This is a genomic window from Streptomyces sp. TRM70350 (assembly GCF_019219825.1).
GTDB lineage: Bacteria > Actinomycetota > Actinomycetes > Streptomycetales > Streptomycetaceae > Streptomyces.
Genome location: NZ_JAHUXH010000020.1, coordinates 1 through 54,451 on the forward strand (window position 1 = coordinate 1; position 54,451 = coordinate 54,451).

The 54,451-nt window shown below is 70.4% G+C and carries 59 protein-coding genes, 1 tRNA gene, 4 pseudogenes and 1 riboswitch; of the genes and pseudogenes, 30 read left to right on the forward strand and 34 right to left on the reverse strand.

Features of this window, described 5'->3' with window-relative positions; translation table 11 throughout:
* Positions 1–46: 46 nt before the first annotated feature.
* Entirely contained in the window at positions 47–169 is a 123-nt protein-coding gene (locus KWI83_RS25625) for a hypothetical protein (protein ID WP_256362809.1), read from the forward strand.
* A 197-nt stretch (positions 170–366) separates the two neighbouring features.
* Entirely contained in the window at positions 367–639 is a 273-nt protein-coding gene (locus tag KWI83_RS25630) for a hypothetical protein (RefSeq protein WP_218516744.1), read from the forward strand.
* Positions 640–759: 120 nt separating this feature from the next.
* Here KWI83_RS25630 and KWI83_RS25635 read toward each other — a convergent pair whose 3' ends face one another.
* Positions 760–1,578 carry a hypothetical protein gene (locus KWI83_RS25635; RefSeq protein ID WP_218516745.1) on the reverse strand — a complete coding sequence of 273 codons (819 nt, stop codon included), beginning with the start codon at positions 1,576–1,578 and terminating at the stop codon, positions 760–762.
* A gap of 195 nt (positions 1,579–1,773) precedes the next feature.
* Here KWI83_RS25635 and KWI83_RS25640 point away from each other — a divergent pair, with 195 nt between their 5' ends.
* Together KWI83_RS25640 and KWI83_RS25645 are read left to right on the forward strand one after the other, a co-directional pair.
* Entirely contained in the window at positions 1,774–2,211 is a 438-nt protein-coding gene (locus KWI83_RS25640; RefSeq protein ID WP_218516746.1) for a cytidine deaminase, read from the forward strand.
* Between the two features lie 36 nt (positions 2,212–2,247).
* Positions 2,248–2,496 (forward strand): hypothetical protein, encoded by a 249-nt coding sequence (locus KWI83_RS25645; protein WP_218516747.1) that lies wholly within the window; start codon positions 2,248–2,250, stop codon positions 2,494–2,496.
* A 25-nt stretch (positions 2,497–2,521) separates the two neighbouring features.
* Here KWI83_RS25645 and KWI83_RS25650 read toward each other — a convergent pair whose 3' ends face one another.
* On the reverse strand, positions 2,522–3,274 hold the full coding sequence (locus KWI83_RS25650) for a helix-turn-helix domain-containing protein (protein ID WP_218516748.1): 753 nt from the start codon (positions 3,272–3,274) through the stop codon (positions 2,522–2,524).
* Between the two features lie 222 nt (positions 3,275–3,496).
* Here KWI83_RS25650 and KWI83_RS25655 point away from each other — a divergent pair, with 222 nt between their 5' ends.
* The 5 genes from KWI83_RS25655 (at position 3,497) to KWI83_RS25675 (ending at position 7,580) form a co-directional block, all read left to right on the forward strand.
* A complete protein-coding gene (locus KWI83_RS25655) occupies positions 3,497–4,168 on the forward strand; it encodes a DUF4097 family beta strand repeat-containing protein (protein WP_218516749.1) in 672 nt (223 codons plus the stop codon).
* 28 nt (positions 4,169–4,196) lie between these two features.
* Complete coding sequence (locus KWI83_RS25660; protein ID WP_218516750.1) at positions 4,197–5,237, forward strand: ATP-binding cassette domain-containing protein; 1,041 nt, start codon at positions 4,197–4,199, stop codon at positions 5,235–5,237.
* Positions 5,234–6,025, forward strand: coding sequence for an ABC transporter permease (locus tag KWI83_RS25665; RefSeq protein ID WP_218516751.1), 792 nt, complete (start codon positions 5,234–5,236; stop codon positions 6,023–6,025). The genes KWI83_RS25660 and KWI83_RS25665 overlap by 4 nt, the downstream gene beginning before the upstream one ends.
* Positions 6,026–6,240: 215 nt before the next feature.
* Entirely contained in the window at positions 6,241–6,834 is a 594-nt protein-coding gene (locus KWI83_RS25670; RefSeq protein WP_218516752.1) for an NAD(P)H-dependent oxidoreductase, read from the forward strand.
* A 137-nt stretch (positions 6,835–6,971) separates the two neighbouring features.
* Entirely contained in the window at positions 6,972–7,580 is a 609-nt protein-coding gene (locus KWI83_RS25675) for a GNAT family N-acetyltransferase (protein WP_218516753.1), read from the forward strand.
* A gap of 133 nt (positions 7,581–7,713) precedes the next feature.
* Here the strand turns inward: KWI83_RS25675 and KWI83_RS25680 are convergent, their stop codons facing one another.
* The gene (locus KWI83_RS25680; RefSeq protein ID WP_218516754.1) at positions 7,714–8,196 is read right to left on the reverse strand and encodes a DUF2267 domain-containing protein; all 483 of its coding nucleotides are present in this window, start codon (positions 8,194–8,196) and stop codon (positions 7,714–7,716) included.
* 196 nt (positions 8,197–8,392) lie between these two features.
* On the reverse strand, positions 8,393–8,812 hold the full coding sequence (locus KWI83_RS25685) for an Hsp20/alpha crystallin family protein (protein ID WP_218516755.1): 420 nt from the start codon (positions 8,810–8,812) through the stop codon (positions 8,393–8,395).
* A gap of 112 nt (positions 8,813–8,924) precedes the next feature.
* Between KWI83_RS25685 and KWI83_RS25690 the strand changes: the two are divergent.
* Positions 8,925–9,129, forward strand: a pseudogene (locus KWI83_RS25690) (hypothetical protein).
* 15 nt (positions 9,130–9,144) lie between these two features.
* Here the strand turns inward: KWI83_RS25690 and KWI83_RS25695 are convergent.
* Positions 9,145–10,092: a GlxA family transcriptional regulator gene (locus KWI83_RS25695; protein WP_218516756.1), complete on the reverse strand. Its 948-nt coding sequence runs from the start codon at positions 10,090–10,092 to the stop codon at positions 9,145–9,147.
* Positions 10,093–10,432: 340 nt separating this feature from the next.
* Between KWI83_RS25695 and KWI83_RS25700 the strand changes: the two genes are divergently transcribed.
* Complete coding sequence (locus KWI83_RS25700; protein WP_218516757.1) at positions 10,433–10,882, forward strand: hypothetical protein; 450 nt, start codon at positions 10,433–10,435, stop codon at positions 10,880–10,882.
* 21 nt (positions 10,883–10,903) lie between these two features.
* Here the strand turns inward: KWI83_RS25700 and KWI83_RS25705 are convergent.
* Positions 10,904–11,042 (reverse strand): annotated as a pseudogene (locus KWI83_RS25705) (glyoxalase); the annotation flags it as partial.
* A gap of 109 nt (positions 11,043–11,151) precedes the next feature.
* On the opposite strand from KWI83_RS25705, the gene KWI83_RS25710 reads away from it, so the two are divergent.
* Positions 11,152–12,582, forward strand: a complete 1,431-nt coding sequence (locus tag KWI83_RS25710) for an alginate lyase family protein (protein WP_218516854.1) — start codon at positions 11,152–11,154, stop codon at positions 12,580–12,582.
* Positions 12,583–12,742: 160 nt separating this feature from the next.
* Here the strand turns inward: KWI83_RS25710 and KWI83_RS25715 are convergent, their stop codons facing one another.
* Positions 12,743–14,086, reverse strand: coding sequence for a DUF445 domain-containing protein (locus KWI83_RS25715; RefSeq protein ID WP_374106378.1), 1,344 nt, complete (start codon positions 14,084–14,086; stop codon positions 12,743–12,745).
* 304 nt (positions 14,087–14,390) lie between these two features.
* Between KWI83_RS25715 and KWI83_RS25720 the strand changes: the two genes are divergently transcribed.
* A complete protein-coding gene (locus tag KWI83_RS25720) occupies positions 14,391–15,725 on the forward strand; it encodes an SGNH/GDSL hydrolase family protein (protein ID WP_218516759.1) in 1,335 nt (444 codons plus the stop codon).
* 4 nt (positions 15,726–15,729) lie between these two features.
* Here the strand turns inward: KWI83_RS25720 and KWI83_RS25725 are convergent, their stop codons facing one another.
* From KWI83_RS25725 to KWI83_RS25740, 4 genes are all read right to left on the reverse strand, one after another.
* On the reverse strand, positions 15,730–16,458 hold the full coding sequence (locus tag KWI83_RS25725) for a DUF1707 domain-containing protein (protein ID WP_218516760.1): 729 nt from the start codon (positions 16,456–16,458) through the stop codon (positions 15,730–15,732).
* 62 nt (positions 16,459–16,520) lie between these two features.
* Positions 16,521–17,498: an ATP-binding cassette domain-containing protein gene (locus KWI83_RS25730; RefSeq protein WP_218516855.1), complete on the reverse strand. Its 978-nt coding sequence runs from the start codon at positions 17,496–17,498 to the stop codon at positions 16,521–16,523.
* 10 nt (positions 17,499–17,508) lie between these two features.
* Positions 17,509–18,348: an ABC transporter permease gene (locus KWI83_RS25735; protein ID WP_308122181.1), complete on the reverse strand. Its 840-nt coding sequence runs from the start codon at positions 18,346–18,348 to the stop codon at positions 17,509–17,511.
* Positions 18,341–19,141: an ABC-2 family transporter protein gene (locus KWI83_RS25740; RefSeq protein WP_218516761.1), complete on the reverse strand. Its 801-nt coding sequence runs from the start codon at positions 19,139–19,141 to the stop codon at positions 18,341–18,343. Before KWI83_RS25740 ends, KWI83_RS25735 begins: the two co-directional genes overlap by 8 nt.
* Before the next feature lie 186 nt (positions 19,142–19,327).
* Here KWI83_RS25740 and KWI83_RS25745 point away from each other — a divergent pair, with 186 nt between their 5' ends.
* Positions 19,328–21,703 (forward strand): transglycosylase domain-containing protein, encoded by a 2,376-nt coding sequence (locus KWI83_RS25745; RefSeq protein ID WP_218516762.1) that lies wholly within the window; start codon positions 19,328–19,330, stop codon positions 21,701–21,703.
* 7 nt (positions 21,704–21,710) lie between these two features.
* Here KWI83_RS25745 and KWI83_RS25750 read toward each other — a convergent pair whose 3' ends face one another.
* From KWI83_RS25750 to KWI83_RS25760, 3 genes are all read right to left on the reverse strand, one after another.
* Positions 21,711–22,031, reverse strand: coding sequence for a multidrug efflux SMR transporter (locus KWI83_RS25750; protein ID WP_218516763.1), 321 nt, complete (start codon positions 22,029–22,031; stop codon positions 21,711–21,713).
* A gap of 35 nt (positions 22,032–22,066) precedes the next feature.
* A riboswitch (guanidine-III (ykkC-III) riboswitch) is annotated at positions 22,067–22,140 on the reverse strand.
* Positions 22,141–22,209: 69 nt separating this feature from the next.
* Positions 22,210–22,566, reverse strand: coding sequence for a co-chaperone GroES (locus KWI83_RS25755; RefSeq protein ID WP_141314982.1), 357 nt, complete (start codon positions 22,564–22,566; stop codon positions 22,210–22,212).
* 44 nt (positions 22,567–22,610) lie between these two features.
* Complete coding sequence (locus KWI83_RS25760) at positions 22,611–22,940, reverse strand: DUF3618 domain-containing protein (protein WP_218516764.1); 330 nt, start codon at positions 22,938–22,940, stop codon at positions 22,611–22,613.
* Positions 22,941–23,033: 93 nt separating this feature from the next.
* On the opposite strand from KWI83_RS25760, the gene bcp reads away from it, so the two are divergent.
* The 4 genes and pseudogenes from bcp to KWI83_RS25780 all read left to right on the forward strand — a co-directional run bounded on the left by bcp (position 23,034) and on the right by KWI83_RS25780 (position 25,043).
* Positions 23,034–23,501, forward strand: coding sequence for a thioredoxin-dependent thiol peroxidase (bcp, locus tag KWI83_RS25765; protein ID WP_218516765.1), 468 nt, complete (start codon positions 23,034–23,036; stop codon positions 23,499–23,501).
* A gap of 113 nt (positions 23,502–23,614) precedes the next feature.
* On the forward strand, positions 23,615–24,280 hold the full coding sequence (locus KWI83_RS25770) for an HNH endonuclease signature motif containing protein (protein WP_218516766.1): 666 nt from the start codon (positions 23,615–23,617) through the stop codon (positions 24,278–24,280).
* Positions 24,277–24,940 (forward strand): annotated as a pseudogene (locus KWI83_RS25775) (HNH endonuclease signature motif containing protein). The gene KWI83_RS25770 and the pseudogene KWI83_RS25775 overlap by 4 nt, the downstream one beginning before the upstream one ends.
* Before the next feature lie 20 nt (positions 24,941–24,960).
* Positions 24,961–25,043 (forward strand) — tRNA-Leu (locus KWI83_RS25780).
* Between the two features lie 43 nt (positions 25,044–25,086).
* Here the strand turns inward: KWI83_RS25780 and rdgB are convergent.
* The 4 genes and pseudogenes from rdgB to KWI83_RS25800 all read right to left on the reverse strand — a co-directional run.
* Positions 25,087–25,689: an RdgB/HAM1 family non-canonical purine NTP pyrophosphatase gene (gene rdgB, locus KWI83_RS25785; protein WP_218516767.1), complete on the reverse strand. Its 603-nt coding sequence runs from the start codon at positions 25,687–25,689 to the stop codon at positions 25,087–25,089.
* A 34-nt stretch (positions 25,690–25,723) separates the two neighbouring features.
* Complete coding sequence (locus KWI83_RS25790; RefSeq protein ID WP_218516768.1) at positions 25,724–26,125, reverse strand: hypothetical protein; 402 nt, start codon at positions 26,123–26,125, stop codon at positions 25,724–25,726.
* Positions 26,126–26,281: 156 nt separating this feature from the next.
* A complete protein-coding gene (gene rph, locus KWI83_RS25795; protein WP_218516769.1) occupies positions 26,282–27,019 on the reverse strand; it encodes a ribonuclease PH in 738 nt (245 codons plus the stop codon).
* 131 nt (positions 27,020–27,150) lie between these two features.
* Positions 27,151–27,390: pseudogene (locus KWI83_RS25800) on the reverse strand (glucose PTS transporter subunit EIIB); the annotation flags it as partial.
* 284 nt (positions 27,391–27,674) lie between these two features.
* On the opposite strand from KWI83_RS25800, the gene KWI83_RS25805 reads away from it, so the two are divergent.
* Positions 27,675–28,940: a PTS transporter subunit EIIC gene (locus KWI83_RS25805; protein ID WP_218516770.1), complete on the forward strand. Its 1,266-nt coding sequence runs from the start codon at positions 27,675–27,677 to the stop codon at positions 28,938–28,940.
* Between the two features lie 65 nt (positions 28,941–29,005).
* On the opposite strand, the gene KWI83_RS25810 is transcribed toward KWI83_RS25805, so the two are convergent.
* On the reverse strand, positions 29,006–29,758 hold the full coding sequence (locus KWI83_RS25810; RefSeq protein WP_218516771.1) for an MBL fold metallo-hydrolase: 753 nt from the start codon (positions 29,756–29,758) through the stop codon (positions 29,006–29,008).
* A gap of 204 nt (positions 29,759–29,962) precedes the next feature.
* On the opposite strand from KWI83_RS25810, the gene KWI83_RS25815 reads away from it, so the two are divergent.
* On the forward strand, positions 29,963–30,409 hold the full coding sequence (locus tag KWI83_RS25815) for a type II toxin-antitoxin system PemK/MazF family toxin (RefSeq protein WP_218516772.1): 447 nt from the start codon (positions 29,963–29,965) through the stop codon (positions 30,407–30,409).
* Between the two features lie 170 nt (positions 30,410–30,579).
* Here KWI83_RS25815 and KWI83_RS25820 read toward each other — a convergent pair whose 3' ends face one another.
* The 7 genes from KWI83_RS25820 to clpS form a co-directional block, all read right to left on the reverse strand.
* Positions 30,580–31,530 carry a PLP-dependent cysteine synthase family protein gene (locus KWI83_RS25820; protein ID WP_218516773.1) on the reverse strand — a complete coding sequence of 317 codons (951 nt, stop codon included), beginning with the start codon at positions 31,528–31,530 and terminating at the stop codon, positions 30,580–30,582.
* A gap of 15 nt (positions 31,531–31,545) precedes the next feature.
* Positions 31,546–31,833 carry a MoaD/ThiS family protein gene (locus tag KWI83_RS25825; RefSeq protein ID WP_218516774.1) on the reverse strand — a complete coding sequence of 96 codons (288 nt, stop codon included), beginning with the start codon at positions 31,831–31,833 and terminating at the stop codon, positions 31,546–31,548.
* A 115-nt stretch (positions 31,834–31,948) separates the two neighbouring features.
* A complete protein-coding gene (locus KWI83_RS40405; RefSeq protein WP_322734600.1) occupies positions 31,949–32,044 on the reverse strand; it encodes a putative leader peptide in 96 nt (31 codons plus the stop codon).
* Between the two features lie 91 nt (positions 32,045–32,135).
* Positions 32,136–32,558 (reverse strand): Mov34/MPN/PAD-1 family protein, encoded by a 423-nt coding sequence (locus KWI83_RS25830; protein ID WP_171114113.1) that lies wholly within the window; start codon positions 32,556–32,558, stop codon positions 32,136–32,138.
* Between the two features lie 132 nt (positions 32,559–32,690).
* A complete protein-coding gene (locus KWI83_RS25835; RefSeq protein WP_218516775.1) occupies positions 32,691–34,130 on the reverse strand; it encodes an amino acid permease in 1,440 nt (479 codons plus the stop codon).
* A gap of 343 nt (positions 34,131–34,473) precedes the next feature.
* Positions 34,474–35,067, reverse strand: a complete 594-nt coding sequence (locus KWI83_RS25840) for a DUF2017 domain-containing protein (RefSeq protein WP_218516776.1) — start codon at positions 35,065–35,067, stop codon at positions 34,474–34,476.
* A 9-nt stretch (positions 35,068–35,076) separates the two neighbouring features.
* On the reverse strand, positions 35,077–35,394 hold the full coding sequence (clpS, locus tag KWI83_RS25845) for an ATP-dependent Clp protease adapter ClpS (protein WP_141314019.1): 318 nt from the start codon (positions 35,392–35,394) through the stop codon (positions 35,077–35,079).
* A gap of 59 nt (positions 35,395–35,453) precedes the next feature.
* On the opposite strand from clpS, the gene KWI83_RS25850 reads away from it, so the two are divergent.
* Together KWI83_RS25850 and KWI83_RS25855 are read left to right on the forward strand one after the other, a co-directional pair.
* Complete coding sequence (locus KWI83_RS25850; protein WP_218516777.1) at positions 35,454–36,800, forward strand: nicotinate phosphoribosyltransferase; 1,347 nt, start codon at positions 35,454–35,456, stop codon at positions 36,798–36,800.
* Positions 36,801–36,978: 178 nt separating this feature from the next.
* Positions 36,979–37,563, forward strand: coding sequence for a nicotinamidase (locus KWI83_RS25855; protein WP_218516778.1), 585 nt, complete (start codon positions 36,979–36,981; stop codon positions 37,561–37,563).
* Positions 37,564–37,586: 23 nt separating this feature from the next.
* Here the strand turns inward: KWI83_RS25855 and KWI83_RS25860 are convergent, their stop codons facing one another.
* On the reverse strand, positions 37,587–37,928 hold the full coding sequence (locus KWI83_RS25860; RefSeq protein WP_218516779.1) for a hypothetical protein: 342 nt from the start codon (positions 37,926–37,928) through the stop codon (positions 37,587–37,589).
* Positions 37,929–38,049: 121 nt separating this feature from the next.
* The gene (locus KWI83_RS25865) at positions 38,050–40,407 is read right to left on the reverse strand and encodes an immune inhibitor A domain-containing protein (protein WP_218516780.1); all 2,358 of its coding nucleotides are present in this window, start codon (positions 40,405–40,407) and stop codon (positions 38,050–38,052) included.
* Positions 40,408–40,797: 390 nt separating this feature from the next.
* Between KWI83_RS25865 and KWI83_RS25870 the strand changes: the two genes are divergently transcribed.
* On the forward strand, positions 40,798–41,067 hold the full coding sequence (locus KWI83_RS25870) for a hypothetical protein (RefSeq protein WP_218516781.1): 270 nt from the start codon (positions 40,798–40,800) through the stop codon (positions 41,065–41,067).
* Positions 41,068–41,140: 73 nt separating this feature from the next.
* Here the strand turns inward: KWI83_RS25870 and KWI83_RS25875 are convergent, their stop codons facing one another.
* The gene (locus tag KWI83_RS25875) at positions 41,141–41,863 is read right to left on the reverse strand and encodes an RDD family protein (protein ID WP_218516782.1); all 723 of its coding nucleotides are present in this window, start codon (positions 41,861–41,863) and stop codon (positions 41,141–41,143) included.
* Between the two features lie 81 nt (positions 41,864–41,944).
* On the reverse strand, positions 41,945–43,513 hold the full coding sequence (locus KWI83_RS25880; RefSeq protein WP_218516783.1) for an RDD family protein: 1,569 nt from the start codon (positions 43,511–43,513) through the stop codon (positions 41,945–41,947).
* A 221-nt stretch (positions 43,514–43,734) separates the two neighbouring features.
* On the opposite strand from KWI83_RS25880, the gene KWI83_RS25885 reads away from it, so the two are divergent.
* On the forward strand, positions 43,735–44,145 hold the full coding sequence (locus KWI83_RS25885; protein ID WP_218516784.1) for an SsgA family sporulation/cell division regulator: 411 nt from the start codon (positions 43,735–43,737) through the stop codon (positions 44,143–44,145).
* 22 nt (positions 44,146–44,167) lie between these two features.
* Here KWI83_RS25885 and KWI83_RS25890 read toward each other — a convergent pair whose 3' ends face one another.
* A complete protein-coding gene (locus tag KWI83_RS25890; RefSeq protein ID WP_218516785.1) occupies positions 44,168–45,574 on the reverse strand; it encodes an FAD-binding oxidoreductase in 1,407 nt (468 codons plus the stop codon).
* A gap of 92 nt (positions 45,575–45,666) precedes the next feature.
* Here KWI83_RS25890 and KWI83_RS25895 point away from each other — a divergent pair, with 92 nt between their 5' ends.
* The gene (locus tag KWI83_RS25895; protein WP_374106379.1) at positions 45,667–47,133 is read left to right on the forward strand and encodes a tetratricopeptide repeat protein; all 1,467 of its coding nucleotides are present in this window, start codon (positions 45,667–45,669) and stop codon (positions 47,131–47,133) included.
* 28 nt (positions 47,134–47,161) lie between these two features.
* On the opposite strand, the gene hppD is transcribed toward KWI83_RS25895, so the two are convergent.
* Entirely contained in the window at positions 47,162–48,307 is a 1,146-nt protein-coding gene (gene hppD, locus KWI83_RS25900; protein ID WP_218516786.1) for a 4-hydroxyphenylpyruvate dioxygenase, read from the reverse strand.
* A 125-nt stretch (positions 48,308–48,432) separates the two neighbouring features.
* On the opposite strand from hppD, the gene KWI83_RS25905 reads away from it, so the two are divergent.
* From KWI83_RS25905 to KWI83_RS25925, 5 genes are all read left to right on the forward strand, one after another.
* Positions 48,433–48,903: an Lrp/AsnC family transcriptional regulator gene (locus KWI83_RS25905; RefSeq protein WP_218516787.1), complete on the forward strand. Its 471-nt coding sequence runs from the start codon at positions 48,433–48,435 to the stop codon at positions 48,901–48,903.
* 59 nt (positions 48,904–48,962) lie between these two features.
* The gene (locus KWI83_RS25910; protein WP_218516788.1) at positions 48,963–49,610 is read left to right on the forward strand and encodes an ABC transporter permease; all 648 of its coding nucleotides are present in this window, start codon (positions 48,963–48,965) and stop codon (positions 49,608–49,610) included.
* Positions 49,603–50,835: an ABC transporter ATP-binding protein gene (locus KWI83_RS25915; RefSeq protein WP_218516789.1), complete on the forward strand. Its 1,233-nt coding sequence runs from the start codon at positions 49,603–49,605 to the stop codon at positions 50,833–50,835. The genes KWI83_RS25910 and KWI83_RS25915 overlap by 8 nt, the downstream gene beginning before the upstream one ends.
* A 74-nt stretch (positions 50,836–50,909) precedes the next feature.
* On the forward strand, positions 50,910–51,692 hold the full coding sequence (locus KWI83_RS25920; RefSeq protein ID WP_308122187.1) for an ABC transporter permease: 783 nt from the start codon (positions 50,910–50,912) through the stop codon (positions 51,690–51,692).
* Positions 51,689–52,642 (forward strand): glycine betaine ABC transporter substrate-binding protein, encoded by a 954-nt coding sequence (locus KWI83_RS25925; protein ID WP_218516791.1) that lies wholly within the window; start codon positions 51,689–51,691, stop codon positions 52,640–52,642. The genes KWI83_RS25920 and KWI83_RS25925 overlap by 4 nt, the downstream gene beginning before the upstream one ends.
* Before the next feature lie 18 nt (positions 52,643–52,660).
* Here KWI83_RS25925 and KWI83_RS25930 read toward each other — a convergent pair whose 3' ends face one another.
* Positions 52,661–53,452 carry a S16 family serine protease gene (locus tag KWI83_RS25930; protein WP_218516792.1) on the reverse strand — a complete coding sequence of 264 codons (792 nt, stop codon included), beginning with the start codon at positions 53,450–53,452 and terminating at the stop codon, positions 52,661–52,663.
* A gap of 59 nt (positions 53,453–53,511) precedes the next feature.
* Positions 53,512–54,153 (reverse strand): IclR family transcriptional regulator, encoded by a 642-nt coding sequence (locus tag KWI83_RS25935; protein ID WP_218516793.1) that lies wholly within the window; start codon positions 54,151–54,153, stop codon positions 53,512–53,514.
* Between the last annotated feature and the right edge of the window lie 298 nt (positions 54,154–54,451).

The window sequence follows — 54,451 nt, forward strand, 5'->3', positions numbered from 1 at the left end:
ATCTGCGGCTGGAGTACTAGGGCATTCGAAAGCCGCCCTAGCGGAAATGCTGCGAACGCTCCGCAAGCGAGCCGGGCTGTCCCGAGTCCGGCTCGCTGGGCGTTGCAATGTGTCTCCAACGTCGGAGGGCGCCGGGGCGGCGGCGCTGCTGCTCTGGAGCGGCGACTGAGAGTTCCGTCGCTGTTGTCCAGAAGCGGGGCGTTCGACTGCTCGTCGGCTTCTCAGCCGAGGTGGCCGGTCTGCACGAGATCCCCCACGGCTCCTGGGGATCGGCGATGACGGGCACGGTGACCGGACCGTCGTTGGCGGCTACGTTGGTGGAGTGGCAACCAAGTTGGACGGCACAGCGGGCGTGAGGGGCGAGGGATGAAACGGCTGTGGGGGCTCGGCGTGGCGGTGGCCGCCGGGGCGGCGGCGCTGCTGCTCGCGGGATGCAGCACCGCTCCGACGGATTACAGCGAGGTCGTCACGTTCACCGACGGGCACGGCCGCGTCTGCACCGCTGCGGTGGTCGTCGACCAGGAGCAGAACCAGGGCCGGGACTACGAGATCTCCAGCCTCGACTGCGACTACCCCCCGGAGGGCCGAACGCCGGGGCCCACCGGCTACTCACCCCTGCCGGAGCGGGATGCGGAGTGAGCCCAGCGCTACCGTCATGGCTGACCGAACCACTGCGGGACCACTTCGCGGCCCTGCTGCCCGAGCGAGCGGAGTACCAGCTTCGACCTCGCCGAGGCGATCACCTGTGCGGCCTCTAGGTCAAGCGATGTCCTCCGGGACTTCGATCCGCTCCCTGAACTCGCCCCTGTTCGTCTCCTTCACCTCCTGTGTGTATGTGATGTGGTCGCTCGGCAGGCGGACGGTGAAGCGGAACCAGTGCGTCAGGATGCGGTGCGTCGCGGAGTCCAGGACCAGTTCCTCCTCCAGGCTGACAAGCGTGAGTTGGTCCTCGTTCACCCGGACACCCGCCTCGCGCAGTCGGTCCAGGGCCGGTTGCACTTCCCGCCGGGCCTTCGCCGCCCAGGGACGGTCCGGTGCGTCGGCGAGTTTCCTCGACGCGACGTCGGCCCTGAGGCTGACCTGTTGGCCGTACGCGAGCTTCGTCAGCGTGACGTCAACGCCGTCCGTCTTCTTCATGTAGCCCCTGAAATCGGCGAGGGCGGCCACCGGGTCCTCGACTTTGTTCGCTATCGCCGGGTCGGTCGCGGACGCCTGCTTCCACTCTGGCGAGCCCTCCTTACGGAGGTAGGCCGTGTTGTCGAACACGAACAGCTCTTCACCGCGCGTGTCCTTGCCGGTGCTCACATTCCCCAGTACATGCAGCGCCAGGGGGTCCTGGGTGCGCTCCATCATGGCCGAGTAGATGGCCTCGCTCTGCTGCTCGGCTTGCGTCAACTTCTCCTCCCCCCGCACTTGGAACGTCCACCCTGGGCGGGCGGCCATCGCGTCTTCCGCCAGGTCGAGGTGGTCCTCCGGAGTCTGCGACGCCGTCGGGCCCGGCTCCTCGGTGGTGCAGGCGGCCAGGGGGAGGGAGAGCAGCAGGCCCAGGAGGGCGGCCAGTCCGGAACGCGTCTTCATGTGCTCTGCTCCTCCGGGGGCTTCTCAGGCTACTGCCGGAGACTAGGACGCACGGCGGCGCGATTGGTTGTACGGCCACCGCTGTATGAGGTCTCTTGCTGGGGCCCTCGTCTCCCTCAGGTGGGGGCGGCGTTCGCATGCTCGACGGCTTCAAGTGGCCCATGGCCGCCTGGTTTTTGTGAGAGGGAAGAGCAGATGACCACGCAGACCGACCGTGTCGACCATGAACTTGTCCGGGCAGCTGCGCACGTTGCGGCCACGTACTGCCGGGGCGACAACCACACCATGGCGGCTGCGGCCCGCGCCCGAGACGGCCGGATCGTCACCGCGGTGAACGCCTATCACTTCACCGGAGGTCCCTGCGCCGAGCTGGTCCTGATCGGCACCGCTGCCGCCCAGGGGGCCTACGACCTGGACACCATCGTCGCCGTGGGTGACCGCGACCGAGGCGTCGTGCCCCCATGTGGCCGCTGCCGCCAGGTCCTTCTTGACTACTTCCCGGCCCTCAAGGTCATCGTCGGGACAAACGACAGCCTCCGGATGGTGCCCGTCGCCGACCTGCTTCCCGAAAGCTACATTTGGGCCGACCACCAGCTCGGCGCTGAGGAGAGCGCACCACTCGGCACGAGCTGACGTCCCGGGCGGTTACGGCAGCTGGCCGTTCCTCCGATGTCCCGCCCGGCCTCCGCGGGCACACCGGATACGGGCTCGGGGCTGTACTACCACCCGTTGCCGTGCGGCGGCGGCTCGTGGACCCACGGTGGCCACGGGCTCGGTTACCACGTCGAGGTGACAGCCACCCATGACGGCGCCAGGCGGCTGACCGTCGCCGAGTTCAGCCGCTCGTTCGACCCCGCCGCGGAGGACGCGCGGGCTGCCGCACGGCGGACGCTGATCGAGCGCGCCATGTGCGACTGACCTCGTCTCCGCGGACCGCTGTCCATCAGCGATCCGAACGTGGCTCGGCAGTGCCGCCCGCGGTGGTCTCGGGCTTCGTGTGGAGGATCTCGCGGGCCTGCTCCGCGGCGCGGACGGTGTTCTCGGCGACGAAGTCCATGAAGCGGGCGGTGTTCTCGAAGCGGACGCCGGCCGGGGTGTGGGGGCCGAGGACGCCGACGCCCTGCCGTGCGACCTCGACGATCTGGGCGATGGCCCGGGCGCTGGCCATCATCGACTGGTACATGATGTCGTCGTCCACGACATAGCGCTCGCGACGGCGTTCGTCGCGCTCCCGGCGGACCATGCCCTGACTCTCGAGGAACGCGATCGCCTTGGAGACGGACGCCGGGCTGACATCGAGGCGCTGGACGAGTTCGGACGCGGTGAGACTGCCCGAGTCGGTCATGCTGAGGGCGGCCATGACCCGGGCCATCATCTTGGGCATGCCCGACTGCATCATGACGGTGGTGTACGTCTCCTCGTACGCGCGGACCGCCTCGGCGTCGCGCCCGTAGGCCTGCGCGGGCGCCTCCGTGCCCCGGGGCGCGGCCTGCCTGCGGCGGTGGGCGCGGCGTTCGGTGGCGCGGTGGGCGAGGTCGGCGCGGTAGGCGGTGGGGCCGCCGTTGCGCATCACCTCACGCGTGATCGTCGAGGTGGGGCGGTCGAGGCGTCGGGCGATCTCCGCGTAGGCGAGGCCGTCGGCCAGTCCCAGCGCGATCTGCTGGCGTTCCTGCTGGGTGAGTCTGCCTCCCGGCATCGCGGTCTCCTTCGTGGTCCGTGGCACCTTCAGCATAGCGTTCACCTTCGGTTCATTGCAACGAACAGAGTGGTGACTGTTGCATTAGATTCAGAACCATTGCAACGATTTCCGGGATCTGACCTGCAGCAATGACAGTCATGCGCAACGCGCTTGTTGTCGGGTTATTAAACGCAACGTAGCGTTTCCCATGCCGGAAACGACGACCCGATGGAGCGCACGATGCAGAAGTTCGACACCCCCGCCCCGATCGTCACCGTCCTGGACATCCCCGCGGGACGCATTCAGTTCATCGCCGCCGACCGGGCCGACACCACGGTCGAGGTCCTGCCCGCGGACCCCTCGAAGAGCCGCGACGTGAAGGCGGCGGAGCAGATCGAGGTCGGCTACGGCGACGGCGTCCTGCGGATCGAGGCTCCGGCGGCGAAGAGCCGGATCCTCGGACACTCCGGATCCGTCGAGGTGGCGGTCCAGCTGCCCGCCGGCTCCCGTGTGGAGGGGAAGGCGGCCGCCGGCGAGTTCCGCGGCGTCGGGCGGCTGGGCGACGTCGCCTTCGAGGGCGCGCAGGGCTCGGTCAAGCTCGACGAGGCGTCAAGCGCCCGCCTCACCGTCCTCGACGGCGATGTGTCGGTCGGCCGCCTGGGCGGCCCGGCGGAGATCAGCACCCTAAAGGGCGCCATCCAGATCAGCGAGGCCGTGCGCGGCACGGTCACCCTGCGCACCGAGCATGGCGACATCTCGGTCGGCGCCGCCCGCGGAGTCTCCGCCTCCCTGGACGCCGGCACCTCCTACGGCCGGATCCACAACGCGCTCATGAACACCGACGGCGCCGCCGCCGGCCTGACCATCCAGGCGACCACCGCCTACGGCGACATCACCGCCCGCAGCCTCTGAACCGCAGCCTGCAAAAGGAGCGTCCCTCATGACCAACTGGGCCATCGCGGCGTACGGGCTGCGCAAGTCCTACGGCGACAAGACCGTCCTCGACGGCGTCGACCTGGCCGTCCCGGAAGGAACGATCTTCTCCCTGCTCGGTCCGAACGGCGCCGGTAAGACCACCGCCGTCAAGATCCTCTCCAGCCTCGTCTCCCCCGACCCCGCCAGTGGCCAGATCCGTGTCGGCGGCCACGACCTCGCCACCGACCCGCAGGCGGTGCGCGCGGCGATCGGTGTCACCGGGCAGTTCTCCGCCGTCGACGGGCTGATCACGGGCGAGGAGAACATGCTGCTGATGGCCGACCTGCACCACCTGTCCAAGCGCGAGGGGCGACGGGTCACGGCCGAGCTGCTGGAGCGGTTCGACCTCGTCGATGCCGCGAAGAAGCCCGCGTCCACCTACTCCGGCGGTATGAAGCGCCGCCTCGACATCGCCATGACCCTGGTCGGCAGCCCGCGGGTCATCTTCCTGGACGAGCCGACCACCGGCCTCGACCCGCGCTCCCGGCACAACATGTGGCAGATCATCCGTGAGCTCGTCTCCGACGGCGTCACCGTCTTCCTCACCACCCAGTACCTGGAGGAGGCCGACGAACTCGCCGACCGCATCGCGGTACTCAACGACGGCAGGATCGCCGCCGAGGGCACCGCCGAGGAGCTGAAGCGGCTCATCCCCGGCGGACACGTGCGGCTCCGCTTCACCGACCCGGCCGCGTACATGAACGCCGCCGTCGCGCTGCGCGAGGTCACGCGCGACGACGAGGCGCTGGCGTTGCAGATCCCCAGCGGCGGCAGCCAGCGCGAGCTTCGTTCCCTCCTCGACTGGCTGGAGGCGGCCGACATCGAGGCCGACGAACTGTCCGTGCACACGCCCGACCTCGACGACGTGTTCTTCGCCCTGACCGGCCCCACCGTGCCCAACCGGCCCAACCAGCCCGGCCAGCCCAATCAGCCCGGCCAGCCCAACCAGGCCAAGCCGCCCAACCAGCCCGGCCAGCCCGGCCAGCCCAAGGAGACTGCCCGATGAGCCCCCTCTCCCTCGCCGTACGCGACTCCTCCACGATGCTGCGACGCAACCTGCTGCACGCGCGGCGCTACCCGTCCCTGACGCTGAATCTGCTGCTCACGCCGATCATGCTGTTGCTGCTCTTCGTCTACATCTTCGGCGACACCATGAGCGCGGGCATCGGCGGCGGCGGTGCGGACCGCTCCGTGTACATCGCCTATATCGTCCCGGGCCTCCTGCTGATGACCATCGGCAGCACCACGATCGGCACCGCGGTCTCCGTCTCCAACGACATGACCGAGGGCATCATGGCCCGCTTCCGCACGATGGCGATCCACCGCGGGTCGGTGCTCGTCGGGCACGTCGTCGGCAGCGTGCTGCAGTCGATCATCAGTGTCGTCCTCGTCGGCGCCGTCGCCGTGGCCATCGGCTTCCGCTCCACCGATGCCACCGTTCTGGAGTGGCTCGCGGCGTTCGGACTCCTTGTGCTCTTCGCCACGGCGCTCACCTGGATCGCGGTCGGCATGGGCCTGGTCAGCCCGAACGCCGAGGCCGCCAGCAACAACGCGATGCCCCTGATCCTGCTGCCGCTCCTCTCCAGCGCCTTCGTCCCCCTCGACGCGATGCCGGGCTGGTTCCAGCCGATCGGCGAGTACCAGCCGTTCACGCCCGCCATCGAGACCCTGCGCGGCCTGCTGCTCGGCACCGAGATCGGCGACAACGGGTGGCTGGCCGTCGGCTGGTGCCTGGGCCTCGCGGTGCTCGGCTACTTCTGGTCGACCTCGAAGTTCAACCACGACCCGAAATAGCCGCCATGAAAACGCGGGCCACCTCCCGCAACCCGTCCCACCCGAGGGCGGCGTACACCGACATCCGGTCGGCGTACGCCGCCCTTGGCTTCGAGTGGCCCATGGCCGCCCGGCTTTGTCGAGGGTGGCGGGGCGGCCGGTGGTGGGTGGCTGTGGTCGTGTCGGTGGCCTGTCATGATCTTCGGACGGGTCGGGGCCATGGGAGGAGAGGCGTTATGCGTGTGGGGGTTTATCTCGCGCATCCGCGCGCCGGGAGTTTCAATCACGCTCTCTTCGAGGCCGTGGTGGACGAGTTGCGCGGGCGCGGGTGCGAGGTGCTCGCGCATGACCTTTGTGCTGAAGGGTTTCCGCCGGTGCTCCGTGCTGATGAGACGGGGACCGTTCAGGCGGCGCCTGGCGCGCAGGACTCTCAGGTCGCCTTGCATCGGAGCGAGGTCGCCATGCTGGATGCCATGGTGTTCGTACACCCCAACTGGTGGGGGATGCCACCCGCTGTGCTGGCCGGGTGGGTGCAGCGGGTGTTCGTGCCTGGCGTGGCCTACAAGTTGGGGTCGGCGCAGGGGGAACCTGCGGGGCTGCTGCGGGCCGGGCGGGCGCTTGTGCTGAACACGTCCGACACTCCTGCCGAGCGGGAGGCCGACGAGTTCGGAGATCCGTTGGAACGGATCTGGGCGGCGTGTGTGCTGCCGTATGTGGGCGTTGTCGATGTGCGCCGGGTGGTGTTCCGTACCGTCAGTGACTCAGGTGATGACGTCCGCGCCGACTGGCTCGCGCGGGCGCGGCGGGAAGCCGCTGCGCTGCTGGGATGACCGGGTGGGCGTCGCCGCCGCTGCCCCGGCCGTGCCGGTCTGCACGAGCATGAGGGCGGGACGGGCGGCTCTGTTGGCCCGCGAGCGGGCCGGGCCCCACCCGTCGTCCAAGATCACCGGGGTGCAGAATGACCCGTATGTCGATAACGAACTCCCCGAAGACGGCCACGATCGACGACGCTCCGCTGATCAGTCGCATTCTGACCCGTGCCTTCGACGACGACCCCATGATGCGCTGGTTCTTCCCCGACGACGCCTCGCGCGAGGCGGGGCTGAGCCGCTACTTCAGCACCATCTTCGCTCGGCAGTACGTCCACCACGGAGTGTGCGAGCGTACCGAGGCGGGGGCCGCCTTCTGGGTACCGCCGGAGGCGCAGGCCAAGGCCGTTCCCGACGCGGAGACCATCCAGGTGCTCCAGAACATCCTGGGCGACCGGGCTCCACTGTTCAGGGACGCTGTCGAGACGGCCGCCCAGCACACCCCCCAGGAACCGCACTGGTATCTGGCGGTGATCGGCGCCGACCCGGCCGCCCAGGGCCGGGGACACGGGGCCGCTCTGCTGCGCTCGGGGCTGGCCAAGGCCGACGCGGCGGGTCTGCCCGCCTATCTGGAGTCCTCCAAGCCGTCCAACCTGCCCTTCTACGAGCACTTCGGCTTCACCGTGCGGGAGGAGCTGCGGCTACCGGAGAACGGGCCGGTGCTGTGGGCCATGTGGCGCGCGCCGCGCCGCCCGGCCGGTGCCTAGAAGGCGCTGGTCGCAGCCACGCCACAGGCTTGGGTGACCTGCGGGGAGGTGGTGGGCTGACGGCCACCGCCAGCCCGGGGAGGGCGGCGGCGGCCGTCATGTGGGCGTCATCGCGTTCTGTGTGTCCTGTGCGTTACGGCGTCGGGTTCAGGTCCGCTCGGCCGAACAGCAGGGCGTAGCCCGAGGGGAGTTGGGCGATGATCCGGGCAACCAGGTCGTCACCCACCAGCTGCGGCAGGGCGCTGAGGACCGAGCTGACGTCCCAGCGGGCCGTTGCCGGGGTGGCGCCCTCTATGCGGGTGGCCACCGAGTCGACGAATTCCGGGGCCGTCAGGGGGCGGGTGGCGGGGATCTGGGAGGCGATGACCCGGGCCGCTTCCTCGGGGAGGGCTTGGGCCAGTGCCACTCGTTCGTCGCCCGTGACGTGGCCGCCGAGGGCGGAGAGGACGATGCGGGTGACGCGTTCGGCTTCCGCTCTCGTCGGGTACTGGCCCGCTTCCTGTACGGCCGTGATCAGTTCCGCCCAGGTCGGCTTACGGGGATGGTCCGGTGCGGGTGTCGTCGTCAGAGGGGACGTGGTCGGCGTGGGCATCGTCGGCATCGTCGGCGCGGTCATCGTGCGGCTCCTCCTCCGGGTCGTAGGGCAAGGGGGCGCGTCCCGCAGGCGGCGGACTGTGCCTGCGGGACGCTTCTCGTCGGCTGCTGAGCTCGGCTGCCGAATTCGGCTGCCCCATTCGGCCCCGACGCTCAGCTACGGCGCTCAGCTACGGCGCTCACCTGGGGCGATCAGCTACTGCGCTCAGCCACGTCGCTCAGCTGCTGAGCTGCTTGCGGCTGTCGCCGCCGGTGATCTGGATGCGGCGCGGCTTGGCCGCCTCCGCCACGGGGATGCGCAGGGTGAGGACGCCGGCGTCGTACGAGGCGTCGACGCGGTCCGCGTCGAGGGTGTCGCCGAGGAAGAGCTGGCGGGTGAAGCTGCCCGTCGGGCGTTCGGCGACGATCAGCTCCGCGCCCTCGGGGGCGGGGCCGCGGCGCTCGGCGCGGACGTTCAGGACGTTGCGTTCGACGTCCAGCTCGATCGTCTCGGGGTCGATGCCGGGGAGGTCGAAGTGGACGACGAACTCGTCCCCGGAGCGGTAGGCGTCCATCGGCATCGCGGCCGGGCGGGTGGGGCCGAAGACCTGCTGCGCGAGTCGGTCGAATTCGCGGAACGGGTCGGTGCGCATGAGCATCACGGGTCACTCCTTTCGTGGAGGGGATGGGGTGCGATGCCCTACGGCTTCTTATATAACGCCCGGGAGGAAACTTGACAAGGGGCGACTCAGGTTCGGGGGTGAGGCCCACGTGAGCGGGCTCGTCGGTGGGTACGGCGTCGCCCGCTGGACCAAGCAGCGGCAGCTCGGCGGGGCGGGCGCTGACCGCCGCGTACGTCGCCGCCTTCGCCGGGTCCCATCCGCTGGCCGAGAAGGTGGGCGCCTGGCCCGCCGTGTTCGGGGTGGCGGGGGCCGTCGCCCTCGCGTCATGGGCGGTCGCCGACCGGCAGGCGTGAGCCCCGAAGCACTTGTCACGACGCCGACCTGAACGCCCTCCGGTACCCCTGCGGGCTCGTCCCCACCACCCGCCGGAAGCGTTCCCTGAACGCCGTGGGCGAGCCGAACCCGGCCTGGGTCGCGATGCGTTCGACGGGGTACGACGTCGTCTCCAGCAGGTACTGCGCCCGCCGCACCCGCGCCCGGTGCAGCCACTGCAACGGCGTCGTCCCCGTCTGCTCCCGGAAGCGCCGGTTGAGCGTACGGGTGCTCATGCCCGCCTCCCCCGCGATGTCGTCCAGCGTCAGATCTTGGTCGCAGTTGTCCTCCAGCCACGCCAGCAGGGGCTCCAGCGTCGCGCCCGCCGGGGCCGGGGGCTGGTCGTGGACGATGAACTGGGCCTGCCCGCCCTCCCGTTCCAGCGGCATGACCGACATGCGGGCGGCGTGCGCGGCGACCGCCGAGCCGTGGTCCATGCGGATCATGTGCAGGCACATGTCCATCGCCGCGGCGGCGCCCGCGGAGGTCAGGAACTGGCCGTTGTCGACGTAGAGGACGTTCGGGTCGACCGTCACCTTCGGGTACCGCCGGGCCAGGTCCGGCGCCGCGAACCAGTGCGTCGTGGCGCGCAGCCCGTCCAGCAGGCCCGTCGCCGCGAAGAGGAACGCGCCGACGCACACCGACGCGATCCGCGTGCCGTTCGCCGCCGCCGCGCACAGGGCCTCGGCGACGCCGGGCGGCAGCGTCTGCGGCGGGTCCTGGACGCCGGGCAGGATGATCGTGTCGGCCTCCGCCAGCGCCTCGATCCCGTACGGCGCCCGCACGGTGAACGCCCCCGCGCTCACCTCCTCCCGCACCGAGCAGACCCGCACCCGGTAGGCCTCACGGCCGTCCGGCAGCCGGGCCCAGCCGAAGGCGTCGATCGGGGCGGAGAGGTCGAACGGGATGACGCCGTCCAGCGCCAGTACGGCCACGGTGTGCATGGCGGGATCGTAGACACCCGCCAGACTTCCGCCAAGCCCGCCGCCCGGCCGACGGTGCCTCGGCCCCGTACCGCGGCACGGCATCCAGCACCGCATAAGACCAACGGCAGCTCGCACGCCCGGCACCGAGAACCGCCAACGGGCCCTTCACACCCCGCCCCCCAAACCGCCAAGGAGCCGCCCCTCACACCCCGCCCCGCAACACGGCCGAGGCGCCTCGCACACCGCTACCGCTACCTCCACCGCTCGCATGCCGCACCGCACCCCTGGCGAGATTCCGTTGAAGCATGGCACTACCGCCACTTCTCCAAGATCCGGGCCGCCCATAACGTCGACGCCCGTGACCAAGTTCCTCCTCGCCGTCCACGTCCTCGCCGCGATCGTCGCCATCGGCCCCGTCACCGTCGCCGCGAGCATGTTCCCGCCCGCCGCGCGCCGGGTGCTGGCCGCGCCCGGCGACCCGAAGGCCGTCGAGACCGTTCAGCTGCTGCACCGTATCTGCCGGGTGTACGCCACTGTCGGCGTCGTCGTGCCCGTGTTCGGGTTCGCCACGGCGAGCGCCATGGGGGTGCTCGGCGATGCCTGGCTGATCGTGTCCATCGTGCTGACCGCCCTCGCCGCAGTCGTCCTGGTCGCCCTGGTGCTGCCCCGGCAGGGCGCGCTCGTGGAGGGCGGCGGGACGCGGGAGGCGACCGTGCGACTCGCCATGTTCACCGGCGTGTTCAACCTGCTGTGGGCGGTGGTGACGGTGCTGATGATCGTCCGGCCGGGGTCGACGACCGGCGCCTGAGCATGATCGCCTGTGCTGTCGCCGGTGCGTGAGCACGTTCACCACGCGCCCGTTCGAATCCCTACGAAGGTACGAAGAAGCGCCGTACGCCCCACTCCTCGCCCGCCGTCACCACCCGCGCGTACACCGCGTCGACGTCCTCGACCTCCACGCTCAGGTTTTTGTTATCGCCCCGCCTTCCGCACGTCTCCTCACCGTCCCCTCCCCAGGCACGCGACCGACGACGTTGAGGTACGAGGCACGTGACACGACACATCAGCCGCCGCGGCATGCTGAAGGCCACGGGCGTGGCAGCCGGAGTCATCGGTATGGGTACGGCCCTGCAGGGGCCCACCGCGACCGCCGCGACCGCCGCCGACGGGGCCTTCGCCCACCCCGGCCTGCTGCACACCCGCGCCGATCTGGACCGTATGGCCGCGAAGGTGAAGGCGGGCGCCGAGCCCTACACCGCCGGGTACGCCAAGCTGACCGCCAACCGGCATGCGCAGAGCGGCTGGAAGGCCAATCCGCAGGCGATCGTCTACCGCGGGTCGGGCAGCCCGCAGAACTACTCGATCCTCTACAACGACATCCACGCCGCCTACCAGAACGCCCTGCGCGCACACGTCTCCGGGGACAGCGCGCACGCCGACACGGCGGTGGCGATCCTCAACGCCTGGTCGGCCGAGCTGACCAGCGTGCAGGGTTCCGCCGACCGGTTTCTCGCCGCGGGCCTGTACGGCTACCAGTTCGCCAACGCGGCCGAACTCGTGCGCGACCACCCGGGCTTCGAACTGGCGCGCTTCCAGAAGATGCTGCGGGAGGTCTTCCTGCCACTCGGCGACGACTTCCTCAAGAACCACAACAACGCCGTCGTCACCAACTACTGGACCAACTGGGACCTGACCGCGATGGCCTGCGTCCTGGCCGTCGGCATCTTCTGCGACGACCGGGCCGCCGTCGAGCGGGCCGTCGCGTACTTCAAGCACGGCGAGGGGCTCGGGTCCGTCAAGAACGCCATCCCCGTCGTGCGCGAGGACGGGCTGGCCGAGTGGCTGGAGGCCGGGCGGGACCAGGGGCACGCGCTGCTCGGGGTCGGGCTGATGGGCACGTTCTGCGAGATGGCCTGGAACCAGGGCATCGATCTGTACGGCCACGACGACAATCGGTTCCTCAAGGGCGCGCAGTACGTCGCCAAGTGGTGCCTCGGGGAGGAGGTGCCGTACACCGCGAACACCCGGAAGAAGGGTGCGATCGGGGGCTGGTCCGGGACCGAGACCGCGACCGAGGCCGCGGCGGTCGATCCGGCGATGACCCGGCCGATCTGGGCGATGATCGCCAACCACTACACCAAGCGGCGGGGGCTCGACGCCTCGTACGTCACCCGGATCGCCGCGAAGTCCGCGCCGGAGGGCGGGGGCGGGGACTACGGGCCGAACAGTGGCGGCTACGACCAACTGGGCTACGGCACGCTGACGTTCACCCGGGACCGGGCCTCCAGGGGTACGTCGTCGCCGCCGACACCGACCGCGTCGGCCTCCGGCGCACAGCCCACGCGGCCCGGGCCCCCGAGCCCCACCCCCACCCCCACCCCGGACGGCGGCCTCGCCGCCACCGGCACCGGCGACACCGCGGGCTGGATCGCCGCGACCGGCATCACCGCCCTGGCAGGCGGACTACTCCTCCTGCGGCGCCGAGGACGCACCGGCGGCGGCGCCTGACACTCGCGCTGATCCCCGTGCCCGGACAGCACCCAGGCCCGTCCGACACGGGGATCAGCCCCTGCCCCGGCGCCGGAGGGCAACCCGGTCCGGCCCGGAGACCAGCCCCGATGCCACGCGGAGCCCAACCCCCGCTCCAGCGCGGGCACGCCCCGTCCGGCTACGCCCCCAGCATGCGGGTGATCGTGTAGATCAGCAGCCCGGCCAGGGAGCCCACGACCGTGCCGTTGATCCGGATGAACTGCAGGTCACGGCCGATGTGTGCCTCGATCTTCTTCGTGGTGTGCTCGGCGTCCCAGCTCGCCACGGTGTCGGTGATCAGGGAGGTGATCTCGCCGCGGTACGTCGTCACGACGTGCACCGCCGCGCCCTCGACCCAGCTGTCCACCTTGCTCTGGATCTTGGGTTCGGTGGCCATCCGGGCGCCCAGCGACAGCAGCGAGGCCCGCACGCGCAGCCGCAGCTCGCTGCGCTCGTCCTCGGCCGCGGAGACGATCATGGATCGTACGGCCGTCCAGGCGGAGGCGATCAGGTCCTGCACCTCGCCGCGGCCCAGCACCTCGCCCTTGAGCCGCTCCACCTTCGCGCGCGTCTCGGTGTCGGACTGCAGATCGGAGGCGAAGTCGGTGAGGAAGCGGTCGAGGGCGCCGCGCGCCGGGTGGGACGGCATGTCCCGCATCTCCGCGCAGAAGCGCAGCAGCTCCTTGTAGACCCGCTCGCCGACCTTGCGGTCGACGAACCGCGGGGTCCAGCCGGGCGCGCCGCCCTGCACGGCGTCCATCACGGAGTCGCCGTGCAGCACCAGCCAGTCGTGCGCGCGGGAGACGATCAGGTCGACGACCCGCTTGTGGCCGCCGTCGGCGACGACCTTCTCCAGCATCTTGCCGATGCCGGGGGCGATCTCCTGCACGTTCGCCCGCCGGGTGATCGCCTCGCCGACCACCGCCTGGACGTCGGAGTCGCGCAGCACGGTCAGCGCGCCTCTCAGGGCGGTCGCCAGCTCGGCGGTCACCCGGTCGGCGTTCTGCGGGTCGGCGAGCCAGGCGCCGAGGCGACTGCCGATGCCGACGGCGCGCAGCCGCTGCCGTACGACGTCCTCGGAGAGGAAGTTCTCGCCGACGAACTCGCCCAGCGAGACACCCAGCTGGTCCTTCTTGGTCGGGATGATCGCGGTGTGCGGGATGGGAATGCCGAGCGGGTGGCGGAACAGGGCGGTGACGGCGAACCAGTCGGCCAGCGCGCCGACCATGCCGGCCTCGGCGGCCGCGGCGACATAGCCCGCCCAGGGGCCGGCGCCCGCGTTCGACGCCCACTTGGCCAGGACGTACACCAGGGCCACGAACAGCAGCAGCCCGGTCGCGGTGAGCTTCATACGGCGCACCCCGCGCTGCTTCTCCACGTCGGCGGGGCTGAACGTCGTCATCGCGCGCACGGCGGACGCGGGCACGCCACGCGTGCCGACGGTTCGGTTACCGGCGGTGTCCGGCCGGGCACGCTGCTCCATGGCGACTGCTCTGGTTTCGCCTGTCTGATCCGGTTTCGTATGATCCATCCGCTCCACCCGTTCCCGAGCCCCCACTCCACATTGTCCCTTCCTGACCGACTCCTGGAACGGGACAGGAGTTCCCCGCGTCCGTCGGGCAGGGCGGCGCGAAGGCGAACCGGTAAGTGAACCGGTAAGTGAACTCTCGCGGCCGAACGGGTCTCTTCCCCGGGGGCCCGGTCAACTTCCCCCAGCCCCATGGCGCATCATGGGGTGATCACATCGGAGCCCCGGGCTCCACTTCCGCCCGAGGAGAACGCACCGCATGACCAGGCGTCACCACGGTTATGCCTTGCTCGCCGCGATCGTCTCGCTGATCGTGGCCATGTCGGTCGCCATATACGTCTCAGCCGCCTCCGACGACGGCACGGCACAGCGCACGGTCCCGGGTCCCCGCCCCCCGCACAACTCCGCCGCCCCCGTCTCCACCGGCACCTGGGTCGGATCCTGGGGGACATCCCCGGCCGCCGCCGAGCCCGGCACCGAGACGGCGGGCCTGCACGACCGCTCCGTGCGCAACGTCATCCACACCAGCGTCGGGGGCACGGCCGCCCGGATCACGCTGTCCAACCTCTACGGCCGGCTGCCGCTGACCATCACACACGCCACCATCGCCCTCGCCGCCGCCGACGACAGCGCGGCCGCGGCGCCGGGGACGATGCGGCGGCTGACGTTCGACGGCACCACCACGGTCGTGATCCCGCCGGGGCAGCAGGTGATGAGCGACGCCGTGCGGGTCATCGTCCCGCACGACAGCGACGTCCTGGTCACCACGTACGCCCCGGCCGAGCCCGGCCCGGTCACCGTGCACGCGCACGTACGGCAGATCTCGTACGCCGCGCAGGGCGACCACGCCGACGACGTGACCGGCACGCCGTACACCGAGCAGGTCGAGTCCTGGCGCTATCTGACCGCCCTCGACGTGCTCAGCAAGGAGTCCCACGGCACCCTCGTCGCCTTCGGCGACTCCCTCACCGAGGGCCACTCCTCCACCGTGGGCGCCAACCGGCGCTGGACCGACGTCCTCGCGAAGCGGCTGCGCGAGGCGTCCTTCGCGGGGCGGGACGTGCCCCGGTACGGCGTCGTCAACCAGGGCATCGGCGGCAACCGTATCCTGACCGGCGGCAACGGCCGCCCCGCCGACAACCCCAGCGGCCTCACCCGCTTCTCGCGTGACGTGCTCGGCCGGACGAACGTCAAGGTCGTCGTCATCGACCTCGGCGTCAACGACATCCTGCGCAGCCCCTCCGTCACCGACCCCGAGCAGATCCTCGACGGTCTGCGCACCCTGGTCGACCAGGCCCACGCCCACGGCATCAGGGTCATCGGCGCGACGTTGATGCCCTTCGGCGGCCACCGCGGGTACAGCGCCGACCGCGAGGCGGTACGGCAGGCGGTCAACGCCGAGATCCGGTCCGGGCGGGTGTTCGACGCGGTGGTCGACTTCGACAGGGCGCTGCGGGATCCGTACGACCCGCGCAGGCTCCGCCCGGTCCACGACTCGGGGGACCATCTGCATCCCAACGACAGGGGATACGAACGGATGGCACAGGAGTTCGGCCTGGAGTCCCTGAAGGGCGCGGCTCCGGCTCGGCTGTAACCGGCTACTCGGCGTCCCTGCGCCGCTGGGCGTGCCACCAGCCGTGCGTCAGGTCCCCATGCCCCAGCATCCGCCGGTCCGGCCCGTCGACCTCCCGCTCCTCGCGGCGCCGCCGGGCGCGCGTCGGCTTGCGCTCCACGCCCACCCCACCCCAGAAGGCGAACCCCGAGACGATCACCCGCGGGGCGCCCGGCTCGCCCGGCACGCCGTCCTCCCGGTGGTCGAAGCCGCCCATGATGCCGATGCCGCGGACGACGACCTCGACGCCGGGCGGCACGACGATGTTCACGCCGCCCATGATCGCCACGCAGTTGATCTCGACCTCGCGGTCGGCGAAGTACGCCTCGCGCAGATCGATCTCCCCGCCGCCCCAGAACGTGAAGCACGTGAACCGCTTCGGCACGGTCCACCGCCCCTTGCGCTGAAACCCGGACATCACGGCGACGCCCCACGTCGAGGACCCCTCGCCCCGGGTGATCCGCTCGGCCCAACTCCCCCGCTCGGCGGGCTCCTTGACCATGGAGACCGACGGCGCCGACGCCCCGCTCCCGACCGGCAGGTCCCGCGTGATCGGCGCCAGCTCCCCGTACGTCCGTGCCTGGTACGTCGCGTCCAGCCGCTCCTCGAACTCCGCCATGTCCAGCCGCCCCTCCGCGAGGGCGTCCCGCAGGACCTCGGCGACTCGTTCACGATCGGCGTCGGAGGCACGCAGCTCCGGGGCATCGTCGGTCATGGACAGCAGCCTACGTTTTCCCCGCCCCCCGCACTATGCGCTTGCGCTCTCCCGGCACAGCACTACGCGCTCGCCCTCTCCTCGTACATCCGGGCGATCACGGCCTCGATGTCCGGCTCCCGCACCGACAGGTCCACCAGCGGGTACTCCGCCGCGATCCGCGCCACCAGCGGCGCCGCCGACTGCGCCGCCGGGAAGGCCAGCCACTGCCGGGGCCCCTCCACCCGGACCACGCGCGCGGGCGCCGGCGCCTCGATCGGCGGCAGCTCCCGCTCCAGGTCGACGACGAGGGTCCGCTCGCTCTCCCCCGCCTCGTGCAGCCCGGCGAGCGGGCCGTCGTACATCAGGCGCCCGTGGTCGATGACCATCACCCGGGAGCAGAGCTGCTCGATGTCCTGGAGGTCGTGCGTGGTGAGCAGCACCGTCGTGCCCCGCTCGGCGTTGAGGTCGCGCAGGAACTCCCGCACCCTGGCCTTGGAGATGACGTCCAGGCCGATGGTGGGCTCGTCGAGGTACAGCACCTCGGGGTCGTGCAGCAGCGCCGCCGCGATGTCCCCGCGCATCCGCTGGCCGAGCGAGAGCTGCCGTACCGGCACGTCCAACAGGTCGGCGAGCTCCAGCAGTTCGACGCACCGGTCGAGGTTGGCGCGGTAACGGGCGTCGGGGATCCGGTACATGCGGTGCATCAGCCGGTAGGAGTCGATCAGCGGCAGGTCCCACCACAGTGTCGTACGCTGCCCGAACACCACCCCGATGCGGTGCGCCAGCCGCGTCCGCTCCCGGGACGGGTCGATGCCCGCGACCCGCAGCCGCCCGCCGCTCGGGGTGAGGATGCCGGTCAGCATCTTGATCGTGGTCGACTTCCCGGCGCCGTTCGGCCCGATGTAGCCGACCATCTCGCCGCGCGCCACCCGGAACGAGATCGAGTCGACGGCCCGCACCTGCCGCCGCTCCCGCCTCAGAAAGCCGGTCTTCCTGGTTACGTCGAAGACCTTCTCGACCCGGTCGAGTTCGATGAAGCCATCCGCACCCTCGGTCACCGTCACCGGCCTAACTCCCTGTACTTCGATACGACTTGAGTCCGGCCCGCCAGGCCAGCCCCGCGAGCGCACAGCACGCCACCGCCACCAGCGGCGGCGCGAACGCCAGCCACTGAGGCAGGTCCAGTGGATACGGCCGCTCCAGGACGTAACTCGCGGGCAGCCAGTTGACGAAGGCCAGCGGCAGGACGAAGGTCACCCCGCGCACCAGTTCCCTGCCGAACACGGTCGGCGGGTACTGCAGCAGCGTCGTACCGCCGTAGGTGAACGCGTTCTGCACCTCGGAGGCGTCCTGCGCCACGAACTGGAAGGCGGCACCCCCGATGAACACGGCGCAGAAGATCGCCGCCCCGCTGAGCAGCATCACCGGCATCAGCAGCACCTTCAGCGGCGTCCAGTCGATGTCCAGCGCCGCCAGCGCGTAGCCGAGGACCAGCGCCCCCTGGATCACCCGGCCCAGGCGGCGCAGCCCGAACCGGTCGGCGGCGACCTGCGCGAGCACCGGCGCCGGACGCACCAGCATCGTGTCCAGCGTGCCGTCCCGCACCCGGCGCCCCAGCCGGTCCATCGAGCCGATCGCCAGGTCGGCCAGCCCGAAGGCGACGCCGCTCAGGCCGTACAGGAAGGCGATCTCGGGCAGCGTGTAGCCGCCGAGCGCGTCCACGCGGGAGAACATCAGCAGGATCGCGACGAAGTCCAGCGCGGTGGCCGCGAAGTTGCCGACGGTGGTCATGACGAAGGAGGCCCGGTAGGCCATCGTGGACTTGATCCACATGGCGACGACCAGCCCGTACGCCCGCAGCCCGTCCGCGACCCGGCCGACCTGCCTGACGTGACCGATGTCACCCACCCTGGACCACCACCCGCCGAGTCGCCGCCGACTGCACCAGCCGCCCCGCCGCCAGCAGCGCCACCGCCCACGCGCCCTGGAAGAGGAACGTGCCCACCGGATCGGCGTGCCCCAGCAGCACGTCCGCCGGCGCCTGGAGCAGCGACGACCACGGCAGGGCCCGTACGACCTCGCCGAGCAGGCCGGGGAAGACGTTCAGCGGCAGCAGCATGCCCGAGCAGAAGATCCCGGTGATCATCAGCATCTGCGTCACCCCGGTCCCGTCGAGCAGCCAGAACGCGCTCAGCGCCACCAGGTACCGGATCCCGAAGCTGACCACCATCCCGAGCAGCACCGCGACCAGACAGGCACCCCACGTGGCCGGATCCGACGGCAGCGCGACGTCGAAGAACAGCGCCCCGAACCCGAAGGGCACCACCCCGCGCCCCAGCAGCTGGAACAAGGCCCGGCCCACGTCGCCCGCCAGCCACCAGAGTTGGAGGTCGGCCGGGCGGTACAGGTCGATCGCCACATCGCCCGTACGGATGCGCTCCATCAACTCGGTCTCGAAACCGCCGCCCCCGATCGCGAGCGTCGACAGCAGCGCCTGCCCGAGCCACACATAGGTGACGGCCTGCGCCTGGTCGTACCCGCCGAGCTGCGGTCTCTCGTCCCACAGAGCGAGGTAGGTGTACACGAGGATCAGCCCGAAGACGGTGTTGGTGAACACCCCGGCGGCCGTGGCCGCCCGATAGGTCGCGTACCGTCGGAAACTCCCCACCGCGACGGCCGCGTACAACCGTCCCGTGCCCACACTGAACCACCGTCCCCGACCAGCCCGACACCGAAGCGCAGGAGCCTAGTACGCGGCCGATCCGGCCTGCCAGGCATTTTCCGGGCGGACACGTGCCGGGATCCGGGAACGGAACGCGGGGTGCGAGAGTCTTCAGATGGGGGCGCAGATGACATACGAGGGACGACACAGGAGTCCGTGCACGACATGAGCGACGAGCCGCAGCCGCAGCAGCCGAACCAGGGCGGGCCCGGGGAGGGGGAACCCGGACGGCCCAGGCGCACCGGCTGGCGCCGGATCATTCCGACCTGGCGCGTGGTGCTGGGCACCTTCGTCATTGGCGTCCTGCTGCTGATCGGCCTGTTCTTCCTGGGCTACTCGATCGTCAAGATCCCGCCCGCGAACGCCCTGGCGACCAAGCAGAGCAACGTCTACCTGTACGCCGACGGCTCCCAGCTCGCCCGGGACGGCGAGGTCAACCGGGAGAACGTCACCCTCGCCCAGATCTCCAAGGACGCGCAGCACGCCGTACTGGCCGCCGAGGACCGCGACTTCTACACCGAGTCCGCGATCGACCCCAAGGCGATGGTCCGCGCCGCCTGGAACACGGCCACCGGCAAGGGCAAGCAGTCGGGCTCCACGATCACCCAGCAGTACGTCAAGAACTACTACCTGGCCCAGGAACAGACGGTCACCCGGAAGGTCAAGGAGTTCTTCATCGCGATCAAGCTCGATCAGGAGAAGAGCAAGAACGACATCCTGGAGGGCTACCTCAACACCAGCTACTTCGGCCGCAACGCCTACGGCATCCAGGCCGCCGCCCAGGCCTACTACGGCATGGACGCCACCGAGCTGGACGCGGCCCGCGGCGCCTACCTCGCCGCGCTGCTGAACGCGCCCAGTGAGTACGACGTCGTCGCCCACCCGGAGAACAAGCCCGCCGCGCAGGCCCGCTGGAACTACGTCCTGGACGGCATGGTCAAGGAGGGCTGGCTGACGCGGTCCGAGCGGGCGGGCCTGAAGTTCCCGATGCCGAAGGAGGGCACCGTCTCGACCGGTATGTCCGGGCAGCGCGGCTACATCGTCGAGGCGGTCAAGCAGTACCTGACCGAGCACGAGATCATCGACGCGAACGCGCTGGAGGCCGGCGGCTACCGCATCACCACCACCCTGCAGAAGCCCAAGCAGGACGCCTTCGTCGAGGCCGTGAACGACCAGCTGATGTCCAAGCTGGACAAGAAGAGCCGCAAGGTCGACACCTATGTCCGCGCGGGCGGCGCCTCCGTCGACCCCAGGACCGGCGAGGTCGTCGCGATGTACGGCGGCATCGACTACGTCAAGCAGTACACCAACGGCGCCACCCGCCGGGACTTCCAGGTCGGCTCCACCTTCAAGCCGTTCGTGTTCACCTCGGCCGTCGAGAACGACGCCACCACCCAGGACGGCAGGCCGATCACCCCGAACACGTACTACGACGGCACCAGTTCCCGCCCGGTCCAGGGCTGGAGCGGCTCCTACGCGCCGGAGAACGAGGACCACGTCGACTACGGCGACATCACCGTCCGCGAGGCCACCGACAAGTCCGTGAACTCGGTGTACGCGCAGATGGCCGTCGACGTCGGCCCCGCCAAGGTCGTCCGGACCGCCGTCGACCTGGGCCTTCCCTCCAGCACTCCGGCGCTCGGCCCGTACCCGTCCGTGGCGCTCGGCGTGGCGACCGCGAGCGTCCTCGACATGGCCGAGGCCTACGCCACCCTCGCCAACCACGGCGAGCACGGCACGTACACCCTCGTCAAGAAGATCACCAAGGACGGGAGCGAGGACGTCCGGCTGCCCGAGCGGAAGACCACCCAGGCCGTCAGCCGCGAGGCCGCCGACACCACGACGTCGATCCTGCGCAGCGTCGTGGAGAACGGCACCGCCACCGAAGCGCTGGCCGCCGGCCGTCCGGCGGCGGGCAAGACCGGCACGGCCGAGGAGGACCAGGCGGCCTGGTTCGCGGGCTACACCCCCGACCTGGCCACCGTGGTCGCCGTGATGGGCCAGGACCCGGTCACGGCCGACCACAAGTCGCTGTACGGCGCGATGGGCCTGGACCGCGTCAACGGCGGCGGGCCGCCCGCCAGGATCTGGGCCCAGTTCACCAAGGACGCCCTCGAAGGCACCCCGGTCACCGACTTCGACCTGCGGCTCCAGGAGGGCGCCGACGCGGTCCACACGCCCACGGCCCCGCCCGCCGACGACCAGGAGACGGACGCCCCGTCCGGTGACGGCACGCCCAGCGCCGACGGCACCCGGACCCCGGGCGAGGCGCAGGGCGGCACGGCCGACGGAGGCACGACCGGCGACGGCGGTACGCCGACCGGGGGCACGCCCACGGACGGCGGGAACACCGGCGGGACGCCCACGGACGGGGGCACGACCTCCGACGGCGGGACGACCACGGACGGCGGAACCACCACCGGCGGGGACACGACGACCGGCGGCGGTACGACCACCGGCGGCACCCAGGGAGGCACCACCGGCGGCGGCACGTCCACGGGCACGACGACCGGCGGCACGCCGGGCGTCCTGCGCGAGTGACCCAGGATCAGTGACCGGAGGTCGCCTTCAGGCCCACGACGGCGACCAGCAGCAGGCAGACGAAGAAGATCCGGGCGGCGGTGGCCGGCTCACCCAGCACCACCATGCCGAGCACCGCCGACCCGGCCGCCCCGATCCCGACCCACACGCCGTAGGCGGTACCGATGGGCAGGGACTTCGCGGCGTACGCGAGCAGCAGCATGCTGGCGACGATGCCGGCGCCGGTGAACAGGCTGGGGACGAGCCGGGTGAAACCGTCGGTGTACTTCATCCCGACCGACCAGCCGACCTCCAGCACACCGGCGATGATCAGCAGAACCCAGGCCATGAGAGGCACCTCCGAGAGACGGGCGGACTGACGGGGATGCGTCGTCTTTGCCTTCAACCCGGTACGGCGCGTCTCGTCGGGTGCCTCTCCACGGTAGCAAGGGGCAGACCAAAGGGCTGGTGAGGTGCGTCACCAGCCCTTTCGTACCCGCTTGACCTACAGGTGACCCACAGGTGACCTACAGATACAGCCCCGTGGAGTCCTCGGACCCCTCGAACCGGTCCGCGGCCACCGCGTGCAGGTCGCGCTCGCGCATCAGGACGTACGCGACACCGCGCACCTCCACCTCCGCGCGGTCCTCCGGGTCGTACAGGACCCGGTCGCCCGGCTCCACGGTCCGTACGTTCTGCCCCACCGCGACGACCTCCGCCCACGCCAGCCGACGGCCCACGGCCGCCGTGGCGGGGATCAGGATGCCGCCGCCGGAACGCCGCTCGCCCTCGCTGGTGTCCTGCCGCACGAGCACACGGTCGTGCAGCATCCGGATCGGGAGCTTGTCGGGATGGGTGCTGTGGTCGTTTCTGTTACCGCTCACGCCCTTGAACCTACCTGCATTCGAGGAATCCGTACGCCGGTGGGTCAGCGCTTGCGGCGCCGGGGGCCGAGAACGAGCAGGCCGACGACACCGACGGCGACGAGTGCGGCGGGCAGCACGCGCGCCATCCGGAGCGAGCCGTTCTCGTCGACGAACTGCGCCTTGACGTCGCTCACCGCCCGGTTGACCTGAACGTAGGCCCGCCCGAGGGAGTGATCGACATTCGCCACGACCTTGGCCTTGGCATCCCCCACGATCGTCTTCGGGTGCACCCGCACCCCGATCTCGTCGAGCGTCTCGGCCAGCGCTTCGCGGCGGCGCCTGATGTCCGCCTCGATCTGCGCCGGGGTTCTGGTGTCCGACGTGTCCGCCACCGTACGGCCTCCGAAGTCTTCTGATGCTGTTCCGAACAGTCTGTCAGTTCTCTGGGCGACCGCGTTGTCAGGACCCCCGGTTACGCTGGATCGATGAGCGAACGACTCCAGCCCGGGGACGTGGCCCCCGCCTTCACCCTGCCCGACGCCGACGGCAACGAGGTGTCCCTCTCGGACCACAAGGGCCGCAAGGTCATCGTCTACTTCTACCCCGCGGCGCTGACGCCCGGCTGCACCAAGCAGGCCTGCGACTTCACCGACAACCTCGACCTGCTGGCCGGCGCGGGCTACGACGTGATCGGCATCTCACCGGACAAGCCCGAGAAGCTGTCGAAGTTCCGCGACAAGGAGTCCCTGAAGGTCACCCTGCTCGCCGACCCCGACAAGCAGGTGCTGGAGTCGTACGGCGCCTTCGGCGAGAAGAAGCTCTACGGCAAGACGGTCGTCGGCGTCATCCGCTCCACGGTGATCGTCGACGAGGAGGGCAAGGTCGAACGCGCCCTCTACAACGTCAAGGCAACCGGCCACGTGGCCAAGATCATCAAGGATCTGGGGATCTGAGAGCACGACGAGTGCGCTGAGCGGCTCGTACCGGGGTGGCCCGGTACGAGCCGCTTTGCATTTCGAGCGTGACCGTCCGATAAGCGGTTCGTTGCTTCACACGGGCTGCGAACGTGTGGCCGGGGACGGAAGGGCTCGATGGGGCCAGTGCGTACACCAAGGAGCGGCTGGAGGAGGCGGCTCGGGGGGCACGGACGTTGTCGGAGGCGTGCGCGAGGTTGGGGGTGGATCCGGGGAGTTCTACGCGGCGATACATCTTCGAGCGGACGAAGAAGCTCGAGGTGGATGTCTCGCACTTCGAGCGGGAGGGGATCAAGTGGACGAGGGAGATCCTCGAGGCGGCGGTCTCGGCGTCGACGAACATGTCCGAGGTCTTGCGGCACCTCGGGCTTGAGGTCGTGGGAGGACATCACACTCACATCAGCCGCAAGATCAAGGCATACGCCATCGACACCTCACACTTCCAGGTGCCAAACCAGCGTGGCGATGCCCGACGCCACCGGGCATCGGCGGGCTTGCTCGTCAAGCGGTCGGCCCCTCAGGCTCGGCGCGTCCAGAGCAGCCGCCTCAAGCGGGCAATACTGGAGTGCGGGGTGGATGATCGTTGCGCCCTATGCGGAATCGAGCCGGTTTGGCTAGGGGAACCGCTGCCGCTCGAGGTCGACCACATCGACGGCGACTGGCGCAACAACCGGATCGAGAACCTGCGTCTGCTGTGCCCCAACTGCCACTCCACGACGGACAGTTACCGGGGCCGCGGCAAAAGCAGGGCTTCATGAGCAGCGGTGCGCGGTACACCCGGGAACGGCTGACCGAAGCCGCCGCACGGTGTTCCGACATCGACGAGGTCATCGCCTTCTTCGGCACCCGCCCATACAGCTACCTCCGTCGATACCTCATGAGGCGATTCGCTCACTTCAGTATCGACGTCTCTCATTTCCGCCCATGGGGCAGGCAGGCGCGGCCCACGTCCGACGAGTTGCGACTGGCGGTCGCCGAGTCAACCTCCATTGCCGGGGTACTGCGCCGCCTGGGCCGCGCAGACAACGGTGCGCAACGAGCGAACGTACGCAAGTGGATCGCGGGCGAGCAGCTGACGACTGCGCACTTCCTCGGGCAGGCACATCAGCGCGGGAAGCCGGGCACGAACGCCAAACGACCTGAGGACTTGCTGGTGCGGCACAGCGGCGAGCATCGGATCGCAACCAAGCGCTTGCGTCGCGCACTCCGGGAATTCGGCGTACCTGAGCAGTGCGCCAGATGCGGGCTCGGTCGTGAGTGGCACGGAAGGCCCCATGACATTGGAGGTCGACCACATCAACGGGGACTGGAGAGACAACCGGCGCGACAACCTGCGGTTGCCGTGTCCCAACTGTCACGCGGTCACCACCACCTGGTGCCGAGGCGGTCGACGTTCCCGCAAGGTCAGCGCAGGCTGACCGGTACCATGGCCGGACATGCGGTCGTGATGGAACGGCAGACATGCGGCGCTTAGAACGCCGTGGGCGAAAGCCCGTGTGGGTTCGAATCCCACCGGCCGCACACGCAGAGGGGCCGCCCAGCCGGGCAGCCCCTCTCCTGTTGCTCAGCCCAACAACTCCCGCACCACCGGCACCAGCGCCCGGAACGCCTTCCCCCGGTGGCTGATGGCGTTCTTCTCGTCCGGGCTCATCTCCGCGCACGTTCGCGTCTCGCCGTCGGGCTGGAGGATCGGGTCGTAGCCGAAGCCGTGGGTGCCCGCCGGCTTGTGGCGCAGTACGCCCCTCAGTTTGCCCTCGGCCACCCGCTCCGTGCCGTCGGGCAGGGCCAGCGCCGCCGCGCAGGCGAAGTGGGCGCCGCGGTGTTCCTCGGGGATGTCCGACAGCTGGGCCAGCAGGAGTTCGAGGTTGGCGCGGTCGTCGCCGTGCCTGCCGGCCCAGCGGGCCGAGAAGATGCCCGGCGCGCCGCCGAGGACGTCGACGCACAGCCCGGAGTCGTCGGCGACCGCGGGCAGGCCGGTGGCCTTGGCCAGGGCGTGGGCCTTGAGCAGGGCGTTCTCGGCGAAGGTGACGCCGGTCTCCCGGACGTCGGGGACGTCCGGGTAGGCGTCCGCGCCGACGAGGTCGTGGCGCAGACCTGCGTCGGCGAGGATCGCCTTCAGCTCGGCGATCTTTCCGTGGTTGCGGGTGGCGAGGATCAAGCGGGTCATGCCCTCAGTATCCAGTGCCCGGCCGAGGGTTCCCTTACGGCGTGCAGACCTTGGTCAGTTCGCCGGCCGCGTCCGTGACCGGGCTGATGTCGGGGGTCTCGTCGCCGTTCTGCACCCCCGTACGGACGTTGTCGACGGCCTTCTGGAGGTCGTCCACCGCCTTGTTGACGTCGGCGTTGTCGGTCTTGTCGCCGATCTCGCCGAGGTTCCGCTCGATGGAGTCGAGGGATTCCTGGAGCTGGGTCGGGTCGTTCGTGGCGGTCTCGACGGCCTGCTGGAGGTCCGTGACGCTGTCGGCGATGGCGTCGGCGGTCTGGACGCAGTCGAGTGCCTTGTTCACGGCGTCGCAGCCGGTGGTGAGTCCGGCGGTCAGCGCGACTGCCGCCAGGGTGGCGGCGACGGCTGCGGTACGGCGTCGGCGGCGGCTCGCGGCCATGGAACGGTCCCTCCCTCGGGGTCGGGCCCGGCGGGCCCGGTTGCTGGCCGGACGCACAGGATGAGCCGTGCGCCCGTATCTCATGAGACGCGGCGACGGCCGGTACGGTTGCCCGCACCGACCACCACTTTTGGTACGCCCTTTACCTTCGGCGCGCTACTTTCCGCCGGTCGCGGCGAGCGCCGTGCGCTGCAGCTCGGCGAGTTCCGTGCAGCCGGCCACCGCCAGGTCCAGCAGCGCGTTGAGCTCCTCGCGCGCGAAGGGCTCGGCCTCCGCGGTGCCCTGGACCTCGACGAACCGTCCGTCGCCGGTGCAGACGACGTTCATGTCGGTCTCGGCGCGCACGTCCTCCTCGTAACAGAGGTCGAGCAGCGGAACTCCGCCGACGATGCCGACGGACACCGCGCTGACCGTGCCGGTGAGGGGCTGGCGGGAGGGCCGGATCAGCTTCTTGGCCTGGGCCCAGGAGACGGCGTCGGCCAGGGCGACGTACGCGCCGGTGATGGCGGCGGTGCGGGTGCCGCCGTCGGCCTGGAGGACGTCGCAGTCCAGGACGATGGTGTTCTCGCCGAGCGCCTTGTAGTCGATGACCGCGCGCAGGGAGCGGCCGATGAGGCGGGAGATCTCGTGCGTACGGCCGCCGATCTTGCCCTTGACCGACTCGCGGTCGCCCCGGGTGTTGGTGGAGCGGGGCAGCATGGCGTACTCCGCGGTGACCCAGCCCTCGCCGCTGCCCTTGCGCCAGCGCGGGACGCCCTCAGTGACGGAGGCGGTGCAGAAGACCTTCGTGTCGCCGAAGGAGACGAGGACGGAGCCCTCGGCGTGCTTGCTCCAGCCGCGTTCGATGGTGATCGTGCGGAGCTGTTCGGGAGTGCGGCCGTCGATTCGAGACATGGGTCGAGCCTAGCCCCCGTCGTTCCGGGTCGGTCCCCCTGTGCGGCCCCCGTACGGAAGGGGCCCCTCCCCGTGTGGGTGCCGACCAACAGCATCCCGTGTGGAAGGGCCCCTCGCCGGAGAGCCCGAGCTCACATCATGTCCTCGATGTCCGCCGCGATCGGGTCGGCGTCGGTGCCGATGACGACCTGGATGGCGCTGCCCATCTTCACGACGCCGTGGGCGCCGGCGCCCTTGAGGGCGGCGTCGTCGACCAGCGAGGGGTCGGACACCTCGACCCGCAGCCGTGTGATGCAGCCCTCGACCTCTTCGATGTTGTCGATGCCGCCGAGCCCGGCAACGATCTTCTCAGCCTTGCTGGCCATGTCTTTCTCCCTGGTCCGACCTGATCCGACCTGATCCGACCACTTCGCGAGCGGTCATGGTGTACGTACCGAATAATGACGTCACGACAGCGGAACCTTCCGCCGACTGGTCTACACCACCTGGCGAACGGTCGCCAAACCCGGTCCTCCGGAGGGGCGGAGGCGAGGGTTCCTTGTGCGCCCTTCGTCGTGCTACAACAGGTCTACACCACTAGGTGGTGTAGACCACCGGACGCCGCCGTCTCCCCTTCCTTTGTCCAAGGGCGGCGCCATGCCCACTGGAGGAAGTTGTGTCCACGGCCAGCGCCGCTCCCGCGGCCGCGAAGAACAAGGGCTCCGGCGTGATGGCTGTCCTGCAGCGTATCGGCCGGAGCCTGATGCTGCCGGTGGCCGTGCTGCCCGCCGCCGCCCTGCTGGTGCGCCTCGGCAACGAGGACATGCTCGGACGCCCCGAGTTCCCGGCCTTCCTGACGAAGATCGCCGGCTTCATGGCCGCCGGTGGCAACGCGATCCTCGACAACATGGCGCTGCTGTTCGCGGTGGGCATCGCGATCGGCTTCGCGAAGAAGTCGGACGGCTCCACCGCGCTCGCCGCCGTCACCGGCTACCTGGTCTTCCAGAAGGTGCTCGCCACCTTCACCGACCCGAACCAGCCCAAGGTGCCCACGGCCGTCGACGGCAAGGTCGTCATGGTGGAGAAGGCGGTCAACGCCGGCGTCCTCGGCGGTGTCGTCATGGGCATCGTCGTCGCGCTGCTCTACCAGCGCTTCCACCGCACCAAGCTGCCCGACTGGGCGGGCTTCTTCGGCGGCCGCCGCCTGGTGCCGATCCTCTCCGCCTTCGCGGGCCTCGCGATCGGCATCGTCTTCGGCTACATCTGGCCGGTCCTCGGCGCGGGCCTGCACAACTTCGGTGAGTGGCTGGTCGGCTCCGGCGCGGTCGGCGCGGGCATCTTCGGTGTCGCCAACCGCGCCCTGATCCCGGTCGGCATGCACCACCTGCTCAACTCCTTCCCGTGGCTCCAGGCCGGCGAGTACGAGGGCAAGCACGGCGACATCGCCCGCTTCCTGGCCGGTGACCCGACCGCGGGCCAGTTCATGACCGGCTTCTTCCCGATCATGATGTTCGCGCTCCCGGCGGCCTGCCTGGCGATCGTGCACTGCGCCCGCCCCGAGCGCCGCAAGGTCGTCGGCGGCATGATGTTCTCCCTCGCGCTCACCTCGTTCGTCACGGGTGTCACCGAGCCGATCGAGTTCACGTTCATGTTCATCGCGCCGGTGCTCTACGCCATCCACGCCCTCCTCACCGGTGTCTCGATGGCGCTGACCTGGGCGCTGGGCATGAAGGACGGCTTCGGCTTCTCGGCCGGCGCGATCGACTTCGTCCTCAACCTGGGCATCGCGACCAATCCGTGGGGCCTGGCCTTGGTCGGCCTCTGCTTCGCGGCGGTCTACTACGTGGTCTTCCGCTTCGCGATCACCAAGTTCAACCTCCCCACGCCGGGCCGCGAGTCCGACGAGGAGCTGGCGGAGCTGCAGAAGGCCGAGGCGAAGTAGGCCCGGCCGACCCCGAACACCCGAAGGCCCCCGGCGTTCCGGGGGCCTTCGTCATGCTGTGGAGGTCAGATCTCGTACGACTTCCTGGGCACCGCCAGTTCCACCGGACCGCCGTACACCGCGCGGGCGTCGGCGAGGTTGACCTGCGGGTCGGTCCACGGGGGGATGTGCGTGAGGAGCAGTCGGCGGGCGCCCGCCCGGGCGGCCGTCTCGCCCGCCTCGCGGCCGTTGAGGTGCAGGTCGGGGATGCTCTCCTTGCCGTGCGTGAAAGCGGCCTCGCACAGGAAGAGGTCGGCGTCCCGGGCGAGTTCGTCCAGGGCCGGGGTGACCCCGGTGTCGCCGGAGTACGTCAGGGTCCGTCCGGCGTGCTCGATGCGGATGCCGTACGCCTCCACGGGGTGGGCCACCCGTTCGGTGTGCACCGTGAAGGGGCCGATGTCGAACGTGGACGGCTTGACGGTGTGGAAGTCGAAGACCTCGCTCATCGAGGAGGCCGAAGGGGTGTCGGCGTACGCGGTGGTCAGCCGGTGTTCGGTGCCCTCGGGGCCGTAGACCGGCAGGGGGGCGCAACGACCGCCGTCGTGCCGGTAGTAGCGCGCCACGAAGTAGGCGCACATGTCGATGCAGTGGTCGGCGTGCAGATGGCTGAGGAAGATCGCGTCGAGGTCGTAGAGACCGCAGTGGCGCTGCAGCTCGCCCAGGGCGCCATTGCCCATGTCGAGGAGCAGCCGGAAGCCGTCGGCCTCGACGAGGTAGCTCGAACAGGCCGATTCCGCGGACGGGAACGACCCCGAGCAGCCGACGACGGTGAGCTTCATGAAGCAGAAACCTCCGCGGGCGGGTGTGGAGAAACGGGGGTCGTGCGGTCCGTCGAGCGTAAGGCGCAAAACGTCCGGTCGCTCCTCCGCCAGGGGCCGTTGTGGGGGAACTCACCTGTGCTGTCACCGGTTCGGCTGGACGCGGGGCGCACGCGGCGCGGCGGAGGGCGCGCGTGCGGGTGCGTACGCCGGTAACGTCATCGTATGGACACGTCCTGGTGGTTGGCACTCGCAGCGGTGGTGCTGCTCGCGCTGGTCGCCGCGCTCGTGGACGGCTGGGGGCGGCGACGGCCCGCGGGTCGCCGGACGCGGCCGCCGGGTCGCGCGGAGGGACCGGCCGCCCGGCCGCGGGCGGCGGAGATCTGGTGGGCCAACGTGCCCTACGAGGACGGGCCCGGCGCCAAGGACCGGCCGTGCCTGGTGCTGGCGGTGCACGGGCGGCGGGCGACGGTCGCGAAGATCACCAGCAAGTACCACGACGAGCGGGCCGGGGTGATCCCGCTGCCGCCGGGTTCGGTCGGGGACACCCAGGGCCGGGCGAGCTTCCTTCAGACGGACGAGCTGCGCGAGGTCGCCGTGTGGGACTTCCGGCGGCGGGTGGGGGTGGTGGACCCGGTCCTGTGGGACCAGGTCCGTCACCTGGCGACTTAGGGGTCCTTGCACTATGAGCGTCCGATCAGGTCGCGTGGTCTGGTGCCGTGCATCGCAAGGCGCCGGAGCGCCCTGGTAGCGGAGCTACCTGGGCGTTTCGGCAACGCGGCGAGGGGCGGTGCCAGACCACGCGACCCGGGCGGGCATAGCGCAAGGACCCCTTAGGGGCCTTACGCCCAGAGCTGGCCCTGCAGCCGCTCGATGGCCTCTTCGGTGGTGGCGGCCGTGTAGACGCCGGTCGAGAGGTACTTCCAGCCGCCGTCGGCCACGATGAACACGATGTCCGCGCTCTCGCCGGCCTTCAGCGCCTTCTTGCCGACGCCGATCGCCGCGTGCAGCGCGGCACCGGTGGAGACGCCCGCGAAGATGCCCTCCTGCTGGAGGAGTTCACGGGTGCGGGTGACCGCGTCGGCGGAGCCGACCGAGAAGCGGGTGGTCAGCACGGTGGCGTCGTACAGCTCGGGTACGAAGCCCTCGTCGAGGTTGCGCAGGCCGTACACCAGGTCGTCGTACCGCGGCTCGGCGGCGACGATCTTCACGTCCGGCTTGTGCTCGCGCAGGAAGCGGCCGACGCCCATCAGGGTGCCCGTGGTGCCGAGGCCCGCGACGAAGTGGGTGATGGAGGGGAGGTCGGCGAGGATCTCGGGGCCGGTGGTGGCGTAGTGGGCGCCCGCGTTGTCCGGGTTGCCGTACTGGTAGAGCATCACCCAGTCGGGGTGCTCGGCGGCGAGTTCCTTGGCGACGCGTACGGCGGTGTTGGAGCCGCCCGCCGCCGGGGAGGAGATGATCTCCGCCCCCCACATGCCGAGCAGGTCGCGGCGTTCCTGGGAGGTGTTCTCGGGCATCACGCACACCATCCGGTAGCCCTTGAGCTTGGCCGCCATGGCGAGGGAGATGCCGGTGTTGCCGGAGGTCGGTTCGAGGATGGTGCAGCCCGGGGTCAGGCGCCCGTCCTTCTCGGCCTGCTCGATCATGTGCAGGGCGGGGCGGTCCTTGACCGAGCCGGTCGGGTTGCGGTCCTCCAGCTTGGCCCAGATCCGGACGTCGGCGGACGGCGACAGCCGCGGCAGGCGCACCAACGGGGTGTTGCCCACCGCGGCCAGCGGGGAGTCGTAGCGCATCGGGGCTCAGAGCCTTCAGGCCATGCCGCCGGCCACGGCCGGCAGGATCGTGACGTTGTCGCCGTCGGTCAGCTTGGTGTTGATGCCGTCGAGGAAGCGGACGTCCTCGTCGTTCAGGTAGACGTTGACGAAGCGGCGCAGCTGGTCACCGGCCTCTTTGTCGACGATGCGGGCCTGGATGCCCGCGTGCCGGGTGTCGAGGTCGGCGAACAGCTCGGCGAGGGTCTCCCCGGTGCCTTCGACGGCCTTCTGACCGTCGGTGTACTGGCGGAGGATGGTGGGGATGCGGACCTCGATGGCCATGGCTCAGGGCTCCTGTCGGGGGAAGTCAGGTCGAAAAGACGCGCGGCAGCGCAGATACGGCAGGTCGTGCGTAGGGGCGCCGCGGCTCATGGCCGTACGGCGGCAGGGGTCGGCGTCAACAGATGGCGCTGGCGAGCCTGCACAGGTCGACGTGCAGCCGCGCCACGAGCAGCGTGCCCGGCGTCTTGTCGCTCACGTCGAGGAAAACCATGGGTTCATCGTATCGATTCCCGGTCCGGGTCCTGGAATGTGATCTCGGATAGTGGATGAATTCTGACCGAATCCCGGGATCAGGCCGGGGATCAGTAGGCCTCCACGACCTTGACCTCCTCCTCCGTCACCTCGCCGTCGACGATCCGGAAGGAACGGAACTGGAAGTCGCCGAGCCCGTCGGTGTCCGCGGTGGAGACGAGGACGTAGTGCGCGCCGGGCTCGTTGGCGTAGGAGATGTCGGTGCGCGAGGGGTAGGCCTCGGTCGCCGTGTGCGAGTGGTAGATGATCACCGGCTCCTCGTCACGGTCGTCCATCTCGCGGTAGAGCTTGAGCAGATCGCCCGAGTCGAACTCGTAGAACGTGGGCGAGCGGGCGGCGTTCAGCATCGGGACGAAGCGCTCGGGGCGGCCCTCGCCCACGGGGCCCGCGACCACGCCGCACGCCTCGTCGGGGTGGTCCTCGCGCGCGTGGGCGACGATCTGGTCGTAGAGGGCCTGGGTGATGGTCAGCATGACTGTCAGGATAAGCAGAAGGGCCATCCCGTACCGAGGGGTGGTACGGGACGGCCCACATGCCGGACGTCCTGAGCGGCGGCGGCAGGGGGTGCCACGAGTACTCCCTGCCGCTGGACGTCCGCGCGTTGGTCAGCCGACCTTCTCGAACTCCGCCGTGCGGCGCTCGGTGACCTGCGGGTCGCGGGTCTTGAGGACCGCCCAGCCGACGGCCAGGGCGGCCGACCAGCCGGCCATCACGTACAGGCTGATCCGGGCGTCCGTGTCGATCGCGATGAGGACGGTGACGAAGAGCAGGAACGCGATGGCGATGTACGAGCAGACCGAGCCGCCGGGCGCCGGGAAGGAGGAGGCGGGCAGGCGCCCGGCCTCGACCGCGCGGCGGTACAGGACGTGGCTGATCAGGATCATCAGCCAGGTCCAGATGCCGGCACCGGTGGCGACGGAGGTGACGTAGCCGAAGGCCTTCTCCGGGACGATGTAGTTCAGAACCACGCCGATGCCCATGAAGAGGACCGAGACGAAGATGCCGAGGGCCGGGGTCTTGGTGGCCGACAGCCGCGTGAAGACCTTGGGGGCCTCCCCGCTCTCGGCGAGGTTGCGCAGCATGCGGCCCGTGGAGTACATGCCGGAGTTGCAGGAGGACAGGGCCGCGGTCAGCACGACGAAGTTGACGATGGCCGCGCCCGCCGGGATGCCGATCACCGCGAACGCCTTCACGAACGGGCTGGCGCCCCCGGCGAACTCGGTCCACTTGACCACGCACAGGATGACGGTGAGGGCACCGACGTAGAACAGCGCGATACGCCAGGGCAGGGTGTTGATCGCCTTGGGGAGGGTCTTCTCCGGGTTCTCGGACTCGCCGGCCGTGACGCCGACCAGCTCGACGGCGAGGTAGGCGAACATGACGCCCTGCAGGGTCATCAGGGACGAGCCGATGCCCTTGGGGAAGAAGCCGTCGAAGGCCCAGAGGTTGGAGACCGCGGCGGTGTCACCGGCGGCGCTGAAGCCGAAGGTGAGCACGCCCAGGCCGATGACGATCATGCCGATGATGGCGGTGACCTTGACCATCGAGAACCAGAACTCGATCTCGCCGAACAGCTTCACCGAGATCAGGTTGGCCGCGAAGAGGACGACCAGGAAGACCAGTGCCGTCACCCACTGCGGGATGGACGGGAACCAGTAGTTGACGTAGATCGCGGCGGCCGTCAGCTCGGCCATGCCGGTGACGACCCACATCAGCCAGTACGTCCAGCCGGTGAAGTAGCCGAAGAACGGGCCGAGGAACTCCCGGGAGTACTCCGCGAAGGAGCCCGAGACCGGGCGGTAGAGCAGGAGTTCACCGAGGGCCCGCATGATGAAGAAGATGATCACACCGGCGAGGGCGTACATCAGGATGAGGCTGGGGCCCGCCTTGGCGATGTTCGCCCCGGCACCCAGGAAGAGGCCGACGCCGATGGCGCCGCCGATCGCGATCATCTGGACCTGACGGCTGCCGAGCCCTCGCTCGTACCCCTCTTCGGGAGCGTCGGTGACCTTCTCAGAGGCCATGTGTAGTGCGCCTTTCTCCATGCCGACCCGGGCCTCGCGTCGGCCTCGGATCGGGTTTCGATCCCCCCGGATTGATGGAGCTGAGCGGCCTTCCCAAGGCCCCTCGTGCCTGGCCGGCGGTCACCGGCTCGGTGGCGCACCCGGCGCGACATAAGGGTGGTGTTCGCCGGGCGGTCGTGAAGATCTATCACGGCCGCAACACTGATCACCTGTACGGCGTGTGACACCCAGCACGGGAAGAAGCGGACAGACAGTCACGCAGCGGGCCATAAGCGGCCACAACGGTGACAGGATCGTTATCCGGATTTGAGCGTCCGCTGAGCGAACACACCGCCTCCACCCTCACGGAACAAGGGTGGAGAAATCACGGCATAAGAGTGGAGACCAACGTCTCCTGCAGCCCACCCAGCCAGAGGTACGCCATCACCATCGGCTTGCGCGGGTCCTCGTCCGGCAGCCGGTAGAGCAGGTCGGTGTCGTCCTCGTCGACGATCTCCAGCCGGGAGCCGATCGCCAGGCGCAGGTCGTTGAGGGCGCCGAGCCACTGCTGGGACTGCTCCGGCGTCAGCTGCAGCACCGCCCCACCGTCCCCGGCGGAGGCCAGCTCGTCCAGGGAGCGGATCACCGCGAGGGCGTTCTCGCGCTTGCCGGCCCGCAGGTCGTTCTCGGTGTAGCGGCGGAACTCGGCGGAGTACGCCTTCTGCTCCTCGCCCTGCACCGGCCGCTCGGGGTCGCTGTAGGCGTCCGGGAACAGGCGCCGCAGCACCGGGTCGGAGGGCGGTTCGCTGGGGCCCTCGGCGAACAGCTCGGCGAGCGGGTCGGCGGGGGCTTCCTCGCCGGGGCCGGGGCCGATGAGTTCCAGGAGCTGGACGGCCAGCGACCGGATGATGGAGATCTCGACGTCGTCGAGGGCGACGGCCGCGCCGCCGCCGGGGAGCGGTTCGAAGGTTCCTGGCAAGGCGATTCGCTACTTCCGGTCCTGCTGGAGGGTGGCCCACAGACCGTAGCCGTGCATGGCCTGCACGTCGCGTTCCATCTCCTCGCGGCTCCCGCTGGAGACGACCGCCCGGCCCTTGTGGTGGACGTCGAGCATGAGCTTGGTGGCCTTGTCCTTGGAGTAGCCGAAGTACGACTGGAAGACGTACGTCACATAGCTCATCAGGTTGACCGGGTCGTTGTGGACGATCGTGACCCACGGGACGTCCGGCTCGGGTACGGCAGAGACCTCCTCCGCCGACTCGGTGCGTTCGATCTCGATGGGAGCGGCTGACGTCACAACTCCCATGCTGCCATGGGCTCCACAAATCGTCACACTGACGAAATGGGGGTGTACCCTTTGTTGCCATGAACACAGCGGACCTTGGGCTGCCGGTGGACGTCCCCTCGACCGCCCTCTTCACGGACCAGTACGAGCTGACGATGCTGCAGGCCGCCCTGAAGGCCGGCACCGCCGAGCGGCGCAGTGTCTTCGAGGTCTTCACCCGGCGGCTGCCGGACGGGCGGCGGTACGGCGTGGTGGCCGGGACCGGCCGGGTCCTGGACGCCGTCGAGAACTTCCGCTTCGACACGGGCGTCCTGCGCTTCCTGCGTGAGCGCGGCATCGTCGGCGAGGAGACCCTCGACTGGCTCGCCCACTACCGCTTCTCCGGCGACATCTGGGGCTACCCCGAGGGCGAGGTGTACTTCCCGGGCTCGCCGATCATGCGGGTCGAGGGCAGCTTCGCCGAGTGCGTGCTGCTGGAGACCGTGATCCTGTCCATCCTCAACCACGACTCCGCGATCGCCGCGGCCGCCTCCCGGATGTCCTCGGCCGCCGGGGACCGCCCGCTGATCGAGATGGGCGCCCGCCGCACCCACGAACTCGCCGCGGTCGCCGCCGCCCGGGCCGCGTACGTCGGCGGCTTCACCTCCACGTCCGACCTGGCCGCCGGCTTCCGCTACGGGATCCCCACGGTCGGCACGAGCGCCCACGCCTTCACCCTGCTCCACGACCGGGAGCGCGACGCCTTCCAGGCGCAGGTCAACACCATGGGCCGGGGCACGACCCTGCTGGTGGACACGTACGACGTCACGGAGGCCGTCCGTACGGCGGTGGAGGTGGCCGGACCGGAGCTCGGCGCGGTGCGCATCGACTCCGGCGACCTGCTGCTGGTGGCGCACCGGGTGCGCCAGCAGCTGGACGAGCTGGGCGCCACGAACACGAAGATCATCGTGACCTCGGACCTCGACGAGTACGCCATCGCCTCGCTGGCGGCGGCGCCCGTGGACGCCTACGGCGTCGGCACCCGGCTGGTCACCGGCTCCGGGCACCCGACCTGCTCCATGGTCTACAAGCTGGTCGCCCGCGCCGACTCCGGCGACCCGAAGGCGCCGCTGGTGCCGGTGGCGAAGAAGTCGACCGGCGGCAAGCTCTCCATCGGCGGCCGCAAGTGGGCCGCACGGCGGCTGGACGAGCAGGGCGTCGCGGAGGCGGAGGTGGTCGGCACCGGGCCCGTCCCGGCCGAGCTGGTCGACCGGCAGCTGCTGGTGGAGCTGGTCAAGGGCGGCGAGGTGGTCGCCCGCGAGCCGCTCGACGTCCCCCGCGAACGGCACATCGCCGCCCTCGCCAACCTGCCGCTGTCCGCTACACAGCTCTCGCGCGGGGAACCCGTCATCCCGACGGAGTACACCACCGGGGGCACGGGCACCTAGCGCGAGCCGAGGGGGCGCCCGTCGTGCGCCCCGCGGTGCCCCCTCCCCTTGGGGCCCCGAAGTCTCTAGGCTCGGAAGTTCAGGTTCACGCACCGGCCCGGGCCCGCGCCCCCTCAGCACCAGGCTCCGCACCGACCCGTACCGAACCGCCGAGACCCATAGCCGAAGGACACCGACCATGCGCCGCGCCTTGATCGTCGTAGACGTGCAGAACGATTTCTGCGAGGGGGGCAGCCTCCCGGTGGCCGGGGGTGCCGATGTGGCCGCCGCGATCACCGAGCTGATCGGGCAGGCCCCCGCGGGGTACCGCCATGTGGTGGCGACCCGCGACCACCACATCGCGCCCGGGGGCCACTTCGCGGACAACCCCGACTTCGTGCACTCCTGGCCCGCGCACTGCGTCGCGGGCACCGAGGGGGTCGGCTTCCACCCGAACTTCGCCCCGGCCGTCGCCTCCGGCTCGATCGACGCGGTCTTCGACAAGGGCGCGTACGCGGCGGCGTACAGCGGTTTCGAGGGGGTCGACGAGAACGGGGTCCCGCTGGCCGACTGGCTGCGGGAGCGGCAGATCGACGAGGTGGACGTGGTCGGCATCGCGACCGACCACTGCGTACGGGCGACCGCCCTGGACGCCGTCCGCGAGGGCTTCCGCACCCATGTCCTGCTGGACCTCACGGCCGGTGTCGCCGAGGAGACCACGCAGCGGGCACTGGAGGAGCTGCGGGAGGCGGGCGTGGAGCTGTCCGGGAAGCCCGTCGTCTGAGCCCGCCCCGGGCGAGCCCGGCCTCACATCTGGGGGGTCGGGCGGCGCAGCAGCGCGCGGATCGGGCGCCACAGCTCCTGGACGAGTTCCGGGCTGCCGATCGCCGTGTCCGGGGCCGTGCGCCATATCAGGCCGTCCGGGTGGTGCAGGACCGCGGTGATCTCGTCCGGGGTCGGTGGGGCGGCGTTGCCCCGCAGGTAGACCGCCCGCAGCCCCAGATTGCGCAGCCTGGTCAGGGCGCGCGCCCGGTTCTGGGCGTGGACGAGCACGCGCACCCCGGCGGGCCCGTCGGCGGCGGGGCTGGGCAGGTTCAGTGCCACCACCACCGTGCCGTTCGGTAGCTTGCAGAAGCCTCCTGCGGCCATGCGGTCATACCCCCGTGTCAGTCGGTGTCAATAAGAGAACCACAGGACGCACCTAAACACGATCGGCGGCAACCCGCCAAGGGGTTGCCGCCGATTCGCTTCTGACCTGCGGAAATGCCGACTACTTCACCGCGGGTCCGACCTCGACCTCGATCGTCGAGCCGTTCCGGGCCTCCTTGACGATCTTGATCTTGGTGTTGGTGTCAGTGATCTTGACGCCGCTGGTCGGGTTCGCCGGGTCGTAGTAGGTGCTGATGTGGTCGTTGAAGACCGGCACCCCTCGCGACGACCGGATCTTCGTTGCGACACCGTCCTTGTGCAGCGTGATGCCGTCCGTGCGGTACCGGCTGAACGGCGCGTCGTAGGACTGGATCCGGTTGCGCATCAGCGTGCCGTCGGACCACTTCAAGGCCGTCGGGTGGGAGTCGACGGGCAGGAGCAGACCGACGCCCGGGTGCTGGGAGGTGTTGTTGTCGGCCTGGGAGGTGTCCCACTTCCAGATCAGCAGGCCGTTCTGGTACGGGAAGTGCTCGACCCAGGACGGACGGGTGTTCATGAAGCCGAAGTTGTACGGGCCGACCCTGAGCGTCTTGTCGTACGACACGTACTGGCGGTTCTCCGCGATGTAGTACTGCGCGTACTCCTTGGTGAACGACGCGCCGATCCGGGAGAAACCGGTGGCCGTCCAGGCGGCGTCCGCGCTTTCGGCGTTGTCGGAGAAGACGGGGGCGCCGTCCGCCGTCACCGTGATCGCGTCGGCCGTGAAGCCCTTCTGGGCCACGCCGCCGTCGGTCTGGTAGCGGAAGCGGAGGTCGATCTTCCGGCCGGCGTAGGCGTCGAGCGAGTACGCGAGCTTCCGGTAGCCGTCGAGCGTGCCGTGCAGGGCGGGCTTGTCGCTGCCGTCACGCGGGATCGGCCGGCCGTCCACCGTGCCGTCGATGGCGGTCCAGTTGGCGCCGCCGTCGGTCGAGACCTCGGTGTAGAGGTAGTCGTAGTCGGCCTCGATGTCGTACCAGCCGTCGAGGGTCAGCTCGGCGGACGACGTGCCGGTGAGGTCGACCGAACGCGTCAGCGTGTTCTTGAGGTTGTCACCGCTGCCGCTCCACCACTGGGTCTTGCCCTCGGCGGGCGCGATGATCTCGGTGGTGACGGCCTTCTTCGGGAGCTGGACGACCAGCGCCTGCTTGTGCTTGGTGTTGTACTCGGCAACGCCCAGCTTGTGCCAGGAGTTGACGCCCGCCTTGGCGGTGTCGTAGTTCAGCCAGCCCAGCTGGAGCTTGTCCCAGGCGGTCATGTCGCCCGGCAGGTCGCCGATCTGGTTGCGGCCGGTGCCGAGCCAGGAGCCGGACGACATCAGCGTCCAGAAACCGGTGGAGTTCTCGCCGCCGGCGGTGTCGTAGTGGTCCGGCAGGCCGAGGTCGTGGCCGTACTCGTGGGCGAAGACGCCGAGTCCGCCGTTCTCCGGCTGGATGGTGTAGTCGCCGACCCAGATGCCGGAGTCGCCGATCTGCGTGCCGCCGAGCTTGTTGCCGTCGGGGCCGGTGGCGCCGGCGTCGGTGCCGAACGCGTACCAGCGGTGGGCCCAGATCGCGTCCTCGCCCTGCGCGCCGCCGCCCGCGGACTCGTCCTCACCGGCGTGCACGACCTGGAAGTGGTCGATGTAACCGTCGCGCTCGTTGAAGTCGCCGTCGCCGTCGAAGTCGTAGCGGTCCCACTGGTCGTACTCGGCGAGCTTGGCCTTGATCTCCGCCTCGGTCTTACCAGCTGCCTTCTGCTGGTCGACCCACGCGTTGACACCGTCCTGCACCGCATACCAGGCGCAGTTGTCGGGGACGCACTTGTTGGAGCCGTAACGGGCCTCGTTGTAGGGCACCTTGACCCAGTCGGAGACCTCGCCCTCGATCGAGTAGCGGCCCGAGGACTGCTTCTCGTAGTAGGTCTTCATCGAGGCGGTGCCCTCGCCGAAGTAGAGGTCCTCGAAGTGCTCGCGGTTGTAGTCCGCCTGCCAGGCCGTGCTGTTGTCCTGCTTGCGGTCCGGCTTGGCGATCTGGTTGTGCAGCGGGCCGGGGGTGCCGCCGTACCGGCTGTCGATCTGGTCGCCGAACTCGACCAGGATGGTGAAGATCTTGTCCGTCTTCTCCCGGCCGAGTTCGACGTACTTGCTGTCGCCCTTGCGGCTCTTGAGCTCGACGACCTTCGAGCCCTCGCGGTTCTCGACCGAGGCCTTGCCGGATATGACCTGGTTCAGGGCCTCTTCGCGCTGGGCCTCCTGAGTCTTGCTCAGCGGGCCGTCGAGGTCGTGCGCATGGCCCTCGTGGTTCTCCGGCGACGCCGGGTCCTGCCGGTCGGCAGCGGGCGCCTTGGCCGCCGTTCCACCGGAGTCGGCCTGGGCCACGGTCAGGCCGGAGAGCGTGGCGGTGGCCGCGGCGAGCGCTACGGCGGTGGCCGCCGCTCTGAACGTCCAGGGTCTACTGGTCACTTGAGTTCCTCCCCAGCGTCCGGGCGCGCGGAAGGAGGGAGATGAAGGTGGTGCGTCCGCGCGCGCCTGATCGACGCGTGTAGTCAAGTGCCGACATTGGACTAGAGGTTGCCGGGAAAAGACAGACCTTGACTTGAGCAGGACAACTGCACTATGCGGAGATGACGTTTCACTTAACGAACAGGTCGGGTCCGTTCAGCGGGCGCGCAGGACCGCTGATCCAGTGGCTGACATGACTCGGTGCGCCCCTTGTGCACCGGCACTGTTGGTCAGGTCACGCTTACTGTTCGTTCCACTCGGGCATGCACGCGAATAGATTCAGTCCGCACCCTCCCCCGCAGCGAGAGGCACGGGGGGAGTCCACCCCCATTCTTCGAGGACACGATTGCCATGCCTCGTCCGACTGCCGCACAGCTCGCCTACGGTTCGTGCACCGTGATCTTCTCGACGCTCGCCATGCTGCTGCTGTCACAGACGAGTTCGGGTGCGGGGATCGCGGTCATCGCCGTCGCGGCGCTCCTGCTCGGGCTGCTGGTCGCCATGACGGTGCCCATGCCGAAGCGGACCCCGGCTCCCGCGCCACGGCCCGTCACCGACGTGGCGCCGCCGATGCCGGCGACGGCGGCCCGTGAGCCGGTACGGGAATCGACGGCTTCCTGAACACGCGCCGGCAGCGCACAGCACGGCGGGCCCGCCCTCTCATGTGACGGGCCCGCCGTGCCGCTGACCGGCGTCAACCGGTGCTGACCACCACCGTCTTCGCCGCCTTGTCGTGCAGCCCCTGCTTGTAGGGCCTGTCGAAGAAGCTCCAGCCGCCGCAGATCGCCGTCCACACGCAGGCGCAGCAGAACGCGAACGGAATCCACAGCACCGCCGCGCGGATCAGTGAGACCTGCACGGAAGGCGTGGCTCCGTTGTCGAGATGTGCCACGCGCATGTTCAGCCATTTCTTGCCGAGGGTCTGCCCCGACCTGGCGATCATGATCGTGTCGTACGCCATGTAGAGCACGGCGGCGATGACGGACTGCGCCACGGAGTCGCCGACGTCGACCCGCTCGGCGTTCATCTGGTACTCGTCCACGTTGAGGCCCCAGGTGACCAGCCAGACGACGATGCCGACCAGCACCATGTCGATCAGCCGGGCCAGTGTGCGCTTGCCGCTGTCGGCGAGCGGGGGCATACCGGCGAGCGGGTCGGCGGGAAACTCGCCACCGCCGTAGGGGCCACCGCCGTGGGGCCCGCCCCCGTACGGGCCGCCCCCGTGGGGCGGGGGCGGCGGCCAGCCCCCGCCCCCGTGGGGCGGGGGCTGGCCGCCGCCGTACGGCGGGGGTTGCTCACCGCCCCCGGGGGGCCTGTCGTACGGCGAGCCGGCCCCCTCGCCGGGCGGGGGCTGCTTCTTGAACGGGTCGTCCTCCGGCGGCTGCCCGCCGGAACCGGGGGGCGGTTGGGTGCTCATGGCCCGAGTCGATCGCGAACCCCGCGGGTCCGCATCCGGCGAGGGGCCGTCCGGGGTACCGGTTCGGATGTGTGTGGGCGGTCAGCCCGCTACGAACGTGTGTGCGGCCTTGTCGTGCCAGCACTGGCGCCACGGCTTGTCGAACAGGCACCACAGCACGCCGATGAGGCCGAAGCAGAGCAGGCCGGGGACGCTGTAGACAAGCCAGCGGCGCAGGGCCGCGCCGAAGGACGGGGGCTCATGGGCCTCGATGTCCCGCACCTCCAGCCCGAGCAGCCTCTTGCCCAGCGTGCGGCCCCACTTGGCGGTGGGCAGCGCCTCGTACACCACACCGAAGAGGAGCAGCACGCCGAGGACGATGGCGAGATACGCCGACGTCGTGCCGTCCAGCAGCCAGACCGTGACCGTCTGGCCGGAGAGCTTGGCCTCGTCGATCTTTCCCTGGATGTGGTCGAGGGCCTGGGTGCCGAGCGGTACGGCGGCGACCGAGGTGACGCCCGCGATGACCAGGGTGTCGATCAGCCGGGCGGCCAGCCGCTTGCCGAGCGCGGCGGGGCGGGCCGCGGCCTGCCGCCTCGCCGCCGCCTGGAACGGGTCCTCGACCGGGGGCTTCCAGGGGGCGACGGGCTCGTCGGGGGTGGCGCCGGAGGTACCGGCGAGGCGGTGGACCTGCTGCGCCCAGGAGGACTGGCCGCCGCCGGGGCCCGAGGTGACGGGGGCGGCCGGGGTGGCGGGGGCCTGGTGAGGGACGGTGGCGGGCGGGGTCGCCTGGGCCGACTGGGCCGCCGCGGCGCGTGCGGCGGCCGCCTTGCCCGCGCCGAAACCGGGACCGCCGGAGTTGCCGACGGGCGTCTGGGCGGGCGTGCTGGGCGAGGCCGTCCAGCCGGGGGCGCCCTGACCGCCGGACGCGGCCTGGTGGGGCACCGCCGGGCCGGAGGCATGCGGCGCGGCCACCGGCCCCGACGCGGGAGCGCCCGAAGCCGCCGCGCCCTGCGCCCCCGCCGCCCCCTCCTGCTGCCTCTGTCGCGGGGTGAGCGCGCGGAACGTCATCGTGCCCGGGTCCTCGGCGGCATCCTCCGTACCGGCGCTCGCGCTCCGGGACGTGGCGGCCGGGCGGCGGAACACGAACGTGTTGCCGGAGGCCGCCGCCCCGGACTCGGTGGGCGACGGGGGTTCCCCCTGTTCGAGCGAGGCCGAGAACTCCGGGGACGACGCCGCACCGTCCATGCGGGCGGCGTCGCCGTCGGGCTGCGCGGGCGGGTCGGCGGGGACGCGCGGGTCGGAGCCCTGGGCCGCGGGCCAGGAGACGCGCTGGTCCTGGTCGCCGCCGAAGCCGGACTGCCGGGAGCGGTCGGCGCTCCACGCGGAGGCGGGCTCCGGGCGGCTGCCGTGCCGGGCGTCGTGGGTGTCCTGGCGTACGGGCTCGGGGTCCTCGTCGAAGAAGTGCGGCCCGGTCTCCTCGACGGCGGGCTGCGCGGGGCGTACGCCGGGCGGCGGGGCGAGCGGTTCACCGTCGGCCGGTGCCGGGCGGCTGGTGCCCGGCACCCAGGCGGCTCCGTTCCAGTACCGGACATATCCAGGAATGGAGGGGTCCGGGTAATAGCCCTCGCGGGGCCTGTCGTCGCCGGGTGCCGGGGTTGGGGCGCTCATGTCCGTCGTCCCGTATCTGCTCGGGGGTGTTATGGGGGCCTCCACATCTATCAGACCCGCGCAACCCCCACCGCCCGTCCCGCCGGACCAACCCCATTCGAGCACGGATGTGGTAGACCCGCGAAAGAACTTCCGGAAATCCGCGTAATGCTCCAGCCCTCCCCCGCTCTTCCCTCGTACGGCCCGCCCCAAGGGCCCCCGATCGAAGGGAGACACACGACATGTACACCGTGGTGGAGCGCGAGCTGGAGCTGAAGCTCGTTCTGTCGCCGGAGCGCGGCATCCCGGTCGCCGCCCGGCTGGGCTACCGCACCGACGATCCGTACGCCGTCCACATCGGCTTCCACATCAACTCCGAACACCCCGTCAACTGGACGTTCGCCCGGGACCTGCTGGTGGAGGGGGTGTTCCGGCCGTGCGGGCACGGGGACGTGCGGGTGTGGCCGTCGAAGGTGAACGGACGCGGCGTCGTTCTGATGGCGCTGAGTTCACCCGACGGGGACGCCCTGCTGGAGGCACCGGCGGCGCAGGTGTCGGCCTGGCTGGAGCGCACGCTGCGCGTGATGCCCCCGGGGAGTGAGGGAGAGCAGCTCGGCATCGACGACGCTCTGGCCCAGTTGCTCGCCCGGTGAAGCCGCTGAGGCGGGTGAGGGCTCAGAACAGCTTGCCGGGATTGAGGATCCCCAGCGGGTCGAACACCTGCTTGATCGCCTGCTGCATCTCCACCCCGACGGGCCCGATCTCGCGTGCCAGCCACTCCTTCTTCAGTACGCCCACACCGTGTTCGCCGGTGATCGTGCCGCCGAGCTCCAGCCCGAGGGCCATGATCTCGTCGAAGGACTCCCGGGCGCGCCGGCACTCGTCGCGGTCCTGGGCGTCGAAGCACACGGTCGGGTGGGTGTTGCCGTCGCCCGCGTGGGCGACGACCCCGATGGTGAGCCGGTACTTCTCGGCGATGCGCTCCACGCCCTCGATCAGGTCGCCGAGCCGGGAGCGGGGCACGCACACGTCGTCGATCATCGTGGTGCCCCGGACCGCCTCCAGCGCGGTGAGCGACAGCCGCCGCGCCTGGAGCAGCAGTTCGGACTCGGCCGCGTCGTCGGCGGGAACGACCTGGGTGGCACCGGCGGCCTCGCACAGCGCGCCGAGGGCGGCGAGGTCGGGGGCGGGGTCGGGGGTGTCGAAGGCGGCGAGCAGCAGGGCCTCCGTGGACTCCGGCAGTCCCATGTGCGCCAGGTCGTTGACCGCCTTGACCGTCGTACGGTCCATCAGTTCCAGGAGGGAGGGCACGTGGCCTCCTTCCATGATCCGGCACACGGCGTCGCAGGCGGCGGCCGCGGAGGCGAACTCGGCGGCCAGCACCAGCTGCTGCGGCGGCTTGGGCCGAAGGCCCAGGACGGCCCGGACGACGATGCCGAGGGAGCCCTCGGAGCCGACGAAGAGGCGGGTGAGGTCGTACCCGGCGACGCCCTTGGCGGTGCGGCGGCCGGTGGACATCAGACGGCCGTCGGCGAGGACGACGTCGAGGCCGAGGACGTACTCGGCCGTCACCCCGTACTTCACGCAGCACAGGCCGCCCGACGCGGTGCCGATGTTGCCGCCGATCGTGCACATCTCCCAACTGGAGGGGTCGGGCGGGTAGCAGAGGCCGTGTTCGCCGACGGCGCGGGAGAGGGCGGCGTTGACGACGCCGGGTTCCACGACGGCGATCCGGTCGACCGGGCTGATCTCCAGGATCCGGTCCATCTTCGTCAACGACAGCACGATGCAGCCGTCGGTGGCGTTGGCCCCGCCCGACAGGCCGGTGCGGGCGCCCTGCGGGACCACCGGGACGCGCAGCTCGGTGGCGGTGCGCATGATGTGCTGCACCTGTTCGACGGTGCGCGGCAGCACGACCACGGCCGGGGTGCCGGCCGGGCAGAAGCTCGCCATGTCGTTGGCGTAGGAGGCGGTGACGTCGGGGTCGGTGAGGACGGCCTCGGCCGGCAGGCCCGCCAGCAGCCGGTCCGTGAGGCTGCCCTGCGCTTCGTCGGGAGGGGCTGGGATACGGCTCATGATCACAGACTGTCACCCGGGGCCATCGGTGTGAACCCCGTCTGCGGCACCCTTCACCTGCCGGGACGCAGTCGTCGTACTGACGCACAGTGTGCGCCATGGAGACCGGTGCGAAGACCGCCAGCAGGACCGGCACGGAGACCGACGGCGAGCCGGCCGCGGGCAGGGGCCTGTCGCGGCGGCGGGTCCGGCGGCTCGCCATGGGCGTGTTGATCGGCCTGCTCGTGGGTGCCCTCGTCATCGCCGGGCTGCTGTTGCTGCTGCGCCCGCAGCCCCGGCAGGACCCACCGCCCGAGCCCGGCCCCGCGGAAAAGGCGATGACCGCGGTCACCACCGGGGTGCCGGCCGCGCTGCCGGATCTGGCGGTGCTGATCGGCGAGCGCAGGGCGCACCTGCGGACGCATCCCAGGGACGCGCGGTCATGGGCGGTGCTCGGTGCGGCGTATGTGGAGCAGGGGCGGCGGACCGCCGACGCCGCCCACTACCCGACCGCCGAGCGGGCGCTGCGGACGTCGCTGAAGGTGCGGCCGCGCGGCAACGCCGAGGCGCTGGACGGCATGGCGGCGCTGGGGATCGCGCGCCGGGACTTCCGGGCGGCGCGGACCTGGGGCGAGGCCGCGCTGAAGGTGGACCGCACACGCTGGACGACGCACGCGCTGCTGATCGAGGCGTACACGGGCCTGAACGACTACAAGGCGGCCCGCTCCACCCTCGACCGGCTGCAGGCCCTGCACTCCGGTACGGCGGTGATGGCCCGGTCGGCCGCCGTGTACTGGGACCGGGGCTGGCGTGAGGACGCGGCGGCCACCCTCTCCGACGCGGCGGCGGCCGCCGAGGCACCGGCCGAGCGGGCGGCCTGGCTGGAGCGGGCCGGGCAGCTCGCCTGGGAGCGCGGGGACCGGGAGGTCGCCCTGCGGCACTTCGAGGAGGCGGTGCGCGTCGATCCCGACCAGCGGGCCGCGCAGGCCGGGCAGGGGCGCGCGCTGGCGGCGCTGGGGCGGACGACGGAGGCGCTGAGCGCGTACCGGTTGGCGCTCGCCAAGCAGCCGTCGCCGGGTTACGCGCTGGAGCTGGGCGAGCTGTACGAGTCGCTGGGGCTGGACCAGGCGGCCCGCGCGCAGTACGACCTGCTGCACGCGCAGGTCCGCAGCGCCGCCGAGGGCGGGGTGGACGAGGAGCTGGTGCTGGGCCGCTTCGAGGCGGACCACGGCGATCCCGAGGAGGCCGTGCGGCGGCTGCGCGCCGAGTGGCGCAAGCAGCCCGGGATCGCGGTGGCCGACGCGCTGGGGTGGGCGCTGCACCGGGCGGGGCAGCACGAGGAGGCGCTGGAGTACGCCGAGCGGGCGACCGACAAGGAGCGCGGTGGCGGCGTACGCAGTGCACTGTACGCCTACCACCGGGGGATGATCGAGCACGCCGTGGGCCTCGACGGGCCCGCGCGGCGGCATCTGCGGGAGGCGCTGCTGATCAATCCGTACTTCTCGCCGCTGTGGGCGCCGCTGGCGCGGGAGGTGCTGCAGGAGCTGGGCGAGCCGCCGGACGTGGAGGTTCCGGCGACTCGCTGAGCCGTCAGAGGCTGAGGCTGAGCCGCCGTCAGAGGTTGCCGCGCTTGGCCTGCTCCCGCTCGATCGCCTCGAACAGGGCCTTGAAGTTGCCCTTGCCGAAGCCCATCGAGCCGTGCCGCTCGATGATCTCGAAGAAGACGGTCGGGCGGTCCTGGACCGGCTTGGTGAAGATCTGCAGCAGATAGCCGTCCTCGTCGCGGTCGGCGAGGATCTTCAGCTCGCGCAGGGTGTCGATCGGTACGCGGGTCTCGCCGACCCACTCGCCCAGGGTGTCGTAGTACGAGTCGGGCGTGTCCAGGAACTGCACGCCGGCCGCGCGCATCGTGCGGACCGTCTGGACGATGTCGCCCGTGTTGAGCGCGATGTGCTGGACGCCCGCGCCGCCGTAGAACTCCAGGTACTCGTCGATCTGGGACTTCTTCTTGGCGATGGCGGGCTCGTTGATCGGGAACTTGACCTTGAGCGTGCCGTCGGCGACCACCTTCGACATCAGCGCGCTGTACTCGGTGGCGATGTCGTCGCCCACGAACTCCTTCATGTTCGTGAAGCCCATGACCTTGTTGTAGAAGCCGACCCACTCGTCCATCCGGCCGAGCTCGACGTTGCCCACGCAGTGGTCGATCGCCTGGAAGGTGCGCTGGGCGGGCGGTTCGACCATCGGGTCGGCGGCGACGAAGCCGGGCAGGTACGGGCCGTCGTAGCCGGACCGCTCGACCAGGGTGTGCCGGGTCTCGCCGTAGGTGGCGATCGCGGCGAGCACGACCGTGCCGTGCTCGTCCTTCAGCTCGTACGGCTCGGCCACCGAGCGGGCGCCGTGCTCGATCGCGTAGGCGTACGCGGCGCGCGCGTCCGGGACCTCGATGGCGAGGTCGATGACGCCGTCGCCGTGCGCGGCCACGTGCTCGGCGAGGAAGTGGCCCCAGGTGGTGGCGGGCTTGATCACCGAGGTGAGCACGAAGCGGGCGGAGCCGTTCTCCAGCACGTAGCTCGCGGTCTCGCGGCTGCCGTTCTCCGGTCCGGAGTAGGCGACCAGCCGCATGCCGAAGGCGGTGGAGTAGTAGTGCGCGGCCTGCTTGGCGTTGCCCACGGCGAACACGACCGCGTCCATTCCCTTGACCGGGAAGGGGTCGGCCTGCCGTGCGGTGTCGGGAGTGTGGTGTGTGGTCTGCGTCATAGCGGCAGCGTCTCCCCGGTGACGCAAGGTGCGCAATAGTTTGCGTCTTCACTGGGCAATCTGTTCAGTCATACAGCCGTAATGGCGGTCTCTCTGTACAGGATGACCATCGTGGGAGGTGGCCTGTGGCGATCGATCAACTGGACGGGCGGATCATCGTGCTGCTGGCGCGCGAGCCGCGGATCGGGGTGCTGGAGATGTCCCGTCGGCTCGGGGTCGCGCGGGGCACCGTGCAGGCCCGGCTGGACCGGCTTCAGTCGAACGGAGTCATCCGTGGATTCGGCCCGGAGGTGGACCCGGCGGCCCTCGGCTATCCGGTCACCGCGTTCGCCACGCTGCAGATCCGGCAGGGGCAAGGGGCCGACGTACGGGCGCACTTGGCGACCGTGCCGGAGGTACTGGAGCTGCACACCACGACCGGCAGCGGGGACATGCTGTGCCGCCTGGTGGCTCGCTCGAACGCCGATCTTCAGCGTGTGATCGACCGGGTCGTCGGTTTTGATGGCATCGTGCGGGCCGCCACGGCGATCGTGATGGAGAACCCCGTTCCGCTGCGGATCATCCCGCTGGTGGAGCAGGCGGCGCTTCAGGAGTGAGCGAACGATCAAAGGCAGGGCGACGGACAGGAGTGATCAAGGCTGTGGGGTGATGGTGTGTGAACTTCTGGGAGTACCTCGGCAATCGCCACCAGCAGCTGCTCATCGACGCCTGCCAGCACGCCGGCGCCGTCTTCCAGTGCATGGTCGTGGCGACCGTGCTCGGTGTGCTGATCGGCGTGGTCACCTACCGCTCCGAGTGGGCCGGGAACCTCGCGACGCTCGCCACCTCCACCATCCTGACCGTTCCGTCGCTGGCCATGATCGGTCTGCTGGTTCCGATCGTGGGGCTCGGTGTGGCGCCGACCGTGATCGCCTTGACGCTGTACGGACTTCTGCCGATCGTTCGTCACGCGATCGTGGGGCTGCGGGGCGTCGACCCGACGCTGGTGGACGCGGCCACGGGCCTCGGGATGTCCCGGCTGAAGCGGCTGGCCCGGGTCGAGCTGCCGCTCGCCTGGCCGCCGATCCTGACCGGCATCCGGGTCTCGACGCAGATGCTGATGGGCATCGCGGCCATCGCCGCGTACGCCTCCGGTCCCGGCCTCGGCAGCCTGATCTTCCGCGGTATCGCGTCCCTGGGCAGCGAGAACGCCCTGAACCAGGTGCTCGCGGGCACGCTCGGGATCATCGTCCTGGCCCTGCTGTTCGACGCCGCGTACGTGCTGATCGGGCGGCTGACCATGTCCAGGGGGATCCGTGTCTGAGTCCCATGGCGCGACCATCGAGCTGGAGAACCTCAGCAAGCGGTATCCGGGCAACCCGCAGCCCGCCGTCGACAACGTCACCATGGAGATCAAGGCGGGCGAGACGGTCGTCTTCGTCGGTCCGTCCGGGTGCGGCAAGTCGACCACGCTCAAGATGATCAACAGGTTGATCGAGCCGTCCGGTGGGCGCATCCGGATCAACGGTGAGGACGTGACCCACATCGATCCGGTCAAGCTGCGCCGGAGGGTCGGCTATGCGATCCAGGCGTCCGGTCTGTTCCCGCACATGACGGTCGCCCAGAACATCGCGGTCGTACCGAAGTTGATCGGTTGGTCCACATCGCGCGTTCGTGAGCGGGTCGAGGAGATGCTCGATCTCGTCGGGCTCGATCCGGGCGAGTTCCACGGCCGCTATCCGCGCCAGCTGTCCGGCGGGCAGCAGCAGCGGGTGGGCGTGGCGCGGGCGCTGGCCGCCGATCCGCCGGTGCTGCTGATGGACGAGCCGTTCGGCGCGGTGGACCCGATCACGCGGGACCACCTCCAGGACGAGCTGATCCGGCTCCAGCACGAGCTGCGCAAGACGATCGTGTTCGTCACGCACGACTTCGACGAAGCGATCAAGCTGGGTGATCGGATCGCGGTGCTGCGTGAGCGTTCGCACATCGCGCAGTTCGACACGCCGGAGGCGATCCTCACCAACCCGGCGGACGACTTCGTGTCCGGGTTCGTGGGCGCCGGGGCGGCGCTGAAGCGGCTCAACCTCAGCCGCGTACGGGATGTGGAGATCATCGACTACCCCACGGTGACCGTGAAGGACCCGTTGCAGACCATCTTCAGCCGGCTGCGCTCCAGCGGTACCAACGAGATCCTGCTGCTGGACCAGCGGGGCCGCCCCTACAAGTGGCTCAGGCAGGGCGATCTGATGCGGGCCAAGGGCTCGCTGGCGCGGGCCGGGACCCTGGTCCACGACACGGTGACCCGGGACGCCACCCTGCGGGACGCGCTGGAGGCCGTGCTCACGGACAACACCGGGCGGGTGGCGGTGACCGGGCGGCGGGGCGAGTACATCGGCGTCGTCGACGTGGAGACGCTGATGAACTCCGTGCACGAGCTGCTGGAGGCCGACCGGCTGGACGCCATGGAGCACCAGCACGAACGGGAGGAGACGAGGGCCACCCGGACGCATGCGGAACAGAAGGGGCACGGAGCGGAGCCGAAGGCGTGACCACCTCTGCGGAGCAGCACCGTCCCCCCGCCGGGCACGACGTCAGGGCGCACGTCCACCGGGACGAGGGCGAGGTGCCCGGCGACCAGAAGCCGCCTCCCCCGCCGAGCCGGACGGGCCCCCGCATCCGCTGGCAGAAGCTGACCTTGCTCCCGGTCTTCGTGGTGGCCGTGCTGCTGGCGACCTGGCTGTGGTTCCGGCAGGCCGACCTGGACCCGATCTCCCGGAACGCGCTGTCGGGCGGGCGGGTGCCCGAGGCGCTGTGGCAGCACGTCCGGCTGACCGCGATCTCCACGTTCTTCGTGCTGGTCATCGCCGTCCCGCTGGGCGTCCTGCTCACCCGCAGGACGTTCCGGAAGGTCGCCCCGGCGGCGATGGCGTTCGCCGGCATGGGCCGGGCGACCCCGGCGATCGGTCTGCTCGCGCTGCTGGTGATCTGGCTGGGCGTCGGCCACAGGTCGGCGCTGGTCGGCATCATCGTCTACGCCATCCTGCCGGTGCTGGCGAACACGATCTCCGGTCTCAGGGCGAACGACCCGACGCTGCTGGAGGCGGCCCGGGGCATCGGCATGTCGCCGATGGGCGTGCTGACCCGGGTGGAGCTGCCGCTGGCGGTCCCGCTGATCCTGGCGGGCGTCCGCACGGCCCTGGTGCTGAACGTCGGTACGGCGACGCTTGCGGCGTTCGGCGGCGGGGGCGGCCTGGGTTCGCTGATCACGACCGGCATCACCGGTCAGCGGATGCCCGTGCTGGTCCTGGGCTCCGTCCTCACCGTCGCCCTCGCCCTGCTGGTGGACTGGCTGGCCTCGCTGGCGGAGCTGCTGCTGCGGCCGCGGGGGCTGGAGGTGGGGACATGAGGCGGTTGCTGTGCCTGGCCGTGGCGCTGGCCTCCGGCTGCGGGCTGACCAGCGGCTCCCCGATGGTCGACGATGTGCGGCCCGGGTCGATCGGGCGGGGCGAGCCGCTGAAGGGCGCCGATCTGACGGTCACGTCGAAGGAGTTCACCGAGCAGCTGATCCTGGGCGCGATCATGGGAATCGCCTTCGAGGCGGCGGGCGCGAACGTCCTCGACCGGACCGGCATCCAGGGTTCGGTGGGGTCGCGCGAGGCGGTCAGGAGCGGGCAGGCGGACGCCGGGTACGAGTACACGGGCACGGCCTGGATCACGTACCTGGGCAACGGCAAGCCCGTCCCGGACCCGCGGCAGCAGTGGCGGGCCGTGCGTGACGCGGACCTGAGGAACGGCGTGACCTGGCTGGAGCCGTCGTCGCTGGACAACACCTACGCCCTGGCGATGAACCAGGCCAACTTCACGAAGTACGGCACCAGGACCCTCTCGGACGTGGCCGAGCTCGCCAGGACCCACCCCGGGGCCGTGACGCTGTGCGTGGAGGGCGAGTTCGCCAACCGGGAGGACGGGCTGCCGGGCATGGAGCGGGCGTACGGCATGAACATCCCGCCGTCCCGGACCGCCCGGATGGACACCGGGATCATCTACACCCGGGCGGCGAAGGGGGGCTGCACGTACGGGGAGGTCTTCACGACCGACGGGCGCGTCAAGTCCATGAACCTGGTGGTTATGGAGGACGACAGGAACGTCTTCCCCCACTACAACGCGGCCCCCGTGATCAACACCAGGACCCTTGAGGAATGGCCCGCGATCACGGAGATCCTCGACCCGATCACGAAGAAGCTCAACAACTCCGTGGCCCGGACCCTCAACGCCAAGGTGGACGTGGACGGCGAGGACCCCCATCAGGTGGCGCTGGACTGGCTGGTGCAGGAGGGGCTGGTGCGGGAGGGGTGAACGGTGGCCCGTGCCGGGCTAGCAGCTGGGGACCGAGCCCGTTCCCTTCTCCAGGGACACCAGGGACTGGACCGCGCCCTTCAGGGTCTTGACCGGGATCAGGCGGAGGCCCTTGGGCAGTTCCGACTTGGCGTCGGCGCATTCGGCGCTCGGGACCAGGAAGACGGTTGCGCCGTCGCGGTGGGCTGCCTGGGTCTTCAGGGCGACGCCGCCGACCGCGCCGACCGTGCCGTCGGCCTCGATGGTGCCCGTGCCGGCGACGGTGCGGCCGCCGGTGAGGTCGCCGCCGCTGCCGTCGCCCTCGAGCTTGTCGATGATGCCGAGCGAGAAGAGCAGACCGGCGCTGGGGCCGCCGACGTCGGCGAGTTCGAGGTCGACCTTGATGTTCTTGTCGTCGAGGCCGAGATAGGTGAGCGCCGCCTCGGTCGCCGCGTTCTGGGACTGGCGCATCTGGGCCTCGTTGTGCTGCTCGATCTCCTTGACGGTGTCACCGCTCGGGTAGACCGCGTCGCGGGGCATCACCGCCTGGTCGGTACGCCACCAGGCGTCGATCACATCGCCGAGCCGGACGCGGGTGTCCGGGCTGGTCGCCTCGATCGTCGTCATCCGCAACTGCCCGCTGGTCTCACGGGTCGGCGCACCGGAGATCGTGATCACCGGGGTGCCCTGGTCCTTGCCGAGCACGTTCGCCGTCATCCCCGGCTGCGCCACCGAGAACGGCAACGGCGCGGACACCGCCGTGGCGATCAGCCCGACGACGGGCAGTGCGCAGACGGCGAGGGCCTGGGGGCGTGTGAGACGAGAGAGCACGAGGTCAATCTAACGCGCGGGAGTGTTCGAACCATCTCCGGTCCGGATCACGCCTGCGCTCAGCGCAGCGCCTCCGCCACCTCCCGGGCCGCGTCCACCACTCTCGGGCCGACCCGTTCCGGTACCGCGTCCGCCAGCATCACCACGCCCACGCTGCCCTCGACGCCGGTCACGCCGACCAGGGGCGCGGCGGCGCCGCACGCGCCGGCCTCCAGTTCGCCCTGGGTGAGGGTGTAGCCGGGGTCGCCGCCCGGGCGCTGACGGGCCGCCAGGATCGCCTTGCCGGCGGCGCCCCGGTCCAGGGGGTGGCGGAAGCCGGCCCGGTAGGCCACGTGATAGTCCGTCCAGGTCGGCTCGACCACGGCGACGGCCAGCGCCTCCGCCCCGTCCACCAGCGTCAGATGCGCCGTCGCCCCGATGTCCTCGGCCAGCGACCTGAGCGCCGGCAGCGCGGCCTCCCGTACCAGCGGATGCACCTGCCGTCCGAGCCCCAGCACACCCAGCCCGACCCGGGCGCGCCCGCCCAGGTCACGGCGTACCAGCGCATGCTGCTCCAGCGTGGCGAGCAGGCGGTACACGACGGTCCGGTTCACGCCGAGCTTGGTGGACAGCTCGGTGACGGTGAGCCCGTGGTCCGTGTCGGCCAGCAGCTTGAGGACCCTGAGTCCCCGGTCGAGCGTCTGAGAGGTCTCCGCGGTCACGACGCCCACTCCTTTGGTGGTGAGGTCGGCAGCCCCCTCTCGGCGGATGCGTCACCGAGTCCCGTCAGCGACGCGCTTCAGAGGCTGCCGATCGGCTGACGGCCCGGCCGGTGGTCCGGGCCCAGTCGCTTCACGGCTGCGCTCCGCGGCGGCGCTGCCACGGGGCGTGTGCGTAGCGGGACAGTAGCGAAGGGGGTTCGCTGAGCGGAAGGCTCCGTCCAGAATCCGGTCAGAGACCGGTATGGGGTACTCCGATTTGTCCCGGTACGTACGGCGTGCAGCACCCCGAAAGGGGCAC

Excerpts from the sequence above, each read along its gene's own strand:
- KWI83_RS25625 (WP_256362809.1), top strand. The coding sequence starts at position 47 with ATGCTGCGAACGCTCCGCAAGCGAGCCGGGCTGTCCCGAGTCCGGCTC.
- KWI83_RS25630 (WP_218516744.1), top strand. The coding sequence starts at position 367 with ATGAAACGGCTGTGGGGGCTCGGCGTGGCGGTGGCCGCCGGGGCGGCG.
- KWI83_RS25635 (WP_218516745.1), bottom strand. The coding sequence starts at position 1,578 with ATGAAGACGCGTTCCGGACTGGCCGCCCTCCTGGGCCTGCTGCTCTCC.
- KWI83_RS25640 (WP_218516746.1), top strand. The coding sequence starts at position 1,774 with ATGACCACGCAGACCGACCGTGTCGACCATGAACTTGTCCGGGCAGCT.
- KWI83_RS25645 (WP_218516747.1), top strand. The coding sequence starts at position 2,248 with ATGTCCCGCCCGGCCTCCGCGGGCACACCGGATACGGGCTCGGGGCTG.
- KWI83_RS25650 (WP_218516748.1), bottom strand. The coding sequence starts at position 3,274 with ATGCCGGGAGGCAGACTCACCCAGCAGGAACGCCAGCAGATCGCGCTG.
- KWI83_RS25655 (WP_218516749.1), top strand. The coding sequence starts at position 3,497 with ATGCAGAAGTTCGACACCCCCGCCCCGATCGTCACCGTCCTGGACATC.
- KWI83_RS25660 (WP_218516750.1), top strand. The coding sequence starts at position 4,197 with ATGACCAACTGGGCCATCGCGGCGTACGGGCTGCGCAAGTCCTACGGC.
- KWI83_RS25665 (WP_218516751.1), top strand. The coding sequence starts at position 5,234 with ATGAGCCCCCTCTCCCTCGCCGTACGCGACTCCTCCACGATGCTGCGA.
- KWI83_RS25670 (WP_218516752.1), top strand. The coding sequence starts at position 6,241 with ATGCGTGTGGGGGTTTATCTCGCGCATCCGCGCGCCGGGAGTTTCAAT.
- KWI83_RS25675 (WP_218516753.1), top strand. The coding sequence starts at position 6,972 with ATGTCGATAACGAACTCCCCGAAGACGGCCACGATCGACGACGCTCCG.
- KWI83_RS25680 (WP_218516754.1), bottom strand. The coding sequence starts at position 8,196 with ATGACCGCGCCGACGATGCCGACGATGCCCACGCCGACCACGTCCCCT.
- KWI83_RS25685 (WP_218516755.1), bottom strand. The coding sequence starts at position 8,812 with ATGCTCATGCGCACCGACCCGTTCCGCGAATTCGACCGACTCGCGCAG.
- KWI83_RS25695 (WP_218516756.1), bottom strand. The coding sequence starts at position 10,092 with ATGCACACCGTGGCCGTACTGGCGCTGGACGGCGTCATCCCGTTCGAC.
- KWI83_RS25710 (WP_218516854.1), top strand. The coding sequence starts at position 11,152 with ATGCTGAAGGCCACGGGCGTGGCAGCCGGAGTCATCGGTATGGGTACG.
- KWI83_RS25715 (WP_374106378.1), bottom strand. The coding sequence starts at position 14,086 with ATGGAGCAGCGTGCCCGGCCGGACACCGCCGGTAACCGAACCGTCGGC.
- KWI83_RS25720 (WP_218516759.1), top strand. The coding sequence starts at position 14,391 with ATGACCAGGCGTCACCACGGTTATGCCTTGCTCGCCGCGATCGTCTCG.
- KWI83_RS25725 (WP_218516760.1), bottom strand. The coding sequence starts at position 16,458 with ATGACCGACGATGCCCCGGAGCTGCGTGCCTCCGACGCCGATCGTGAA.
- KWI83_RS25745 (WP_218516762.1), top strand. The coding sequence starts at position 19,328 with ATGAGCGACGAGCCGCAGCCGCAGCAGCCGAACCAGGGCGGGCCCGGG.
- KWI83_RS25750 (WP_218516763.1), bottom strand. The coding sequence starts at position 22,031 with ATGGCCTGGGTTCTGCTGATCATCGCCGGTGTGCTGGAGGTCGGCTGG.
- bcp (WP_218516765.1), top strand. The coding sequence starts at position 23,034 with ATGAGCGAACGACTCCAGCCCGGGGACGTGGCCCCCGCCTTCACCCTG.
- rdgB (WP_218516767.1), bottom strand. The coding sequence starts at position 25,689 with ATGACCCGCTTGATCCTCGCCACCCGCAACCACGGAAAGATCGCCGAG.
- KWI83_RS25790 (WP_218516768.1), bottom strand. The coding sequence starts at position 26,125 with ATGGCCGCGAGCCGCCGCCGACGCCGTACCGCAGCCGTCGCCGCCACC.
- rph (WP_218516769.1), bottom strand. The coding sequence starts at position 27,019 with ATGTCTCGAATCGACGGCCGCACTCCCGAACAGCTCCGCACGATCACC.
- KWI83_RS25810 (WP_218516771.1), bottom strand. The coding sequence starts at position 29,758 with ATGAAGCTCACCGTCGTCGGCTGCTCGGGGTCGTTCCCGTCCGCGGAA.
- KWI83_RS25815 (WP_218516772.1), top strand. The coding sequence starts at position 29,963 with ATGGACACGTCCTGGTGGTTGGCACTCGCAGCGGTGGTGCTGCTCGCG.
- KWI83_RS25820 (WP_218516773.1), bottom strand. The coding sequence starts at position 31,530 with ATGCGCTACGACTCCCCGCTGGCCGCGGTGGGCAACACCCCGTTGGTG.
- KWI83_RS25825 (WP_218516774.1), bottom strand. The coding sequence starts at position 31,833 with ATGGCCATCGAGGTCCGCATCCCCACCATCCTCCGCCAGTACACCGAC.
- KWI83_RS40405 (WP_322734600.1), bottom strand. The coding sequence starts at position 32,044 with ATGGTTTTCCTCGACGTGAGCGACAAGACGCCGGGCACGCTGCTCGTG.
- KWI83_RS25830 (WP_171114113.1), bottom strand. The coding sequence starts at position 32,558 with ATGCTGACCATCACCCAGGCCCTCTACGACCAGATCGTCGCCCACGCG.
- KWI83_RS25835 (WP_218516775.1), bottom strand. The coding sequence starts at position 34,130 with ATGGAGAAAGGCGCACTACACATGGCCTCTGAGAAGGTCACCGACGCT.
- clpS (WP_141314019.1), bottom strand. The coding sequence starts at position 35,394 with ATGGGAGTTGTGACGTCAGCCGCTCCCATCGAGATCGAACGCACCGAG.
- KWI83_RS25850 (WP_218516777.1), top strand. The coding sequence starts at position 35,454 with ATGAACACAGCGGACCTTGGGCTGCCGGTGGACGTCCCCTCGACCGCC.
- KWI83_RS25855 (WP_218516778.1), top strand. The coding sequence starts at position 36,979 with ATGCGCCGCGCCTTGATCGTCGTAGACGTGCAGAACGATTTCTGCGAG.
- KWI83_RS25860 (WP_218516779.1), bottom strand. The coding sequence starts at position 37,928 with ATGGCCGCAGGAGGCTTCTGCAAGCTACCGAACGGCACGGTGGTGGTG.
- KWI83_RS25870 (WP_218516781.1), top strand. The coding sequence starts at position 40,798 with ATGCCTCGTCCGACTGCCGCACAGCTCGCCTACGGTTCGTGCACCGTG.
- KWI83_RS25875 (WP_218516782.1), bottom strand. The coding sequence starts at position 41,863 with ATGAGCACCCAACCGCCCCCCGGTTCCGGCGGGCAGCCGCCGGAGGAC.
- KWI83_RS25880 (WP_218516783.1), bottom strand. The coding sequence starts at position 43,513 with ATGAGCGCCCCAACCCCGGCACCCGGCGACGACAGGCCCCGCGAGGGC.
- KWI83_RS25885 (WP_218516784.1), top strand. The coding sequence starts at position 43,735 with ATGTACACCGTGGTGGAGCGCGAGCTGGAGCTGAAGCTCGTTCTGTCG.
- KWI83_RS25895 (WP_374106379.1), top strand. The coding sequence starts at position 45,667 with ATGGAGACCGGTGCGAAGACCGCCAGCAGGACCGGCACGGAGACCGAC.
- hppD (WP_218516786.1), bottom strand. The coding sequence starts at position 48,307 with ATGACGCAGACCACACACCACACTCCCGACACCGCACGGCAGGCCGAC.
- KWI83_RS25925 (WP_218516791.1), top strand. The coding sequence starts at position 51,689 with ATGAGGCGGTTGCTGTGCCTGGCCGTGGCGCTGGCCTCCGGCTGCGGG.